The organism is Brasilonema angustatum (assembly GCF_059505445.1).
This window is the reverse complement of record NZ_JCACKO010000102.1, coordinates 173,014-230,684: the sequence shown is the minus strand read 5'-3', so window position 1 is coordinate 230,684 and position 57,671 is coordinate 173,014. Positions and strand designations below refer to the sequence as shown.

General features: G+C 42.1%; 35 protein-coding genes and 1 pseudogene (1 of these 36 running past the window's edge). 7 read left to right on the top strand and 29 right to left on the bottom strand.

The window, feature by feature from the left end; genetic code table 11:
- Positions 1-887: 887 nt before the first annotated feature.
- Both AC5JM2_RS17720 and AC5JM2_RS17715 read right to left on the bottom strand, forming a co-directional pair.
- Positions 888-1,388, bottom strand: a complete 501-nt coding sequence (locus AC5JM2_RS17720; RefSeq protein WP_495836165.1) for an acyl-CoA thioesterase — start codon at positions 1,386-1,388, stop codon at positions 888-890.
- A gap of 686 nt (positions 1,389-2,074) precedes the next feature.
- A complete protein-coding gene (locus AC5JM2_RS17715; protein WP_495836164.1) occupies positions 2,075-2,419 on the bottom strand; it encodes a DUF1815 family protein in 345 nt (114 codons plus the stop codon).
- Between the two features lie 303 nt (positions 2,420-2,722).
- On the opposite strand from AC5JM2_RS17715, the gene AC5JM2_RS17710 reads away from it, so the two are divergent.
- Entirely contained in the window at positions 2,723-2,896 is a 174-nt protein-coding gene (locus AC5JM2_RS17710; protein ID WP_495836163.1) for a hypothetical protein, read from the top strand.
- 576 nt (positions 2,897-3,472) lie between these two features.
- Here the strand turns inward: AC5JM2_RS17710 and AC5JM2_RS17705 are convergent.
- Together AC5JM2_RS17705 and AC5JM2_RS17700 are read right to left on the bottom strand one after the other, a co-directional pair.
- Positions 3,473-3,688: a DUF2839 domain-containing protein gene (locus AC5JM2_RS17705; protein WP_495836162.1), complete on the bottom strand. Its 216-nt coding sequence runs from the start codon at positions 3,686-3,688 to the stop codon at positions 3,473-3,475.
- A gap of 89 nt (positions 3,689-3,777) precedes the next feature.
- Complete coding sequence (locus AC5JM2_RS17700; RefSeq protein WP_495836161.1) at positions 3,778-5,331, bottom strand: ATP-dependent DNA helicase; 1,554 nt, start codon at positions 5,329-5,331, stop codon at positions 3,778-3,780.
- A 170-nt stretch (positions 5,332-5,501) separates the two neighbouring features.
- Here AC5JM2_RS17700 and AC5JM2_RS17695 point away from each other — a divergent pair, with 170 nt between their 5' ends.
- The gene (locus AC5JM2_RS17695; protein WP_495836160.1) at positions 5,502-6,467 is read left to right on the top strand and encodes a M48 family metallopeptidase; all 966 of its coding nucleotides are present in this window, start codon (positions 5,502-5,504) and stop codon (positions 6,465-6,467) included.
- 50 nt (positions 6,468-6,517) lie between these two features.
- On the opposite strand, the gene AC5JM2_RS17690 is transcribed toward AC5JM2_RS17695, so the two are convergent.
- The 24 genes and pseudogenes from AC5JM2_RS17690 to AC5JM2_RS17575 form a co-directional block, all read right to left on the bottom strand.
- Entirely contained in the window at positions 6,518-7,576 is a 1,059-nt protein-coding gene (locus AC5JM2_RS17690; RefSeq protein WP_495836159.1) for an MvdD family ATP-grasp ribosomal peptide maturase, read from the bottom strand.
- 356 nt (positions 7,577-7,932) lie between these two features.
- Positions 7,933-8,307: pseudogene (locus AC5JM2_RS17685) on the bottom strand (MvdC/MvdD family ATP grasp protein); the annotation flags it as partial.
- Between the two features lie 30 nt (positions 8,308-8,337).
- Complete coding sequence (locus AC5JM2_RS17680) at positions 8,338-8,616, bottom strand: microviridin/marinostatin family tricyclic proteinase inhibitor (RefSeq protein ID WP_495836158.1); 279 nt, start codon at positions 8,614-8,616, stop codon at positions 8,338-8,340.
- An 812-nt stretch (positions 8,617-9,428) separates the two neighbouring features.
- The gene (locus AC5JM2_RS17675) at positions 9,429-12,194 is read right to left on the bottom strand and encodes an SDR family NAD(P)-dependent oxidoreductase (protein ID WP_495836157.1); all 2,766 of its coding nucleotides are present in this window, start codon (positions 12,192-12,194) and stop codon (positions 9,429-9,431) included.
- Positions 12,195-12,237: 43 nt separating this feature from the next.
- Positions 12,238-16,833, bottom strand: a complete 4,596-nt coding sequence (locus tag AC5JM2_RS17670) for an O-linked N-acetylglucosamine transferase, SPINDLY family protein (protein ID WP_495836156.1) — start codon at positions 16,831-16,833, stop codon at positions 12,238-12,240.
- A 355-nt stretch (positions 16,834-17,188) separates the two neighbouring features.
- Positions 17,189-18,433, bottom strand: a complete 1,245-nt coding sequence (locus tag AC5JM2_RS17665) for a calcium-binding protein (RefSeq protein WP_495836155.1) — start codon at positions 18,431-18,433, stop codon at positions 17,189-17,191.
- A 288-nt stretch (positions 18,434-18,721) separates the two neighbouring features.
- Positions 18,722-18,922, bottom strand: a complete 201-nt coding sequence (locus tag AC5JM2_RS17660; RefSeq protein ID WP_495836154.1) for a hypothetical protein — start codon at positions 18,920-18,922, stop codon at positions 18,722-18,724.
- Positions 18,923-19,071: 149 nt separating this feature from the next.
- Entirely contained in the window at positions 19,072-19,377 is a 306-nt protein-coding gene (locus AC5JM2_RS17655) for a hypothetical protein (protein WP_495836153.1), read from the bottom strand.
- A gap of 65 nt (positions 19,378-19,442) precedes the next feature.
- Positions 19,443-19,715, bottom strand: a complete 273-nt coding sequence (locus tag AC5JM2_RS17650; RefSeq protein WP_495836152.1) for a hypothetical protein — start codon at positions 19,713-19,715, stop codon at positions 19,443-19,445.
- A gap of 183 nt (positions 19,716-19,898) precedes the next feature.
- Positions 19,899-20,216 carry a hypothetical protein gene (locus AC5JM2_RS17645; protein WP_495836151.1) on the bottom strand — a complete coding sequence of 106 codons (318 nt, stop codon included), beginning with the start codon at positions 20,214-20,216 and terminating at the stop codon, positions 19,899-19,901.
- A 482-nt stretch (positions 20,217-20,698) separates the two neighbouring features.
- Positions 20,699-21,481 (bottom strand): peptidylprolyl isomerase, encoded by a 783-nt coding sequence (locus AC5JM2_RS17640; protein ID WP_495836150.1) that lies wholly within the window; start codon positions 21,479-21,481, stop codon positions 20,699-20,701.
- A gap of 130 nt (positions 21,482-21,611) precedes the next feature.
- On the bottom strand, positions 21,612-23,171 hold the full coding sequence (locus AC5JM2_RS17635) for a beta-barrel domain-containing protein (protein ID WP_495836149.1): 1,560 nt from the start codon (positions 23,169-23,171) through the stop codon (positions 21,612-21,614).
- 64 nt (positions 23,172-23,235) lie between these two features.
- Positions 23,236-26,316, bottom strand: coding sequence for a peptidase domain-containing ABC transporter (locus AC5JM2_RS17630; RefSeq protein ID WP_495836148.1), 3,081 nt, complete (start codon positions 26,314-26,316; stop codon positions 23,236-23,238).
- A 2,923-nt stretch (positions 26,317-29,239) separates the two neighbouring features.
- On the bottom strand, positions 29,240-29,569 hold the full coding sequence (locus AC5JM2_RS17625) for a HetP family heterocyst commitment protein (protein WP_495836147.1): 330 nt from the start codon (positions 29,567-29,569) through the stop codon (positions 29,240-29,242).
- A 208-nt stretch (positions 29,570-29,777) separates the two neighbouring features.
- Entirely contained in the window at positions 29,778-30,590 is an 813-nt protein-coding gene (locus AC5JM2_RS17620; RefSeq protein ID WP_495836146.1) for a hypothetical protein, read from the bottom strand.
- A gap of 1,994 nt (positions 30,591-32,584) precedes the next feature.
- A complete protein-coding gene (locus tag AC5JM2_RS17615; RefSeq protein ID WP_495836145.1) occupies positions 32,585-35,143 on the bottom strand; it encodes a GH116 family glycosyl hydrolase in 2,559 nt (852 codons plus the stop codon).
- Positions 35,144-35,203: 60 nt separating this feature from the next.
- Positions 35,204-35,401: an immunoglobulin domain-containing protein gene (locus tag AC5JM2_RS17610; protein WP_495836144.1), complete on the bottom strand. Its 198-nt coding sequence runs from the start codon at positions 35,399-35,401 to the stop codon at positions 35,204-35,206.
- Positions 35,402-36,256: 855 nt separating this feature from the next.
- Positions 36,257-36,490 carry a hypothetical protein gene (locus AC5JM2_RS17605; RefSeq protein WP_495836143.1) on the bottom strand — a complete coding sequence of 78 codons (234 nt, stop codon included), beginning with the start codon at positions 36,488-36,490 and terminating at the stop codon, positions 36,257-36,259.
- A 397-nt stretch (positions 36,491-36,887) separates the two neighbouring features.
- On the bottom strand, positions 36,888-37,433 hold the full coding sequence (locus AC5JM2_RS17600; protein ID WP_495836142.1) for a GIY-YIG nuclease family protein: 546 nt from the start codon (positions 37,431-37,433) through the stop codon (positions 36,888-36,890).
- Between the two features lie 374 nt (positions 37,434-37,807).
- Positions 37,808-40,405: a glycosyltransferase family 2 protein gene (locus tag AC5JM2_RS17595; RefSeq protein WP_495836141.1), complete on the bottom strand. Its 2,598-nt coding sequence runs from the start codon at positions 40,403-40,405 to the stop codon at positions 37,808-37,810.
- A 96-nt stretch (positions 40,406-40,501) separates the two neighbouring features.
- Positions 40,502-42,928, bottom strand: a complete 2,427-nt coding sequence (locus AC5JM2_RS17590) for a cellulose biosynthesis cyclic di-GMP-binding regulatory protein BcsB (protein WP_495836140.1) — start codon at positions 42,926-42,928, stop codon at positions 40,502-40,504.
- Positions 42,929-43,103: 175 nt separating this feature from the next.
- Positions 43,104-44,372, bottom strand: coding sequence for a family 8 glycosyl hydrolase (locus AC5JM2_RS17585; protein WP_495836139.1), 1,269 nt, complete (start codon positions 44,370-44,372; stop codon positions 43,104-43,106).
- A 120-nt stretch (positions 44,373-44,492) separates the two neighbouring features.
- Positions 44,493-46,874, bottom strand: a complete 2,382-nt coding sequence (locus tag AC5JM2_RS17580) for a tetratricopeptide repeat protein (protein ID WP_495836138.1) — start codon at positions 46,872-46,874, stop codon at positions 44,493-44,495.
- Positions 46,871-48,943, bottom strand: coding sequence for a carbohydrate porin (locus AC5JM2_RS17575; RefSeq protein WP_495836137.1), 2,073 nt, complete (start codon positions 48,941-48,943; stop codon positions 46,871-46,873). Before AC5JM2_RS17575 ends, AC5JM2_RS17580 begins: the two co-directional genes overlap by 4 nt.
- Positions 48,944-49,258: 315 nt before the next feature.
- Here AC5JM2_RS17575 and AC5JM2_RS17570 point away from each other — a divergent pair, with 315 nt between their 5' ends.
- A complete protein-coding gene (locus AC5JM2_RS17570; RefSeq protein ID WP_495836136.1) occupies positions 49,259-50,014 on the top strand; it encodes a hypothetical protein in 756 nt (251 codons plus the stop codon).
- Between the two features lie 490 nt (positions 50,015-50,504).
- Here the strand turns inward: AC5JM2_RS17570 and AC5JM2_RS17565 are convergent, their stop codons facing one another.
- Positions 50,505-50,696, bottom strand: a complete 192-nt coding sequence (locus tag AC5JM2_RS17565; protein WP_495836135.1) for a hypothetical protein — start codon at positions 50,694-50,696, stop codon at positions 50,505-50,507.
- Between the two features lie 70 nt (positions 50,697-50,766).
- On the opposite strand from AC5JM2_RS17565, the gene AC5JM2_RS17560 reads away from it, so the two are divergent.
- From AC5JM2_RS17560 to rpoB, 4 genes are all read left to right on the top strand, one after another.
- A complete protein-coding gene (locus tag AC5JM2_RS17560; RefSeq protein WP_495836134.1) occupies positions 50,767-52,158 on the top strand; it encodes a lamin tail domain-containing protein in 1,392 nt (463 codons plus the stop codon).
- A 256-nt stretch (positions 52,159-52,414) separates the two neighbouring features.
- Entirely contained in the window at positions 52,415-52,720 is a 306-nt protein-coding gene (gene rpsT / locus AC5JM2_RS17555; RefSeq protein ID WP_495836133.1) for a 30S ribosomal protein S20, read from the top strand.
- Positions 52,721-52,911: 191 nt separating this feature from the next.
- The gene (locus AC5JM2_RS17550; RefSeq protein WP_495836132.1) at positions 52,912-53,697 is read left to right on the top strand and encodes a TatD family hydrolase; all 786 of its coding nucleotides are present in this window, start codon (positions 52,912-52,914) and stop codon (positions 53,695-53,697) included.
- 709 nt (positions 53,698-54,406) lie between these two features.
- Positions 54,407-57,671, top strand: partial view of a DNA-directed RNA polymerase subunit beta gene (rpoB, locus tag AC5JM2_RS17545; RefSeq protein WP_495836131.1) — the 5' portion only. Its footprint extends 116 nt past the window's final position; only the first 3,265 of its 3,381 coding nucleotides appear in the window; the start codon lies at positions 54,407-54,409; its stop codon lies off the right edge, out of view.

Below are 57,671 nucleotides of genomic sequence, written 5' to 3'. Positions count from 1 at the left end.
CTTAATATATTTTTTAAAATAAGGTTTTCCGGCATACTAAATTTTAAAATTTTTTATTGTATAGTAAGCGCAGAACAACTACAGCAAAAAGCTCAAGTAAACTCAACATTCTCAGCAAAACAGTACTGAGCAATGATGAGCTTTTTGTCTGTGGAGGTTCCACGTCAGTTGCTACTTTTTTGGTGCCGACTGGGGTTGCTGAATACTGAATTTAAGGTTTTCACATCTGTAGTCTTTCAGCAGTAAGTTGATCCGACACTGCAGACTATCGTTGTGGAGTTCTACTCAAAAATGCCACTGGGGACAACAGGGAAAACCTGTGCAACGCAGTGGCTCCTTAACGCTCAGCACTACTGAATTCCTGAAGAGAGACTTTATGTCTGTCACGGTTACACTCATGAAATTTTTTCTGTTCTAATACCTTCATTGGTAAGACTCTATTTGAAATAGGTGTATCTATGTTTGCTACCCTGATTGTGTCTTGGATTGTCTACACAGTATTAAGAAATGTGGTGAGGACGACAGTGAGAACTGCGTTTATTAGTGCTACTACTGTTGTTATTTTGCATGCTGGTCTGGGAATTAGCCCTCAAGATATTTGGCATCAGATTATACAGCTACTTCAAGCGTTCTCTCAAGTCCTTAGGGTTAGGTAATATCACTTTTGGATATTGCCCGTTATTAGTCATTAGTTTTTTGTCCTGTGTTCAACCACGTTCTCATATCTCCTTTGGAGACGCTGAGTCCCAAGGGGACACGCGCAAGGGACGCGTATGGCTGTTTGGATACGCGAAGCGTAACCGCACGCACAGAACACGCGTCCTTTAGGAATCAGGCTACCGTTTCATGAAAACCGGATTTTTCCGTCCTTTAATCAAACGGATGAGTTAATTATTTTTTGATCCTGAAAGCCGTGCCAGGGCATCCATAACAGTACTAGGTAACTGACGCATAATCTTACCTCTTTCTCGATCTACTGCCACTAAAGTCACCTGAGCAGTAACGTATAATTCTTGCCTATCTGATGATTCAATTGCATAATCCCAGTTAATACGGACGCCAGTCACCTCAGCCATCCGCGTTCTTACAACCGCTGTTGCACCCAACTGAAGCGGACGGTGATAGCGGATCGAGAGTTCTACAACTGGTAAATCACAGCCCAAAGCGACCAAATCAGCATATTCGATACCGATCGCTCGCAAGCATGCTACTCGTGCTTCTTCAAACCAAGCTATGTAGGAACCGTGCCAGACAATACCTGCATAGTCTGTATGATGCGGGTAGACTCTTATAGAATATTCAAACCAATTTCCAAAGGAACTGCTTGCTGGAGTGTCAATTGCAGTGGTTGATTGCAGTTGTGGTTGTTGTGATTTTTCCTCTGACATATCAAATTTTTTGGAGACAAAGATAGATTTTCCAAATCTGGAATAGCATAAAATTACACGCATATAGTGCAATTTATTCATAAGCTAACTGACATTACTGCTCCAGATTCCTTTAAAGTTCTATGTCAAACCTCAAACTTGGTGGGTTTTGGACTCCGGTATTTCTTTAGGTGAGGAAATTTTAGACTTTGGTTATCAGATGTTAAAAAACTGGCGCTCTATCTATTATGGCTTCGTTGTGGGTTGTAGATGATGGCAGGACTCAGTTTTTTATAAGTTCTTTTTATACCTTACTATTCTTAGGCAAGTTGACCAAAAAAGCTCAAGCTTTACAATAACGATAAATTACTTTTACGAAATCAAAATTTACGCACAATTAATATTAGGCTTGGGTGACAGCCTTAGTCACTCCTACTATTGGGGACTACTCGTTTTTATCCCAAACGGTTTGTCATTGTTTGAGATGGCTTGCTGATTGACATTCATACGCTGCGGGCAATTATTAGTATGGCAATTAATTTTTACAATACTCAACACACATTACGCCCCAATGTCACAATAACAGTGGCAGCAATGTCAATAAAGCTCTGAGATAAGGTATGAAAGTTATGAGTTACGAGTTATTAGCCACTGTTACGATTTTTTAACTGTTAACTTTTAACTCTCAACTCTTAACTTTTTACTGTCTAACACCGCTTAGCTAAAAGTTTATTACCTACGCTGCTTGGTACAGGATGCTTGACTATATTGGCAAGTTCCTGCAATTGGTTGACAGCCTCTGCACCTTCTAACTTCATTAATTCGCGGTCATCCCGCATTTCCGTCCAAGTGATCCCGTAATCAGAGACTAAAAACCGAATCAGATGGTTTTCTCCCAGGCTAACCATAAATGAAGCACTATTCATCTGGTCACCACAGGTGTAGCAGGAGGCAGGATATCCTCGCCTCTCTAAGACAATTGCTAAAGCTTGCAAGTTCATCACTAAGTCTTGGACGAATTGCCGATGTTGTTGTGCTAGTCTCAAAAACATTTTTCCCTCCAAACACCACAGTTATTTGCTTCCTTTTATATTTTCTTTAGATTCTTGCACCAATTGGTATTGTAAACTATCCATTACAATTCACAGATATATATTTATGAATTGGCTACCTAGTTTAGGGTAGTCGATTTCAGTTTGGTGTGCCGTATCAAAGTATTCAGTTTGTAGATCTGAAATATCGGATTGAATTGCTAACTTTGTCTTGTTTTTACAGATTCACATCAAAGTAGATGGTAAGTCTAAACAATTCCGCTATAAGATTAACTCATATTTGGTACAAGTCAAGTCGAGAAAATGCCGAACTTGTACTTTGATCCGCTATTTTTAGGTGTACTAGTTACCCTTTGTCCCAACAAGGCAGACATACGTCTTATCAGCCTGTTTCAAGAGGTGATTATCTCGTCAAACGCCTATACAGTTGTTAAGCAATGTAAAGATTTTAAGCTATTGGTAGCAACTTCTCCATAGAATCTGAGGAAACTGGTAGATGCTCGTAGCTGTTTTTTGATTCTCGCTTGGGGTAAGTACTTAATAGTCAGGTATACGGTATATCAGCCACTTCGTTGCTCTCAGCAGTGCTTTGTCAAGAGTTGTTGAGCAGATCAAGCTCTGCAGGGAACTGCTAACCCGGAGGGTGACTATCTGTAAAAGGAAATACCCTGATCCACAATCCCAAGTGTAAAACCTAAATCGTTTGACTTAACACTGACAATAACTGAACTCAAGATAACGATGTTGCCATTTCGGCAGATATTTTTGTTACTGTCTTTTGAGTTGCTATTTATACTTTTTAAAAGAGCCATTCGAGAGAAGAACGAGTAGCTTTTTAAAAAGTGTATGCTCTTTTGAGATTCGAGATATATTAAGATGAATAGGTTTTTCACATAAAATTTACTTTCATAACTTTTCTCAGTATACTCTATATACTAGAGTAGGTTAATTTATAGTAAATAAATTCACAAAGAAAAAAATAACACAGCCAGGAAAACCTAGCTGTTGTGTTGATACTTTCAATCGTTGTCAGAAAATTATCCAAGTTAGGGTTTAGACAACTTCCCACCAACCGAAAGCTGGACCGATAAAACGAACTGTCACCCAAGCGGCTACTAAACCGCCAATGCCAATCCAGGTAAGTCGAGTTGACCATGTGACGAATTTTTCTGCTTCGCTTTTGGAGATCGGAAGCCACGGCAAGATTCTAGTTGTATCTTGACCGTATTTTTCTCCCAGTGTAGTTTTACGACGCTTTGCTTCACCCATAATCTAAAAATTAATCCCTGCTAAAGCTGATAATAGCCCTTGCTTGAAGCAATAACTAAAAAATACTGAATAATTTAGACGACTTAAGCTCAATCTTCGTCTGTGACAGAGGAAAACAGATTGGGATCAAGGTAGTTAATACGTGCAAGGGGACTGAGGGCAGCCAAAACTTGAGCACCATAACTACGGATAATCACGCGACTATCTAGCAAAGCAACGATCCCTTTACTTTCGCGCAATGGCGCGATCGCCCGTTGCAATTCATTCATAGCAATTGGCAATAAGTACAAACGAAACCAATCTTGATGCAAGCCCTTGTAGTGCGCCACTCGACCTGCCACTAAGGGATTTTCTAGAGATGGCAAGGGTAAAGTCGCGATCGCCAAAAGCTGGGGAGCAGGCAAAACCTTTTGATGCTCACGCCAAAATTCCCAGCCACTCACCAAAATACCATTTTCATCCAAACAAGTTTTTTCCACCTGTACCCGTGAACCAAACTCAGAGGCAAGAATTGTCCCCACTTGGGATTTCAGCGGTACATCCCCCACAAGCACAACTGTCAATCCTGGTGCTGTCGCACTTAAGCAAACCAGCGTCATAACTTTATGAAGAAAGGCTGGCTGAAACTCTGGCGTGTTGGGTAGGGGTAACTGGTAGGGTATGTACAATTGAATCGCTTCTGTTTGATTGTCTGAGGAAAACTTGAGGCAAGTTAACTCATCTTCCAACCCGAAGCGCTGGCGAAATATGGGGGCTTCAGTTTCTGGTTCTACAGCACTGCCAATAAACACCACAGGCTGGCGCTGCCAAATGGGTGATAGTATTTTTCCTAATTCAATGGGGACACAGTGCAAAGAAAATAAACCTTGGCGACGGGCAATAGTTGCCCAGAGTAGGGATGGGAAAGATGAGGGAGAAAGATTTTCGTTTCTGTGTTGAAATTGCTGAGCGAATTGTTTCCAGGTATCCGGTAGGCTGGATGTATCTAAAACCGAATACAGACGCATCAAAATCTCTTCTTCCGCCGTAGAAATCAGATAACATTCGTAGGGATTTGCAGGGTGCTTAAACAGTTCGTGTGTGAGTTGCGCCCGTGCAGAACGAATAACTTCAGCTTGGGCTGGCTGAGCCAGCATGAGTTGCTCCCAATCTTGTGCTTCTAAGCTCACAGTCAGTTCAGAACGTACCCAATCTTCTAAATCGTCCACTCCATCAATAATTGTGGGGATGTCACTAGGAAAATTATTATTCTTACTCAGTTGTGCTTTTAACCAAGCGGAGGGAGAAATCAAAAAGACTCCTTGGAACTCACCACCAGGCCAAGTGTCACCTGTTCTGATTGCTTTATTAACTTGCAGCCACTGTTGTAGGCGGGGTATTTCTACTTTCGTCAGTCGTTGCTGTACATCTTCAGGGGCAACAATAATCACAGGACCGTGCCACATTAATGCCGAAGCCACAAAGCTCGTGCGATACCGCCCCTGATAGCCGCAAGCTGCGCCAACTTGAATAAGGGCGCTACGTCCTACGCGCAAGGCGCGGGCCACTAACCGTGCCATTGTCAAATGATGTGGCCACGAAGGGAAACCTGCCTGCGATCGCAGGAAGTTATGTAATGACAAATGAACTTCTGCTTCAATCACACGCTTTTAATCCCATACAAAGTAAAGTGATTTTTGAGTTGCTTTTAGCCCCATTACTATTATGTTGTCAGTTTCAGGAGTGAATTGTTATGTGTTAATTGTCGGTTGTCCATTGCTGATTGTTATGGTAACCATTAACCACTAACTAGTATCCAAATAACCCACTAATTATGCCAACTTACACAGGAATCTCCAGCGAAGCTTTTAGACATCCTCTGGATCGCCAAGCTGAACAAGCGTTGCGTAATTTACCAGGATTTGATTTTATCGCCCGTAAATTTGTGGAATTTTTTGTCGAACGCCCCCAGTTAGTCTATTTAATGGGCAACACCATCCAAGTCGGGCCACGCCAATATTCCACTGTTTACCAGATCTTTCGGGAATGTGTGCGGGATTTGGATATTTATCCAGAACCTGCACTCTTTGTTGAGCAAAATCCCCAAGCAAACAGCTACGCGCTGGGGCAAGAGCATCCTTATATAGTGATAAATACAGGGACATTGGACTTGCTAAGCGAAGCCGAAATTAGGGCGGTGCTAGCCCATGAGCTGGGACATATTAAATGTGGTCATACTATTCTAATTCAAATGGCGATGTGGGCAATGAGTGCTGCTTCTGCCATAGGGGAGTTGACCTTCGGTATAGGTAATTTTGTCACTCAAGGTTTGATTTACGCTTTTTATGAATGGCGGCGTAAAGCCGAGTTATCGGCAGATCGTGCGGCATTGTTAGTGACGGATGACTTAAACTCTGTCATGACTTCTATGATGAAAGTCTCCGGAGGCAGTATCAAATATGCTAATGAATGCAGTTTGCAAGAATTTATCCGTCAGTCAGAAGACTACCAAGCACTCGATGCAGATGGACTGAATCAAATATACAAATTTTTGATTTACAATGGCGCTGGTGGTACAATGCTTGGTCATCCTTTCGCTGTAGAACGGATACACTACCTGCGACAGTGGGCACAATCAGAAGAATATCAGCAAATTAAGAAAGGTAATTATCAGCGAGCAACGGCTGCAGGTGCAGTCAATGTAGAATCACAGACCGCTCAAAATAAAGAAGTAGAAACTTTGCGCCGACAAATTGAAGAATTGCAAACGGAAATTAATCGCATTAAAAAGTCTGAGTAACAACGTATTGATGCAACTCGTTTGCTCGTCATAAACAACAATTCCTACCTTCAAACTGTAGCTTGCTTCTCGCAAGTGCGAGTACGAAGTGAGGTTAAGGTAGGAAAAATATCAACATCAGTAGAATGCGGTGCTTTCTGGTAAGTAAGTAGAACTTCAGCAATTGCTTGCGAAATTGGTAAGCCAGGACAGCGTTCCAGCCAGAAAAATTCCCCAACAGGGTTAATTTCCAGGAATACGTGGCGTCCGTCAGGTGTTAAGATAATATCAATCGCCCCATAATTTAAGCCGAAGTAACTCATCAGTTCGAGAAGTTTCTTCTGCACATCTTCTGGCAAATTGTAGGACTCCCAAGCGTTGATTAAAGCAAGTCCTTGTCGTCGCCAGTCATATTGAGCTTTTTGATTGCGTTGGGAGTCGATAGCCGCAGTGAAAATATGCTGTCCGACAATTGTTGTCCGCAACTCTAGCGCCTTTGGCAGTTTCTCTTGAAACGTCATTGGGCAGAAACGCAGTCCCTGAAGATTTTCTAAATCCTGATCTTTGACTAGGTTCGTAAAAACAACCTGTTCTTCGCCTTTATCATCGTAGATAGCGAAAGAAGAAAGCATTTTCGCAATCATTCCTTGCTCACACTCCTGAGCAAATTGCTTTACTGTTTCTGGATTATTTGTTGTTAAGGTGCGTGGGGTATCTAAACCAAGTCCCCGTGCGACTTGTAACTGTAATTGCTTGTTTTCGGCTAAACGGATATTTTGCAGGGGATCAAGGTGAAACCCTTTGATACTAGCAATCATTCCCTGAATGGTGGCACGAGATTCTTGAAGTGAGGCTTGTCTCAATTGCGCGTCCATCTTACCAGGAATTCTTGATCCAATGGCAATTCGCCGATACCAAACTGCGGAAACTTCACTTAAGTCTAACTTTTGTTCGTCAGTTGTCAGAATCAGTTTTTCACATTCTTTGGTATGGTAAGCATCTAGCTGAACTTCTGTGGGAAATCTGTCTGTGTCAAAACGAAATGCTTTTCCTCCTTGAGCTTTTATTGCGTTCATCACCAGAGGAATGCTTTCGTTGTCTTGGCTATGAGTAATGATTAAAACTGTCATATAAATCCTGATTAAAAAAGTCTTAAGTAGAACGGCGCAAAAAAACCAAAGTATGTAACGGAAAGTAAAGTTGCCCAAAAAGCTCTTCTCTTCTGCCTTCTGCCCTCTGCCTCCTGCCTTGTCATAACGACAATTTTCAACACCGACCTACTTATTTATTAAGTTGGAAAAATTTTTTATGATTTTGTGATCAGGGCGTCTGCGATAGCGTTTGCGTAGCGCCCCTTTTGGGGCTAGTGCTATTGGTTAAGCGCAAAGCGCTCAGCATGAGCGTTCGGCAGATCGCCTCAGAAATTGGATAGCCAAAATCTCGCTTTTGTGTTTGGAAATTTCTTCTTGAAATACCATCGGACAATTATCCGCTGCAAATCATCCACCCAACGAGCCTGCTTAAGACTGTCCCAAAAGCCATCTAAAGTGGCTAATGACTCTTTAGCACACGCTGCTTTCAACTGTGGAGCCAATTCTTCACCTAAATAAGGTTGCCAAATGCGACGCATCCAAACAGCTTGCACCTGCTTTGTGCTGATAGAGTTATTACCATATTCCAGCCTATAATCACTCCCAGAATTGCTGAGTTGAGCTTTGAGTTGCACAGCAAGTGGAAATTTATCTGTGTCGAAGCGGAACGGTTGCACTCCCTTTTTTAATAGGGCTTGTTCAACTCTATCAATTGTGAAATAATCACCGCTGTGGATGATTAATAAAACAACATCACGTGGTTGGTGCATACAAAGACAGCCTTAAGGCTTTATTTTACGTTATCTATTTATGTCGTCATCACCATCTGATGGATACTTGTTCGTCATAGCTTCATCACTATCTGATGGAGCCTTCTTAGTAACACCGTCTTCATTATCAGATGGAAATTTCAAAGTAGTAAATATTTCATCTTTGGCAGGCTTAGAAATTTTCCCATAACCACCATGAACTGTTTCCATTTCTTCTTCAGACAAGTCTTCACAGAATTGTCCTTCTAAATAGCGGGCGAAAAATGGCACCGCTTTGTCATTTGAAGTTTGCTGATCATTGTCAGACATATGTTGCTCCTTTGGATTTGTAAATGTGAATTGGATGAAATCTATACATGAAATTTATTGCAAAAATACAATTTATTGGTGTTTATAATAGCAGATAAACGCAGAGAATTTATCTGTTTTTCAATTCATAAGATTGACTTTTGCAATAGGTCAATTATTCTTTCTTGCTAATTATCACAATAAATAGAATGACAACAAAATTGTGATGAACTGCTGGATTTATTATTTAGATGCAACCCTGATTGAAACTTTTGACTAATCTGACTTTGACTCTGGCCAGATGTCCTGGAAAAACTTTTTCATTAGGCAATAATCTTGCTATTAGTTTAGATTCTCCGTCTGGCTACAAGTTGTTTGCCGTTCTTAATACTACCACCGATTATCCTGATAATTTTCGTATAATTATAGTCAAGACAAATAAGCTAACTTTTGTCAAATATCTTGCTTTTTCTTGTTGTAGTATCAAGCAGAAAACATCACGAAATATTTCCCCAAAAGCCTGCTCACTTTTATTTGGTTATTTTCTTTATAGCCTTTTTTGTTCACTTTGATACTATATCTGAATTGCTGAAAAGAATCAACATTGTTTAAAAAAATTACATTTTTTTCCTTTTTAAGAGTTTATTCTTCTCTTTAGAACTTCACTACAAAATTAAACGAATTTCATTTTTTACCGTTTTTAACACAATTAAAAAATCAGTTAGCTTATCTTAGTTAAGCCTAAATGTTAACTTCCGGAATTGGGATCTCAGTGATGGTTGGGATATCAAGTTTGTTTTAGTGATAAACACATTTAAACTTTTGCCACACTGTCATTTAGGGGGAGTGAGATTACACCTTTGGGCAATCTCATTCCGTAGCAAAGACACTTTATCTTGGGTTAGCCAGGTAAATAACTTCGCCATCGCAATAGAAGAGCGATCAATTTTGAGAACTTCCTCAAGCATCTGCCAGGCCCGGGCTACATTCCCAGCTTGCAGTGGAATTATTGTGGATTGCAGGCAATAGTTAAAGTAATGGCTACGGGATTTTGCCGTAATCTCGGTACACAGTTCAGATGGCAGATAACTCTGGGAGATTTCGATCGCACGGCGGATAGATATAATCTGAGTCCCAGATAATAAAAGATCGCTAGTTATACTGTTAGAATGCTCACGGAAACGCGCCAAAATACCAGGCTCACACCACCAATCATAAGAAGCGGCAATGCGTTTATACAGTTCCCAGTCAGAAGTGAAACTCAACTCAGGAAGATAGCCTCCTAGGCGTTCATGAGCTAACCGACGAATGACAACTGCCGACATATTTAATGGATTAGCCACTCCAATTTTCCACAGCCAATCTTGAGTTACGCCTTTATATTCTCCACACACTTGGCGAAAGCAAATCACTTTTTCTTTCTCATTAATATTTTCATAACCTGTAAAAGCTGCTCCAATAGACTCTGAACACCCTTCTAGACTCTGCTTTAACTGGGAATAAAAACCAGGGAGAACATAGTCATCGTCGGGAATAACATGAATCCACTGACCGCGACCGAGAGCAATACCTGCGTTCATATTTTTGATGGGGCCAATATTCTCTGGATTGCGGTAGTAGCGCACGACTCCTTTGCCGATACTGTTTACCATTTCAAACACAGGTGTCTGACTAGCATTATCCATAACCAGAATTTCCATCTCCTCTTCTCCTGGCCATTGTGCTAATACGCTAGTAAGACATTCAAACAGATAGTCAGTGCGGTTATATACTGGAATAACCACACTCCAAAAAGGTCGCGGTTTCTCACTGTCACAAACGGGTGGAATCGCTGGAAACTGATAAGCTCCGACAGTGACCTCTGTTTGGGAAATTGATGGTGTTACTGAAGCCTCCTTCGTCGTTTCAGTATCCTGGTAAGCTTCTACAGCTTTGGCGTAGTGGGGATTAATCAGCTTTAACCATTGTCGGTAAGCAGCAGCTGCCTTTTGTAACTGGTTTTGCTGTTGGTAAATCTTGCCTAAGTTTTGATAAACTTCCGGGTAGTTGGGATTAAGTTCTGGAACTTTTTGATAGCAAGCTCTAGCCTCTTCTAACTCCCCAAGTTCATGCAGCACAACCCCCAAATTGTAATGAGCTTCAACCAAATCGGGTTGTAGGGCTAAAGCTTGCTTGTAATAAGCAACAGCAGTCTTTAAATCGCCTGCTTTTTTCCGGGCAACACCCAATTTGTGATTTAATTGTGCATAGTAGAGTTGTTTTTCGCCAGACAGCTTGCCTTGGGCTTGAAGTGTATTGCCCAAATTTGCCTCTGCTTCTGTAAAGTCCGGCTTTAATTCTAGGGCTTTTTGATAGCAGGTAATTGCTTCCTCAAACAGTTCTTGTTGTTGCAGAGCATAGCCCAAGTTGTTGTAAATTGCTAGTGAGTTTGGTCGTAGGGCAAGAGCTTGATGGTAAGCGATCGCTGCTTCTGGAAATTGCTCTTGAGCTAAACGCAAATTCCCTAAACTGAACCAACTCTTGACAGAATCTGGCTGCACACCAACAGCAGCACTCAGAAACTGTTCCGCCGACTGGAGATGACCGCTCTGCAGCGCTAGCGCACCTAACCCGTATAATGCCTCAGGATGGTTGGGCTGTTCTGCCAGCACCTGACGGTAACTTTCCTCAGCCTGGGCTAGGCGATTAGCTCGATGATGCTCAACAGCAAGTTGCAGGATTGCAGAAATTCTGCTCATATTAATTTCTGCAACCCTCTGCAATCGGTTCAATCTAAGTGCATACAAGCTTTTTTCTCTGAGTTCCCGATTGCGTTTTTGCATCTCATTCAGGTCGTCGCTGACCTGGATGTATTGCCCGGACAACTCGTCATACCTACCAGATGCCAATCGCAGAACAAGCTCCACCGCTAACTCCGGCGGTACGTCTAGACCTTTTTCAAATATTTTACTAGACCAGGGAATCCACTTCTGTCCTTCGGCAGAGAATGCCACGTCTATCATTCCCGTCCGAACCGCCCCAGGGCAGATAGCAAACACACTCACCCCATACTGTTTTGTCTCAAGAGCCAAGTTTTCACTAAACCGGATTAAGGCGGTTTTGCTGACCACATAAGGCGAGAGATAAGCGCAACCTACCAACGCAGCTTCACTTGCGATATTAATGATCCTCCCTCGTCTTTGGGCGATCATGTTCGGCAAGACATATCTTGTGCACAGCAATGATCCGTGTAAATTCACTTCCATATTTCGCCACCACTCTTGAGGATCAATCTCCCAGACTGGTCCAAGTGGGGACAAAACGCCTGCATTATTGATCAGCAAATCAACAGATCCGAGTTGCTCTTCGATTTGGTTTACAACCTGCTCTACTGCTGCTTGATCAGTCACATCCACCGTCAGTGCGATCGCTCTGCCACCCGCTTTTGTAATATATGATACGGTCTCCTCAAGCTGATCCGCAGAACGCGCGATCACAGCCACTGACGCCCCAGCAGCAGCCAGAGCAATGGCATATGCTTGACCCAAACCTCGACCACCGCCAGTGATGATCGCCACCTGATTTGTCAAGTCAACGATTGCTGCTGGATTAATCTTCATACTAAATCTCCTGTTGATATGAAGGTTGGAATCTGGGAGGCTGTTAAGTAGAAATCGCGTCTTTGAGTTGGTTCTGCTTTTGGGAAATCTTGTCTAAGTTTTGATAAACTTCCGGGTAGTTAGGATTAAGTTCTGGAACTTTTTGATAGTAAGCTTTAGCCTCTTCTAACTCCCCAAGTTCATGCAGTACAACCCCCAAATTGTAATGAGCTTCAACCAAATCGGGTTGTAGGGCTAAAGCTTGCTTGTAATAAGCAACAGCAGTCTTTAAATCGCCTGCTTTTTTCCGGGCAACACCCAATTTGTGATTTAATTGTGCATAGTAGAGTTGTTTTTCGCCAGACAGCTTGCCTTGGGCTTGAAGTGTATTGCCCAAATTTGCCTCTGCTTCTGTAAAGTCCGGCTTTAATTCTAGGGCTTTTTGATAGCAGTTAATTGCTTCCTCAAATAGTCCTTGTTGTTGCAGAGCATAGCCCAAGTTGTTGTAAATTGGTAGTGAGTCTGGTCGTAAGGCGAGAGCTTGATGGTAGGCGATCGCTGCTTCGGCAAACTGCCCGTGACCTAAACGCAAATTACCTAAACTAAACCACGTCTTGACAGAATCAGGCTGAGCTTGCGAAGCAGCACTCAGCCACTGTTCGGCGCTTTGAGGCTGCCCCAACTGAATAGCCAGCATACCCAAACTGTATAAAGCTTCTGGATGGTTAGGTTGTTTTTCCAGAACTTGATGATATAGCTTTTGTGCGTCGTCTAAGCGATTGGCTCGATGGTGTTGAACTGCGAGTTGGAAGGTTTGGGCCACTTCTTGCGCGTCAAATCGTCTTGGTTTATTGACCACCTTGAGGAGAAAATCTTCCAGTGCTCTAACTGGTTTTAAGTCGCCATATAACTTGTGCTTATTTTCAGCAACTTGCTTTTTAATATATTGACGATATTCAGGATCTTGCCCAAGACGAACTGCAATTTTCACATAATCTTCTTTAGTTGCAGCAATGGTTTCTTCTATGCCCATCATTTTGAGTATTGCTAGGGTATGCCGTCCCCGCATCAAATCTCCTGGCAAGGTGACGACGGGAATATTATGGGCGATCGCTTCCAGGGTAGTATTACCTCCAGACCAACCCATGCTATCCAAGAAGACATCTGCTATGGCTGCTGTTCCCGCAAACGCGTCGGAATCTAAGCGAGGCAAAAAGATACAATGGTCTTGATAATTTAGCCCACAGTCATTAAAAGCATCATCTAACCGTTGGCGAAAGACTTCAGTAATATATTTGCCTTGTGGTGCTTCAAGAAAGACAAACTTACACTTAGGTAACTCTTTAGCAATTCGAGGAAAGACATCATCATGCTGTGGTAAATACTTGAATAAGGATTGACAGCACCAGAACATGATTTCATCATCGGCGATACCGATATCCTGTTTACTGATTGCTTGAGGTTGAATTTCTAAAGGGGTGTAATGGATAGATAAATTGGGCAATCTGACTAACTGCTCAGTGTAATGGTTTTGAGCATTTTCGGGTTCCATTAAATCACTGCTCAAGTAATAGTCAATTGTCGGTAGCCCACTGGTTTCAGGGTGAATCCAAGATCCTATTTGAATGGGAGCTAGTCTTAAGCAACCCAACTTCACTGTCATCGGATCCATCCCGAATTCCGGAAAAATCAAAATATGTAACTTGTCTTTTTGAATGGTTTCACACCATTGTTCAAGCAGAAGTGATCCACTCGTAAATTTGTCAAACACTTTCGCCGCTGTTTGAGTATGGTGATCTCGTGTTGGATCAGTGTGATACCCAAATAATTCAAACTCACTCCTATCTAGGTTTTCTACCCAACCCCTAATTAACTTCCAACAAGAATGATTGCGAAAAAATCCGGTCAAAAATCCAACGCGAACTTTTTCGCTAGGTTGTAGTTTTGGAACAGAGATAAGCTGGCTCCATTGGGGATAGCAATCCGACATCAGCCCAGCAATCATTTGTCCGTATTTGTGCTGCAAACAACGATCATTTAACCCTTGATAAGCCAGATAAAAAGGCTGTAGAAAACCGACAAATTTAGCCGCCTCTATTCTTTCTTCGGGAGTCGCTACTTGATAGTGCTCAGCTAATTTTTGGAGACATTGCTGATAATTCTTTCGTCTCAATTCAATGTCGTCAAAATTGGAATAAATAATCGGTAGCTGAGCCATACAAATACCAAGTTTGGCTGCAGCCAAATCAGGTTGGATGTTTAAGGCTTGCTGGTAATACTCTACGGCTTCTTCTAACTTACCCTGGTCGCAGAGTGCTGTTGCCAAGTTGTAATAAAACAAGGTATCGTTAGGGTCGATTTGTAAAGCTTTCTGGTAAGACTCGATCGCTGCTTCTAACTTGCCTTGTTCCTTAAGGATATTTCCTAAGTTGTTCAGTGCGATAGAGGCTATTAGGGGATTTGGGTAGAGATTTAAAACTTTTTGGTAAGCTTCGGTCGCCTCACATAATTTATTTTGCGCTTGCAATACTTGTGCTAAGGATATTTGAGCGAGAACATAAGTGGGCTGAATTTTTAAGATATGCTTGTAGAGAGATTCTGCTTCATAAAAATTTTGACACTGATGTTTATCAATAGCTTTGTTGATGAGATATTGAACATCTGATTCGGAATCATTATCCCGATTAAATTGATGGACTCTGGATTCTTTTCCAACTAAATTTAAAAGAAAATTTTCCAGTGCTCTAACTGGTTTTAAATCATGATATAACTTATATTTTTGCTCAGCAACTTGCTTCTTAATATAGTGACGATATTCAGGATCTTGCCCGAGACGAACTGCAATTTTTACATAATCTTCTTTAGTTGTAGCAATGGTTTCTTCTATGCCCATCATTTTGAGTATTGCTAGGGTATGCCGTCCCCGCATCAAATCTCCTGGTAATGTCACGACGGGAATATTATGGGCGATCGCGTCCATAGTCGAATTACATCCCGACCAACCAATGCTATCTAGGAAGACATCGGCGATAGCTGTCATTCCGGCAAACCTGCTGCTATCCATATGAGGCAAAAAGATGCAGTAGTCTTGATAATTGAGTCCGAATTCTTCAAAAGCACGGCTTAACCGCTGCTGAAAGGTTTCGGTCACACATTCGCCTCTGTTATTTTGAATAAATACAAACTTGCAACTACCTAAATCTTTAGCAATTCGAGGAAAGACATCATCATGTTGCGGTAAATACTTGAATAATGCTTGACAGCACCAGAACATTAATTCGTCATTTTTGATGCCTATTTCTTTTTTGTTTATGACTTGATGTTGAATCGCCAACGGCGTGTAATGAATCGATAGATTGGGCAACCTAACTAACTTTTCTGTATAGTGTTCTTGAGCATTTTCTGGTTCCATTAACTCACTGCTCAAGTAGTAGTCTATTGTTGGTAACCCACTTGTATCCGGGTGTCCCCAAGATGTGATTTGAATGGGAGCTAGTCTTAAGCAACCCAACTTCACTGTCAGCGGATCCATCCCAAATTCTGGAAAAATTAGGATGTGTAACTTGTCTTTTTGAATGGTTTCACACCATTGTTCTAACAACAATCGTTTTTGAGTAAATTTGTCAAAAACTTTCGCTGCTATTAGAGTTTGGTGATCTTGTTTGGAACCAGTATGATATCCAAATAATTCAAACTCACTTCTATCCAGGTTTTCTACCCAACCCTTAATCGGGATTTTCCAATTAGAATGATTGTAAAAAAATCTGGAAACAAAACCGATGCGAATTTTTTCGTTCGGTTGCAAATCTGGTAGAGGAATAGCTTGGCTGTATTGGGGATAGCGATTCGATATCAGCCCAGCAATCATTTCCCCATATATTTGCTGTAAAAAACGATTATTGAAACCTTGATAAGCCAGATAAAAAGGCTGTACAAAACCGACCGCTTTAGCCCCCTCTGTCCTTTCTTCGGGAGTAGCGGCTTGATAATGGTAAGCCAGATTTTGGAGACATTGCTGATAATTATTTCGCCTCAACTGAATGTCGTCAACATTGGAATAAATAATTGGTAGCTGAACCGTACAAATGCCAAATTTTGCTTGAGCATAGTTGGGTTTAAGGCTTAATGCTTGCTGATAAGACTTCAACGCTCTTTCTAACTCGCCTTGTTGCAGCAAGACATTTCCTAAATTGTAATGAGCCTCAGCATAGTCAGGTTTAATGTTCAATGCTTGTTGATAGGACTTTAATGCTGCGTCTAGGTTGTCCTGTTGTAGGAAGACACTTCCCAAATTATTATGAGCTTCAGCATAGTCAGGTTTAATGTTTAATGCTTGCTGGTAAGACTTCGACGCTGTTTCTAACTTGCCTTGTTGCAGGAAGACATTTCCTAAATTGTAATGAACATCAGCATAGTCAGGTTTAATGTTTAATGCTTCTTGATAGGACTTCAACGCTGCGTCTAACTTGCCCTGCTGCTCAAATAAACTTCCTAAATTGCAACTTGCGATCGCGTAATATTGGCTTTCTAATTGGGGTTGAAATTGTAATATTTGTTTATATAGCGATTCAGCTTCATCCAATTGACCTGACTGATGCTTCTGCGTCGCGATTACGATCAAAGATTTAATGTTAGATTCTAAAATCTTTTCAGTATTCATGGCTGTACCCAGATGATATCGAGCTATTTAAAAAGCGATGGCTTCGCCTGCCCTCTGCGCATATACGGGCGATAGCTTCGCTGCTGCCTTCGGCAGATCGCGCTTATAGCCTCAAATTTCCTAATTAAGAAGACAATAGGTTGGATCAAGGATCACGCAACCCAACAGAACAAAAATCAGTGCTGATTTATGTCTTGTGGACACGCTACGCGAACGTTTTTCAACCAACCTACAAGTTCTATATTTTTTGCCTTAACTGAACTCTATTGGCTTATAGTCTCAAAATTTTCCGATAATGGCAATTCACTACAGCAATTTTTAATACTAAATCTATGTTTGAGAGGACAATTAGTCGCTAAAAACCCCAAGTAAACACTATTGATTGAGAGTTAATCTGACTGGAATTTACACCCGCAAGCAGTAATTTTCCTTCAGTCCATCCACGCTCAAAATCGAAGAGAAGACCATCCTTGGTATCGGTTATGTTACCTTGAGAAAACATATCTTTTAACCATTTCTCAGGACTTAGAAGAGTCCAGTTTTGGAATACTAGCTTATCGGTACCAACCTGGAAGTCTTTGATGATGTCGTAGTCACTACTTGAATTATCGCCACCTTTGAAAACAAATTGGTCAGAGCCGTCGCCACCAACCAACACATCACTACCACGACCACCAATCAGGATGTCATCGCCGGAACCACCACTGAGTTTATCATTACCCTCATCCCCATATAGCCGGTCATTGCCTGGACCTCCTTCGAGGATATCATCACCTTTGTTTCCATCCAGCGAATCATTTCCTAGGCTGCCATATATTTTATTAGGACCATTGCTGCCACTCAGTTTATCGTCTCCAATCGTACCATATGTGACATCTTTTCCCAGATTGCCGATTAAAGTATCCCCCAAAAAGGTAACGGCAGTGGCCTCAACTTCCACTATAGTTATGTTGGTATCCTGCTTAAACGTCTGCTGGTAAGTTCCACCATACTTGCCTGTGAGGGAGTCTTGCCCATTGTTGCCATTAACATCACGAGTTTGATTAGGAGTGGCAATCTTGACATTGCTACTACCGCCAAACTTCAGTTCGCCAACTTTTTTAGAGGAAATTAAGTTACCAGTGATGCCAAAATAATCTAAGACTTTGGGTTTACTGGGATCTTTGGTGTCTAACACCACGAAAGCAGTTTTCGATTTAGCCTCGTTATATTCAGCATTAGGATTTTCAATTTCTTTAGCTGTCAGTGCGACATCTGCTGAAAAATCGAAACGGAAAGCAAGATTTGCCTTAACTGCAAAATTAGCAACGACTTTAGTTTGACTGTTGGAACTTCCTGAATACGGACCATCTAAACCAATCCCAGTACTGTCATTGAAGAGCACAGAGAAAGTTGGGTCATTGTTGAAAATAGCTTTAGCGTCACCAATAGCAGTAGCTACCCCACCGCGAACCAATGTGTCCGCTTGGGAGGCAGTCAAAAAAGATGCTGAAGGTTGACTATAGTTGAACAGAGCAAGAAGCCCTGTAGCGTTAGCAAAATTAGGGTTGGGATTAGGAGTTGTATTGATTGGTTGTAAAAATACAGTTTCTGATGCCATGAACTTCAACTTTTCTCCAATTGTAAAGTTTGTCTGCGAAATAACAGCGATAGCTGAGTGCAGATGCTCCCTGGCGATTTTTGCTGTAAAGATTCCAGAAAATAGCAGTCCTAAATCATAACCCCTACGGGCACGCTACGTGTAAGTCCCAAGGGGACACGCTGGTTTGTATGCCTACGGCACGCCTTACGGCTAACGCATGATTGCGTGCGCTTTGCGCTTACGTAAAGATGTTGTTAATAGCTCAAAATTGCACAAAGTTAAAGTGCAAACTGTTCTTATTCCCTGTTAATTACCACAAGAAATAGAACTATAACCAGATTGTGAAGAACTGCTGGAATTCTTATCAGATGAAACTTTGACTGAAACGCTTTGAGTTATCTGAGTTTGACCATCACCAGATGCTTTAACAAAATGTTTTACTTCGGCAACAACTTTGCCATCTGGTGAGACTATCCGTTTAACGACAACTTGCTCATGCTGTTCCATAATTATACCAACCGTTTGTTGTTTCTTAGACTTCTTGCAAATGTGCTTTTAGTTAGCGATACGCCCTTGGCGCGTTTGCGCTCCCTTGCGATCGCCTCTGATAACTCACCTTTTACGTCTTAGTTGTGATAGTCTCAATCATGAGTCTGTTATGTTGACGAAAAATTTATTATGAAAGAGCCAACAGTTTTTGCCTGAGGATTGTTTGCAACTAACGTAACAGAACGAGATTTAGATTTGCCATCATCTGTTGAGACTTCATATCCGACAACTCCAGGTTTACTGATTTTTTTCACAACAGAATTGTTATCAGAACTTACCTCTGTTACTTCGTAACCTTGCAATTGTGGAAAGAAATTCAACAAATCAGCGAATTTCAATCCTCCTGTGATCTGAATATCTTCCTCAGTTACTACTTCACTAAAGTCCAAGTCAGAAATTTGTAAATTACCCATTTTACACATTCTCCAAATCGTTGAAACTTAGATACTTTTGGTAGGTTCGATAATGACAAGTTGAATTAAGTTGAAACAGAAGAAAGAGAAAAAACGCTAGTAGCAGAGCTACTCGCAGAACTACCGCCAGAAACTGCAGTAGCTTGAACATAACTGCTAGCCGAAGGACTACCAGTGCCAGCAACTGCTTGATTTACAGCAAGAGTACCAGTGTAGGTTGAAGAACCAAAGGCACGTGCCAAATATGCAGTAATTGCTAAAGCGTTCCCACCACCATGTAAATGCATGGTATTTTCTTCAGAAACAGAGTCTAAATAATCGAGATCCAAGATCAACATTGCTTTTCTATCTTTTTAATTCACTTTTGACTGACTTCATCAATAAATAGCAGTTGGACAGTTTTCCTCTCAAATAGAAAGATACTGAAAGTTTTATCTAGAAAATGATAAAGCTTTCAGCATGTTTCATAATTTTATTGACCCAAAAGTGTCAACATTTTATACCCCCTTATGGAGTAGAGACTATCTGGTGGCAGCAGCTGTTAAGGTACCAGCAGATTCAGAACCTGCACCCCCAATCACAGTGTTGGTGACATTAGATTCAGTATATGAGTTGTTACCTTGAGCAGTGTTGTCATAAATGTTGACAGATTGGTTACCTGTAACAGTCGTAGCGACATTGACAGTAGAACTGATGTTCTTTAGCGCAGTCAGATTAATAGTAGAGCTAAAAGTTTGTGTCGAACCTGTGAACAGGTTAACGTTTTTGCTGAGGCCTAAACCACCAACAACTTCAGCACCTTCAACGGTTTCCAAAAGATTCAAATCAGAGATAATCATGGGGTTCCTCCTGGGAAGTTATGTTTTTTATTTTTGTTCTGGGAATTTGTGTAAGCGTTTTTTTGCTTACATTTATAAATATACAATATTCAATTTAGAAGTCAACTCTTTTTATGAATTAATTTGATATTTATTTCTTATGTATTTGTAAAGAATATTCTTGTTTCAATTGGTCTTATTTATATTTTTTATATGGCTAAAAATAACAAAATAGCCAACACACAACTAGTCGTATCGACTTTAAAAATAAATACATTTTGTTTTTAATAAAGTTAATTTCTCACTCCAATTTCAAGTCAGTAATGTTAAGTTTTTTCCCTTTTGTAATGTTTTTAATCGCTCATGCTCTTGTTTGTTATGCTCATAAAAGACTTTTAGCTCTTTTTTCTAAAAAAGAAACCCTTATGTCCTGCTACATAAAAGTAGGATAAGTCGCTAGCAAATTGGTTAGAAAGTTAGAAATTTTTTACTGAATAAGGAAATCAAGCTTGCTTAGGTAGTTCTGTTGATGCTTGAAAACCTACATCTAAATCAAAATCAGTAACGATTTCCATCGATGTAATTTGTTCCTTCAACCAATGATCAAACAATTCCTGCTGAATTTGGTCACGCAACTGCTGATCCAAGATAGGTTGAACAATTTCCTCTACCCAAATCAAATAAACTCCCTTGGAGGTTGAAATCGGCTTGAGAGGGGACGGTGGAGTAGCAGCAAACACAGCCGCTGCAATCTCTGGTCGAAAATCTTTACGACGTCGTATTCCTTTATATCCTCCAGCACGTCGAAGTTCAGGCTGTTGAATATATTCACGAGCTATTTCTTGGAAAATGATTTCGTTTGATTGCAGAGAATAAAACAGTTCTAGAGCTAAGTCTGTGTCATCTAAGATGACTTCATAGGTGGCAGCACCAACGTAATTGAGTTGGTTTTCATAAAAGAAGCGTTCTACATGTGCAGCAAACAGGTGATGAGCTAACTTAGTGGCTAGTACCTTGTTATGGATCAATTGTTCAAACTCAGGCAGAGACAGATGATGTTTTTTGAGCCAGTTCCAAGTGTCTTGAGCTTTGACAAGTTTTTTTGCAAAGCGTAATCTATCTCCTTCCTGTTGAACTTCTTGTTCCAAGACTTGAATACCTGCTTCTTGGGCTGCCGATGCAATAATTTTTTGGGTTGCGATCGCTTCCACAACATCAGGGATTTGACAAGAAAGCTTCAGACTCTGAATCAGGTCTGAGGACGAAATGGTCAAAGGTTCTGACACGAGACGATTCTCCTGGGAATTTAAAACAGTTACCAGTTACCAGTTACCAGTTATCAGTTATCAGTTATCAGTCATCAATTGCTTGATCATTGTTCACTGTTTACTGTTCACTGTTGAAGTTGACTTTTGACTAAACGTTTAAACCACCTTTGTGCAATTTCTTAAATGGATCTAGGATGAAGTCCATGATACGCCGGCGGCGGATAACCACCTCAGCGGTTGCAGTCTGTCCAGGAATGAATTGAATACGTTTGTTGCCATTCTGGATATACTGTTTATCCAAAGTAATTTCTAACTCAAAGTTTTCTACATTCCCTTGAGGCGTTTGGGTAACTTTGGAGTCTGGAGAAATCCAATTAACTTTTCCTGACACAATCCCATACTCCTGGAAAGGATAAGCATCAAACTTGACTTTGGCAGGCATACCCGCTTTTAAGAAGCCACTGTGCTGGTTTGGTATCACAGCCTTGAGTACTACACCAACTTGTAATGGTGCAATTTGAGCAACTCTCTGACCTGGTTGTAGTACGGCTCCCGGCTTGGTAGTGGGAAATTCAAAAATCACACCATCAATAGGCGATCGCACCACTCGTTGCTGCAACTGAATATTTGAGGCTGTTAATTGGCTTTGAGTTTGGGAAATTTCCGATTGGACAGAGTCAATTTGTGCTTGCAGTTCTTTGAGTTGTTCGTCTGCTTTGAGTTGTGCTAGTTCACCTGTATGAACCAGGCTTTGATAATTGCGTTGTTCTTCCTCCGCTTTGAGTTGTGCTTGCTGGATTTCAGACTGAGCTTGCTGAATGGTTCTTTGATAACTGCTTTGTTGTTCTTTTAAGCTCGACTGAGTCTGAGCAATATCAGATTTCGCTCGCAGAAGGTATTCGTAGTTTTCCTTTGCGGACTGTTGGATTTCCTCAAAACGCTCTTGTGGCATGACACCATCTTGATAGGCTTTTTTATAGCGTGGGACTTTTTCTTGAGAGGCCTGAAGACGAACTTCTGCTAACTTATAAGCTGACTTACTAGAATCAAGAGCTTGCTGCACTTGGGCTACTTTCGCCAGTTTTTCCTCTTTCTGTAAGTTATAAACGGATTTGAGAGCATCTAAATTCCGTCGCGCCTGGTCCACTTGAGACTGCTTTGCTAAGAGTTGAGCTTGGTTTTGTTGTTGCTGAGTATGCACAGAAAGCGTTAATTGATTTTTGAGTAGCTCTGAGCTCTTTCGCCGATTTTGCAGTCCGTCCAACTTTGTTTGAATCTGGTTAACTTCAGTTTTGAGAACCTGTGAGTCCAGTTCCAATAAAACCTGACCTGATTTTACAGTTTCGCCTTCTTTGACCTTAACAGCAGTTACACTTCCACCCACTGGACTATCTAATTTTTGGGTTGCACCTTTGGGTTCAACACGTCCTCTAGCACTCTCTGTCTCATCAACCTTTGAGAACATCGCCCAAGGTAAGACAATCAGTGCAAAAGCTGTCAACAAGTACAGCGAAGAACGCGTCCAAACTTTAGGTAAAGCATCTAACAGTTCTTCGGTTCCGGAAAACCAATTTTGTGTATCATCTGTTGTTTGTGTCTGCTTAACTGACTCAGTAGATTCCGCACTTTTTGCTGAAGGAATGTAGTTTTTCTGCGGATCTGACTGGGGCGGAACTCCAGATGAGGGATCACGAGATGTGTTTGGCATAATTTTGGTTGGAGGTTCGCGATTTGCAGTGATCACTTAGGTGATCACTGCTAACTGTAGAAACTTAACCTACATGAGCAAGCTGTTGTTGATTCAGGTAGTAATAATGTCCTTTTTTAACGATTAATTCGTCGTGTGTCCCACTTTCGATCAAGATACCCCGATCTAACACCAGAATTAAATCAGCGTTGCGGACAGTGGAAAGGCGATGGGCAATAATCAGACTCGTCCGTCCTTGAAGAATAGTTTTCAAGTTGTTCTGAATGATTCGTTCGGATTCCGCATCCAGGCTACTGGTGGCTTCATCGAAAATTAAAAATCGAGGATTACCTAGCAAGGCGCGGGCGATCGCCAGACGTTGGCGTTGTCCGCCAGAAAGCATCCCACCACCTTCACCAATTTCGGTGTCGTAACCCATTGCCAGCTGTTGAATAAATTCATCTGCTCCAGCCAAACGTGCTGCTTCAATAATGTCTTCTAAAGATGCTTCTGGATGGGCGATACCAATGTTTTCTCGAATTGTACCACCAAACAAGAAAGTATCTTGGTCTACCACACCCATTTGCTGTCGCAGGGATTTAAGAGTGATACTACTGACATCGTGACCATCGACTAAGACCTTGCCTTCGCTTGCAGGATATAGACCCAACATTAACTTTGACAAGGTTGTTTTTCCTGAACCACTGCGTCCCACCACGGCAACTGTTTGTTCCGGCTTAATTTCAAAGCTGAGATTTTCCAGGACGTTTGTCTGGCTTTCTGAGTGATAGCGGAAAGTGATATTATCAAAGCGAATGTGACCGCGCATCTGACGCAAAGGCTTGCGGGGTTTAGTTTGCAAGTCTTCTTCTGGTTCTGCATCCAGGACATCGTTGATGCGTTCCACAGAAATCACAATTTCTTGGAATTGATTCCACACCACGCTCAGTCGCTTGAAAGGGCTAAGGACATTGCCCAATAACATATTAAAAGCAATCAGTTGTCCAATGGTGAGTTCTTGATGAATCACTAGTGATGCCCCGTACCATAGCAATGCCGTATGCATCACAGTGTCGATGGCAGCACTAATAATTTGCAGGTTATTGCCAATAATCTGTGCGCTAAAAGATTTTTTGATCAAAGTATTCAGCAATTCTTCCCAACGCCAGCGGACTGTGTGTTCAATTGCCATTGAACGCACAGAACGAATACCGGTGAGGGCTTGAATCAGGTAACTGCTTTGTTCAGCGCCTGCATTGAAAATCTCTCTGGACATCCGACGCAAGATGTTTGTGGAAGCTAGTGTCAGGATAAAAAATGGCGGTACAGTCATTAACCCCAGAAGTGCCATCCGCCAGTTATACCAAAACATCAATCCTGCATAAATAACCACCGTCAACAAATCCAGAATGATTGACAGCGTTTCGCCAGTCAGGAAGTGTTGAATTTTTTGGTTTTCCTGGATGCGAGAGACAATATCTCCGACGTAGCGGGACTCGAAGAACGATAAAGGTAAGCGTAGGGTATGTTTGATAAAACCTACCAACAGTGCAATGCTGACACGGTTTGCTGTGTGCGCTAAAAGATATTGCCTTAAGCCATTCACAGCGATGCTGAACAAACCAAATATGATCAACCCAATACAGACGGCGTTTAATGTAGAGGTGCTACCCTGAACAATGACTCTATCAAAAAGCAGTTGGGTAAATAAGGGCGTGATTAGCCCAAACGCCTGAATCAGTATTGAAGCAAAGAAGACTTCCAGTAGTACCCAAGTGTGGGGTTTGAGTAGCTCAAAAAACCTCCAAATGCCTGTGCTGTCTTCTTCTGTTTCTTTTAGTTGAGTTGTGGGTTGCAGCAATAAGGCATATCCAGTCCAACCTGCCTGAAATTCCTTTGGGGTGAGAATGCGTTGACCAATCGCAGGGTCACCCACAATCACTTGCTTTGAGGTAATTTCATAGAGGACGATGTAGTGTTTGCCTTCCCAATGGACAATCGCTGGTAGGGATTGTTGTGCTAGTTTATCAAAGCTAGCTTTGACGGGACGCGTTGCAAAGCCAACATTTTCGGCGGTGGCGGCTAAAGCACTGAGTGTTGCACCAGACTTGTTGACGTTAGCTGACTCCCGCAGTCGATTCAGATTTAAGCGTTTGCCCCAATAGCGTGCTATCATTACCAGGCACGCGGCACCACAGTCGGCAGCACTTTGCTGTGCAAAAAATGGGTAGCTTTTGGTTATTTGTCCCCATGCTTGCCCGACCTTGACTTTGGGAGTTGGAAAGTAGGGGCGTGATTTTTTTGGTGGCTCTTGTTTTGTTGTAGCTGACTCCTTTTGGGGAAAAGGGATGACGTTTCCAGAAGGAGTAATTTGTTCTAGTTTTGATTTGCGAGGACGTACCTTCTGTTCTTGAGGTGCGGGTGAACCTTGTTCGGGTTCTACCAACTGTGCTAATTGCTGCCAATGTTCACTGACTGTTTGCCATTGTGCTTCTTTGAGATCGTAGGCGATCGTTGGCTCAATTGTTTGCCAATCTCCCTGATCTGAGTGTGTAATAATTTTCCCTGGTGTCAGACTTTGACCATTTGTATGTCGCAGTTCTCCTTTGTACACCAGCCACAATTTACTATCTTTGGGTAGCGATATTTTTTGATTGCTATCCAAGGAGTGTTGAGAAAAATAAGATAAGCCTTTTAGTATTTCTGGTACATCTTGTGGCGGGCACTCGATTTGCGAATTTTGCCGACATCGCAGTAGTAAGTCCCATAATTGAGCGCGTTGCAGTAGGCGATCGCCAAAGTTGGGATTATTATCTATCAAAGCTTTTAATATCTCTGGTTTGAGATAGCAAAGCTTGAGGTTCGTTGAAGCTTTGGCAATATATGGTAAGAAGTCTTGTTCTGGAAACAAGGTGGCTTCTCCAAAGCAAGAACCTGTACCTAAGGTTGTGATTAAGTTCTCGGCGCTATCTAATAGTCTGACTTTGCCACGAAGAACTATATAAATTCCGGCAATACTGTCTGTTGTTTGCCAAAACTGCTTTGTGGGTGCTGGTTCCAGGATTTCTGCCTGTGCAATACACCCTGCTAGTTCCTGTTGTGAAACAACCTGCTCAAAAGCACCAGCAAGTTGTTGACACAGTTGCTGCAAAAATTCTGATGACATTTCGTTTCTTCCTCCACAACAATTCAGTCTTTGGTCTCAACTAAACTGGTTGACCGTAAACTACACTCTCGTTGAGCGAGCAGTTGCAGAGCAGCATAAACCCATCTATCAATAGTGCTATTTAAGCTTGCAAAAGCTTGCCGTTGAGTTATCTGGTGTAACATAATATTAGTTAACGTCAAAAAAGTGGGCAGATGAATCCGCTGCAGCTGTTGCAAGTTCCCGCGCAAAGGGTTGACAGCCACATACTTAATTAGTCCTGGGAAGCTAATTAATTGTGTGTTTGACGTATAGCTAACCTTGGGAGCCGCTCCTCTACTGTTATGGGGTTTAGGGGGGCTATCCCCAGGTTTATATATACTTTGATTCTCCTATATTCCGGTTTCTGGGGTAACCGGAACGAATAGAGTAATCAAAGAGTTGCAAACACATCAAATTTATATGAATTTAAAGAGAAAGCTATAAAGACGCACTGACTAACAAAGCGAGAATAAATTTTATTAGTAAATGGCAGTAAGCATCCCTGAGTCAACCAACTGAAAAGCATGGGTGTTAGATCCTTTACAAAAAACAGTATGTTGTTAACATTCTGTTTGACAGTATACAACCACTCACGTTGCCATGAGTATAAGGACTCCTTTTTAAGTATCCTGCAAGATAACCGCTGTATTTTAAATGAAATCAAGAACCTACCGAAACCTAAGAACTCATGAAGATATGGCTGAGCGAAGTTGTTAGCCTGTCTGGCTGAGCGTGAATTCTGTTTACAAGGAACTTATAGCTAACTTCAGAATCGAAAAACAGTTAACTTTGGTTTCAAAACAGTATAAATTCGTTTTTTCGCTGGGCTAACTAGAATTTGCTGACTACAGGCAAGACTACAACTCTTACCTGCCGGCTAAAGCGCTGCTAGTTTGCTCTTCAATCAGGAATATGAGTTATCAGACTTGGAAGTGATAAAAACAACTTCAGGAATTAATCTAGCACACTTCTCCAATGAAACTACCAAACAATTTATTAGTAAATTTTCGTACCTCTTGTCAAGAGTCCTTTATAAAAAATTCATTTTTGAGCTTTTCTTTTCAAGAACTTTATATGAAACTTATCAATTCTTCAATTAATTTTTGTATCAAAAAATATTTTTATGTAACGATGTACAAGATTCATATTGTTTTTTAATAAATTTAAATAATAAGAAAGAATAAAATTGTAATATAAAACACACATTTTACGGAAAAAGTGAAAAAGAAAAAGTTGTAACGGTCAAATTAAACACAAAAAAACAAGTATTTTTAATACAACTATCTAAAGTCTGAATACAGTTTCCTACTTTAGTAGGATTGACAAAGGAAATATTTAATAACCAAAGTAAAATATTTACTAGGCTGGATACATTATTGACTTTAAAATTTCTGTAAAGTCCGATCAGTACAACTATTTAGAATCGACTTTAGGCAACTAGGCAGCATTAGCAAGTTGATTTAAAAGCATCTCCCACTGTTTTGATGAAAATAAAATACACTCAGGTTGCACAGTGGAGTTGCTGAAATATTTTGCTTGCCACAAATGCCGTCTGACAAATGCCAGTACGTAATAATTAGTAGTTTGTTTTTTTTAATACCAAATAGCCTGATTTGGTTGCAAACTAATTGAATCAGATAAGTGTAGCGCCATCAAACACACCAATCAAAACAAGCCGAACAAAGCGGGAGTAGTGGGGGCGATAGCTTCGCTGCTGCGCTGTGCGCAGAGTTTTTAGCTTTAACCGAACCGTATTAAAACAAAAACTGGAAGCTGACTTATCGTTTGAGCTTCCAGTGATTTCTGCATAAATTACAAGTAAACTTGCGCAGTGACAGTCCTATTTTGGGAGGAGTAGGATGACACTTACTCACGCACAAGTAAGAAAAAACTATAAGTTCTACAAGCCTTGACAACAGTCTGGTGTTGCTATTTCATTTTTCACACTAAAAGTTCTGTCAGCTTTGCTACAACCTAGAATAAATTAGGTAGCAGCCTTAGATCTTTGGATTGGGGGAAGATACCACTCCAATTTCTCTTTGCTGAGACTTTTTGTGAAAAAGAACCACCATTAGCAACTTTGGATCTGTTGGTCTACGTGTAGAAGTTATATACTCTATAGGAATCCGGTTTGATTTCTGAATTGACTCGTAGAGGTAGGGAACGCTTAACGCTTAACGCTTAACAGAAAGTGTACTTAGCTTCGTCAAAAATCAAATATGAGTCCTATAGAAGATGCTGACGATTTCGGCAACAGATTCGACATATTTAACAGTCAAGAAAAATTATTTATAATCATTTCTTCTCTCCTTTAGAATAAATTTTAAGCATCAATCGATTTCTTTGATGTTATTTATAATTTATACAAAATAGGTTGTATCAATCTGCCAAAGTGGCATATTTTAAAGAAAAAACTGTCAATTATCTAAATTGTGTACTTACTCATCAAGTTATGCATAGCACAATATGGATCAGTTATAGTCTAAAACTTAGAGAAACTCTAGATTTTTAACCAAGTACGTATCAGCTTACCCCGCCCTCACGCACACCCCTGTGTTAGCCAAGAAGAAGGGTACTCGGGGTTTCCACGTTCGCAAAGTAGCATGCCCTACGGGCATAGAGAGTTGGGTATTAGGGGACAGGGGTGAGGTTTTTGATCCGCAATTTGGGTTCTTAACTCAAAAAACCGCCATGCTGTAGATATTAAATCAGCATGGCAGATACTAAACAACTCAATCGAGTGTCTTTGAGAATCTATTGACTCCAGCAATTGTGTAATTGAATTCACAGAATTTTAAGGGAAAAGATTAACTTGTTCTGAAGCCATTTCAGGACTGGTGGATTCATATTCGTGAACTTATGTCGTTAAGCACTGCTCCAAATTACCACCACGGATTTCTGTTTATTTCTTACCAACCACCTCAAGTAATGGTCTATCTTTAATTTTGCTGAGGCAGCTAGTTGATGTAATCTGGCTTTGGGATCTTTTGTCAGAGGAGATATTAGCAACTTTGAGATTTTCGTTTTGCTGTTGATTTGACCTACTGACATGAGAATTTTCTTTGAGCAATCGGTTGTAGGTACGGTAGGGAATGTAATGTAGAGGATTGTAGCCTGCAAAACGTAGCATAAGAACACAAGCCCAGGAATACTTACCAGCAAGAATTGCCTCAACGACTTGGTCGAATTGTTCTGGAGGAAGTTTTTTATCTAAGTGGTGACTGCAAGACATATTTTGATTCATAGTGTTTGTGTTGTTGTGAAAGTGAATTAGCTGATCAGTTTCTTTGGTTATTTGTGTTCAATTGAAGGTATATCAACTGTTCTTGCCTGTTTGCAGATATTGCATTGCTTTAAGGGAAATATCAGTGATAGGGCGATAGGGAACTATTTTGCAGTGGCTGGGAGTTTTGCTGTTGAGAAAACAGATGTAGCTTTTTTTAACTGGTACTGAAATCGACCTTTCTAAATGCATCAAGATTGATTTGCACTTTTTTATTTTGCAAGTGAGTCATTCCCATAACCAATTGCTGAATCTGCCTTTGGTTTAGTCGTTCTGTAGGCTGTGTTGGCATTTCTGCGTTTTGTGGTTCAAGTTTATCTGATGCTCTTAAGCCAGCTTTGTTCTCTTCTGCTCTGGCTAATGCACGAGTTTGGGCAAGTATTCGAGTTCGAGCCATCAAATCTTTGATGTGGTTGAAGTGTGTTTGGTCGGGTGCTAAATCTTGGTTTTGCACTTCAACTTTTGAAAGCAAAGGCTCTGTGTCAAATTCTGCAACAACCTGACCTGTTTTGAACTCTTGAACTTCTTTAACTCCAGTATTAAGGATTTTGCTCAGATCTTGTAGCTGAAGTTTGTGAGGCGAATCTAGTGCTACAAATTTTTCTCGAACATGACTGACCTGTTGAATCTTTCCTGTCCACGCCCAAACAACAACCGTTGTAAAAAAAGTTATGCTCCTCAACGTGACTAAATGAGCAACGGTTAAAGGTAGTTGATCAAGCAATGTCTCTAAGGATGTAGACCAATATCCTGCATTTTTATTTGCTATCTGAGGCTTTGTAACCGTCGGGAAGCGTGACTCTATAGGTGCTTTTGGTAAAGCCTCTTTTATTGAAGTTAAATGATTTCCGTAGATGAATGCTGTTTGTGAAACCGAATCACAGCAGGGATACAACTTATTAAAATTTATTCCTGTATTCTCTGTTGTGCTTAAGGTTTCCACTGCATTTGACCTGATGATACTGTTCATGATCTGTCCTGATGATCCCAAACCTGACTTTCTATTCAAGTCTTTTTGCTGCTAAGCCGGAATGATGTTATGTCTCGATGAAATTCAGCAGCTAGTTTGTAAAAAAGCAATTTCTACAGACGGACACAATACAATAGAGGGTTATTAAACTTACAATTTTGATTTCCTGACCACTCAGTTGCTGGTGAGTTATCGACTGTAACTTTTGCTTACTTTACCAGAGAAATTAATTTACCATATCCATGTTATATATCTGCTCTGACAAATTTTCTAGTGGCTTTCAGTAGATGCAATTTTATCTTTTTAAAATTTTACTCCCCCCTAATTAAGTTATTTGTTTCTGTTACAACTAACTTCCATTTTTATACCAAATAATTAGGATCCGTTAAGTAAAATCGCATACTTTTTAGGGTTTATCAAAAAAATCAAGCATCCCTAATCCTTAATCCCCATATTCGTATTTATACTATTTTTTGGCGTAAATGTCATCTCCTAAATTATTTTTTTTTCAACGTTCTTTCGATTATGTTTCTAGATTAACTCAATTTTATCAACTTTACGTTTTCTGTCTTAAGTGTTAGATATTAGGGGGTAATACCCCTCATACACAATGAAGAGAAAGCTTTTATATCCTCAAGAAGTATCTAGATTTGAGATGTGAGTAAATGTTCTAACACTTTCAAAATATATCAGTAAAAGTAGCATTTAGACAATCTTTACTAGAGAGAAATCGTGATATTTTTTTTTACAATTACCGGAAAATATGTAGATCTCGTTATCTCACTTAAGATCCACCACATAGTCAAATTTTAATTTTCAGAGGCAAATGCAAATCTACGATGAGTTTGTTATGGACTTGGCACAAAAAATCTTAAATTAATGCTGATCTCTACTTATGAAATGACATATTCATGGTAAAATTTTAAGACTTTTCAGAGATAGACAGTCTTAATTACAACCAAACACTGTCTAAGGTATTTGAGAAAGCAAAAGTAGCATACTGCGACTGTGTAGATTTCTTGAATTTTTCAGTCAAAAAGGAGAAGTAGTACAATATGCTGCTCAGTAAATTTCAAAAATACTTGTATTTCTTTGGAATTTTGACGCTACACAGTTCAGTTGTTTCTTAGTACTGAGTAGGATGTAACGAAGCCGTGTAGAAGGGAAACTATTTCACACCAATCACACGCCATTTGCTATCCTTGAAACCCTTGAAGTATGTTTATGACAGCCTACACTTTGGCGTAGTCTGTCTGCAGGAATTACACAGACGTACTGGCGGTGGCTAGCCTTCAGGGTAGCAAGTGGCGTATCAAGCAACGATCGCGACTAACATTTACCACTACAACAGCTAATCATCGCCAGATAATCTGCACCACAATCTAATGAACTCTGTTGTTGAATAAAAAGATAGCGACGCCATAACCGGATCATTCAAGGGCACAGATGAATTACCTGTTGGTAAAAATCAATATTTGCTATGGTTTCAGTAGCTTTTGAACTCTGAAGCTTGGAAAGAACTGCTGTTTACCTATAAATTTCTGTTCTCAGTGAACTGTTCACGACGAAAATATGTTCATCGTTTCATCTGTGTGTTTAGAAAAACTGGACAATGTTGTTTGGTGTTGAAGCGAAAAGATTGAGAAGCCTTTCAAAAAAGATTTACAGCAATTTTGAATTGAAAGAAACTCCCTACCCGGAAACTTGTCATCTGTAAACATTTCTCTACATTACTAGTTTTTCATGTATTTCAAGCTACTAGTTTTTAGATTGTTCAACAGTAACTCCTACTTCTAAGCCCTTAAAACTCGGCGTGAATCGACATATTATAAGAGCAGTCCTAAATAATACTTCTGGAGTTAGTAGCTCAAGTCCGGAAAGAGGTGAAAAAATATTGTCTGACAGATAAAAACGACTTGAATTCTTAGGTATAAAATGTTAATTTTGCATAGAAAATAGGCACCAGGTAAAAATCCCTAACCTGTAACCTATGGCTAATCAATGAGCAAATAAATTGCCCAAATTGCCATAGCACGAAGATAAGTACTAGCACGGAAAGTACCAACAACAGTGATAGCTTCAGGTGTGCGGAATTGTAGCCCATTCTCGTAAATTTGCTGCACCACAGCGTATGCAATCCTAAAAGCTTCATCCTTCATTTCCATTTGCACCAAAAAAGCCGCCAACCCAAAATTTATTCCCGTCCAAATCTCCAAGGGATGAGTTGCATTGGGGTTCTCCGGAGAACCATCAGGACGAACACCGTTAGCAGCACCGAACTTCCCATCGTAAAACTTGAGGAAACAAGCATCGTAAACAGTTTTCAAAGCAGAGAGGGCGCACTCAACAGGTACAATATCCGGTAGACCCAACAAACGAGCATAGAATTGCCCACATAACTGGTCTGCCATAACCACATCAGATCCACTTTCACTATCCAGTCGATAGTATTGCCCATTCCAGAGTTTTTCTTGGTAAATAGGGCGAGATTGTGCAAGCCAAGTTTCGTAGATAGACTTTTGTTGAACCAATTCCTTTATGTCAATGGATGCTTTCCAAGGGCGATCGCACTCCTGTGTAGAGGTGTTTTCCTTTTGGTCTATGGAGTTTAATAAAATATCGCAAATGGCGATCGCCGCCTCCATTGCCGCCAACCACAACCCACCACAATAAGCGCTGACTCCTACCAAGCGCCAGTCATCAAAAGTTTGGTCCGGTGCGCCAGAATTTTCCGGAATACCATCACAATCTTTGTCAAACCTTTTCAGGTAGTCTAGAGTTTGCACAACAGGATTCCAACACTCTGCCAGGAATTCCACATCGTCAGCACCTGTCAGCAGGAAGTCTCGGTACACTTGCAATACAAAATCACAACCTAAATCTTTCCAAAGATTGCAATCTTGATAACTTGTATAATTTGTTTTTTCCCAGACGTGTTCGTTTGGTGCACCTAAGTCGTGAGGTGTTGCTCCTGCTGCTTTACGAACTGCCATTGGACTTTCCGCACCAATCACGTAATAGTAGCCAATAATACGGTGTGTCTCATCACAACTGGGAATTGCTCGTGCAAAGGCACGTATCACCGCCTTCTCCAGTTCTGGAAACAGCATCAACAGGGCGAAAGAACCGTAAAGCCGCACATCCAAACTTTCATACCAGCGGTAATCTAAGCACTCTAAAGAGGCAAACTGACCTACAGGGTCGCGATCGCTTGCCGCACTCCAGAGAGTTCCACCACTCGTCAGATCATAAAGCTCATTAAACAGAGCCATTTTGAACCAGTCTGGCAAGTCTTGGCGCTCAATAATTGGCTGTTGCCAAGATTGAATCTGTTGTTGCCAAACATGATATTCTGCTAAAGCGGTGGATGCTATTGTCCAAGCATTCTTTCCACTTCTATCAAAAAAGTCCGTGTATCTGCGGTAATATGTAATCCCGGCTGCAAATTCTGTGATCGGCAAATCCCAAGTCAGCGCGAAGGGAATTTCCAGAGTTTCGCCCGGTTGAAGAGTGAAGCGTACAGCAAGAGCCACTCCTATCTGTTCACCTTCTGCTGCTGGAGTATCATCCACGTGATTAGGCAAAGAGCCATCCTGGGCGAAGCTTTGCCAGATTTCTTCCCCAGTCCCAACTGGATTCCAACGCGTGTGGTACTGGACTTCAACATTCGGTTGTTTGCGAGTAGCAATGCACCACTGTCCCTCTCCTTCTTGAGGAGGTTCAGTCATATTAACCCGCTCCAACAACAATCCAATACTTTCACTGTTTTCAACGAGCTGATTAAAGTTATCCAGACTTTCGCCTAAACGTGGCTGATACTCATAAACTGGGCTTCCATCATCCCGCACCCGAACCAAAGGAGATTTCACAGCATTAGTAAACCAGCCAACCATATTTTCCCAAGTCAGCATGATACTAAGACTAATAGGTGCATGAGTCGGGTTGTGTGCAGTCCACAGAAACACCGCGACTGGATAGCTTGCTTGTTGATAATTTTCTGCCCAAATAGGAGAGAACTGCTCGCAGGTTAATTCTGCTTGAAACACCCCTTGATAAACAAACCAGCTACGAGGGTATAGGGCGTGATAAGTTCCCGTTTGGGATTGGGCTGATGAGGGAGATGAGGGAGATGAGGGAGATAAGGGAGTGAGGGAGTGAGGGAGTGAGGGAGTTATTTCTCCTGCTGCTTCCCCTGCTTCTTCTACTTTCTTACTTTCCGGATACCACTGCCATGTTCTAAGGCTTCCGTCTTCAGGAGGTTCAGTACACAAAGCGCAGGCTTGCGAGGATGAGCCAAAAGATTCAAAGACACTGAATTGACACGCGGGGATGTTTTTGAATACATGTTCACCGCCATCAATGTGCCACAAATTAAAATCTCCCCGCGAGGAACGACCAATACAACCTGCACCAAAACCGCCCAAAGGCATACCGTGCCAAGAACCATCATCAATATTGCTGGCATAACGGACTGTGTAAGGTTTGTCCCAACCTAAACCGATGGGACGACTCCAAGTGCAAGAGGGAATTACGGAAGATGGCAGTTTTTTCATGATTGGATTATACAGCGTTTAGGTATCCGTTCCCAGATCTGTAAGTAATGTCGAAATTTTTTAATTGTCTTGCTCTACCTCAACAATCACTCGTAAATCAGCTTGTGGCATCAGCCGCTGCAAAATTGTAAGATGACCATCAGCATCACTGCGGCTGCGGAATCGATTTATCACAATTCGCTCAGTTGGTGAAACCCAGTGAACAACAGCCCACGGAGCAAGTGCTGTGCGGTATGTTTTGGTTTGTCGCTTTAACAAGAAAACCTCCTATGACATCCATAAGACATTAATTGATACAGTTCTCATCAACAGATTTATGTCTGCTTATTTTGTAATCGATAGATACTGTTGTTATAATCAGCAGATGCTCAGATTTTTTACAAGCATAATTTCTGCACCAGCACTGACAACACGTAGTGCCAGACAAAAGCTTACCTCTATTCACACAATTCATACTTGCATGAATGAAGCGATGAACATGTCACTTTAACAGTTATCACGTAAGGTTTCGGTCAGTGGTAGCAGTTCTAAGTCACTTGCCTAGTTTTAAGGTTTCTCTCAAAGCAGCAGGTTGTCTCACCATACGCATGCAGCGAGTGTGGCAGACGGGTGGCACTGATTTAAGGAAAAGGCAAATATTTATGCAAGGCGCTAGTTGGTAGTGCTTGCCTGATAATTATCTTCCAACTCACACGAAGACGTGTTGATAATTTTGTCTTTGAACGTGCTAATATGTACGTCAACAAGCAACCAGAATCAACCTTAAAAACTTCAGACAAAAACAGCAATCTAGTCTAGAAAAACTAGAGGCATTGGTTGAATCTAAGTTTTCTTGTTATTAACTATTGCTAACTGGAAAAAGTCCGACGATTTGATAACGCAACTATGTGCCTCCTGAGTTAGGAGTTTCTTTAAAAACCCTTATTAGAGCTTCTCAACTAAATATTAAGAGCATTTTCGACAAGCCACTATCAAGATGGTGTCTTGCGACAGACTAGTATACTTGCATCAAACCAAACGGAACTCGAAACCCACCGCCAAAGGTACTTTCTGGCTAGTGATAGATTATAGATTTTGTAACTACCTGCAAAAACAAACTCTCCAATAAACTCTCTAAATTGATATTAGACCCATATTGCTCATATCAGAGAGAGGGGTTTGAACCCTTTTTTGGAAAAACTCCGCAACCAATGCCGAAATCCCGAAATTATTTGTAAACAGAACGGGAATTGCTACAAAGAAGTACAGATTAGCTAATGTCAACATCTCTGAGCAAAATCTACCACTACCGCGTTCATCGTCCATATTCACATGATGCTCCCCGATGATTTGAATTTTCTTGTTCACATTTACATCCCTAAAAAAGAAGAACAGGAAAAAAGAAACTAGATGAAAAAATTTAACATCATTACTAGTTAAATCTTGTGCAAGTTAAATTGACCAAAGAAATCCCCAGGTGACAAGCCTGGGGAGGATGCAAACCATGAAAGCATAACGATTTGTACTGATTTAGTATCGTACAGTACCAGACTGGTCGTTAATCGAAAAGAGGAGTTTTAGCTTTCTGATTGCTTTTTGGTGCAATAACCTATTAACAGCTACGATACTGCTCACAAAATCAATATGGTTGCCAAAATGCCAAATTAGGCGACCGAAACATCAGACCAGAAATCTTATAAAATGTGGGTAATGACCCCCTATACCCGATACCTCTACTGTCAGTTACAGTAAATATGCAACGGTCTTATTTCAAATCCAACAAGCCGTTTTCTTTCAACTTAGGATGAAAGCGAATTTGTGTTTGTAAACCACGTAATTCTAAAATTGCTATGATTTCAGCCTCTACCCTACGTGCCACATTTTTAATGATTTTAGTTTGCGCTATTTCATCATTCGCAGGATTGTTATAATTTGCCTGTTCTTCAGGCGTCATGGTTGCTTTCGCATCTATCGGTTGCGTCCACTTGTCTTTTTTCTCTTGATTTCCAGTAGGAACAGTGCCATTTTCAGCAATCCAAGTTTGCTCTATCTTTTCTAAAATCGTACGATTAGGACGTTCAATTGTTTCAGCTTTCACCCAATAACAATTTTGTGGTTGACGTACTAAGTGCTGCTTTAAGCTGAGATAAACATCACGGGAATATCCAACAAATTGCAACACTTTTTCTTGATCAAAAATTGCGTAGACTCCAATTTTACCTTGCAATTGTTCAGGTAATTGACCGTCATCGTCAATATATGGAATGTACTCGATATTGGCTAAAGAAGGAATATTTATTTCTGTTGTCATAAAGAAAGTTCAAAACGGTTATTAGTTAGGTTTAGTAGTCATGCTTGCTGACAAAACTCATAAGTAATAATAACTTTTCTAGAAATTGCATAAACGTATTTGATGTGCAATGATTTGTTAAGAACTGAAAAAAGATGGAGTATTGAAGACATTCTACTCCCTTCTTGCCACAAAATTACTTAAAAGCGACAACGGTGAGACAGGGCTCACCAGATACCTAGTAGGTCGGGAGAGCCTCCTGGGCGTACTGGCTCCTCGGCAGGCGACTGCCGCTCTTCCGTCAGGCGAAGGCAGGCATACCCGGAGGGTGGGTGAAATCGGAAGCCTACACTGTACAGAAAGTATGCAGTGTAGGCACTTCACAATAACCTGTTCTACAACACTTGCAAAAGCTGTTTAATTTTAGTACCTTGGCGTTGCTTGAATTCTGTCGGAAAATTTAAATCAATGACAATCCTGTCATCTATCTCTTCTTTCACCACAGAAATTTCAGCAACCAACTTACTAGGTGAGGGGTTCCCCTCCTCTCGACTCAAGAGCAAACCAACAAGTGGTTTGAGATTTCGCATCTTGTGCAAGTCCTCTTGTCCAAGCAGTCTATTACCTGATTTGGATTTTTTACTCCGCATTTCCAGCCGTAAACCTGTTACCCCTAGTTCTGTGGCAATTCCAGGGAAGAAATGACCATCCCAGTAAAGTTCACTAACGGCACTCACCCGTTTGCGTACCTGGTTACGGATGATGGGTTTGAGATCCCGAAAAGAGCGAGTCAGACTAGTAGCAAGGAAGCCAAGGGAACTGATTGGTTGGTCTACAGACTCCCGCTTTTGGGAATACCACTCTCGCACATCAGAATACAAAATCAGGATTAAATTATCCATTTGGGCACGGCTAGGACTGACAAAGTCAATTGCCAAAAGCGTCTTTTCATCACTTACAGGAGAAACTCGCACAACCCGCGCGGTGAGGGAGACGCGAGCAGTAAAATCTCCCATGATCTCAACATCAACTTCATCTGGTAAATTAGGCCAAGATTCTAAAGAAATCAACGCTCCTGTTTCTGAGATATTGACTGTTTCGCCCCTAAATGTGTAGTTACCACTAGTAATAACGACATTAAGGCGTCGCTGCAAACGGTGAGAAGCACGCACTTGGGGCTGTTCAAAGCCAACCAGCAATGCTGCGATCAGCAGAATCAAATTAAAACCTGACCACAAGGTATTGACTAAAACTGCTTGCCAATCCTCTGGACGAAGTAGCAACCAGTAGGGAACAGCAAACAAGGAAGCGCTAACAAACACAGTGACCACTATCAAACCACGCATTGACTGCCAGTCAAAAGTACGTTTGCTAATATTCACTCCTTTGTCAGTCACGTTAAATGAACCAAGTTTGGGGTTGATCAGCGCCAACATCGTCACCCACCCCGCTTGGAAAGCCATAACAAATTCAAAAATTTCGTTCCAAAAAGAAAAACGGACGTTTTTGTAAATGATATGGTTGGTGAATAAAGCCAGAAGAATGTGTGGTACGGCGTATGCCAGAGTTTCCAAACCTAGACCTCGGATGGGATTGATACCAAACAATAAGAACAAGGTGGGAACAACTGCATACACCAGTCGAGGATACCCATACAAGAAGTGCGAAGTTGCACTGAAATAACAAATCCGTTGAGGAATCGTTAATTTCAGCCAGGGATTAAACAGAGGGTTTTCCAGTCGCAGAATCTGCGCCATACCCCTAGCCCAGCGCACTTGTTGACCGACATAGGAAGAGAACGTATCTGGCGCTAACCCAGCGACCATGATTTTGTCGTAATAAACAGACTTGTAACCGCGAGAGTGCAACCGTAGTGCTGTGTGACAATCCTCTGTCACAGTTTCAACCGCAATTCCCCCAACTTCCAAGGCGTGGGACTTGCGAATTATAGCTGCTGAACCGCAGAAAAAGGCAGCATTCCAAAAATCATTGCCTTTTTGCAGCACTTTATAAAACAGTTCATTACCTACGGGGATGCTACCACGAGTGAGCAAATTGCGCTCAAAGGGGTCGGGATTATAGAACCAGTGGGGAGTTTGGACAAACGATACCTTTGGATCATAGAAAAAGCCTACTGCATTCAGCAGAAATTGACGCGAGGGGATATGGTCGCAGTCTAAAATCAAAACTAAGTCACCATCAGTTTTGTTAAAGGCATTGTTGATATTACCCGCCTTAGCATGCTTGTTGTTGTCCCGCGTCATGTGGATACAACCAATTTCTTCACACATTAGCCGTATCTGTTCTCGTCTTGCCCGGAACTTCTCTCGGCGCGGGTCGTTTTCTTGGTACCTTTCTGGACGACCATCATCTAAGACATAAATCATTTTTTTACCAGGGGCATAATCGCAAGTGATTGCTGATAAAGCAGTCTTGCGAACAATTTCAACATCTTCGTTGAAGGTGGGAATGTAAATATCGACATTGAACCATTCTTCTTGAGGAATGTTGGAAAGGTCAACCGCCTGACGCTCTTTGATTTTTAGAGTTTGAAAATAAGCCAGCACCAAGGTGAGAACAGCGTACAGTTCAGCAGCGTACAGAAATAAGCAAACAATGCTGTTAAGCAAGCCATCAAAGTTAAGAGTGTAACTTGTGCGATAAAACAAATAACGCAGCGTTGTTACCAAACTCAGCCACACCATAAATAAGTGATAATACTGGCTAGTTTCCGCAGAAGACTCTTGATCCTCGGCTCGCATGATCAATTGACCAAGTATTACCAAAAACAAGCCAATGACTGCTTGCTGCCAGATTCGTAGGGGGGCAATAATGAGTGGAACTGAAAGAACCAGAAGCAGCAAAACAAGCCACTTAAACTGTTTGGCACCGACATTTTCTAAAGCGCGGTCAAAAAATCGGGGCGTGAGATCAATGAGCCATCGACTTAAGTTGAAACGCCCTCTGGGAGGGGAATTTGATGAAGAAGACATTTTTCAGTTTTGGATTTTAGATTTTCAAATTGGGATTTGAACCGCAGATAAATGCAGAGAATTATTTGTTATATCCGCGTGCATCGGCGGTGACAATTAATTTCTATCAGCACCAGCAAGGCGCTTGAGATACAACTGAACAATTCCATAAAGTAAAAGCGAGACACCTACAATACCGATAGGTAGCAGGAGCCAATTTTCTTGCAGCAAGCGCGATGTCTTACTTAGTAAATTGGTATTTTCTACACGAGTTTTGGAGGGAGCACTACGGATAAACTCTAGTTGATAATCGCCTGGATCGTAGGGAGATGGATTGTTATTATCGCTACCAACTAGCACTGTATCCTGTTTTAATTGGAAGAACAATGGATCTTGCTCAACGACTTGCCGCACTCGGTCTAAACCGGTTTCTGTCTGAGCTGTTAAAGCCAAAATGACGTGCTCGTTACTCCACGGGGAAACAATTTGCTTAATCAAGCCTTGTGAATCCTGTGGAGTTTGAATCGTACCTTGAGCTAATACGCGAGAGAATCCTTGACTCAAGTTAAAGCCAGTGGATCTAAAGACTTCCGGAAAAGGAAATTTATCCCGCGTACCAATTCCCACAAGATGGTCATTCTTGCGAACTGAGTCAGGAATTGATTCTGGCGTATAAACCTGGAATTTGATAGACTCTGCTTGACTCAGCCGTCCCAAACGCTCGCTCAATGCGAGCAAGGTGAGTATATCTGTATTAGATGGGTTTTGTGGCAAGACGATCGCCGTTCTAGATAAATCCTGAGGTGCAGCAAACGGAAAACCAAATTGCAACAACTTTAAATCTGGAAGTTGTACAGAGGTTTCCCGTTTTAAATCGAAGCTTGTATCAGCATGAAGTGTACCTATTAACTGTTGATCTGCCGCGCTCAGACATTTTTGCTTGTCAAATGGTTCTTTGGGATTCATCCGGAAGAACACTTGGAGTTGAGCACTGGAGTGCAACAAGCTTGCTGGTAAATCAACACTCAAGGTTTGGCGGGTTTCTCCAGAATCTGAACTCAGACGTGCACCACCAATATATCTACCGTCGAGTAACACTTCAAGCGCAGAGGTTCTTGTGTTCAGCTGTGGACCATAGCTGTAAACTAGGTTCATGGTACTGCCACGCAAAAATCTATCATCCGGTAAAGTGCGGAAATCAATTGTAATAGGTGGTGCTGCTGAACCATGTACACTCACATCACCAAAACCTTCATTATTGAGTGGAGTTCTCAGGTCGCTAAGTCTAAAACTATTTTCTTCTGGAGTATAACGAGGCCATTGTCGAGGTTCAGGTGTTGTCGCTTCTTTAACTTTATTGACAAAAATGATTGAACCTGTTCCCGTTTTTCGCAAGTCTGGCTGCACCAAAAACTGTACTGCGTTTGCCACACCCTTTGGTCCGTTACCAGTCGCAATTAAGACAGGTGTACCATCTTTTTCTTTTGTCGTCGCTGCGATCAGCACTCCTGTATCTTCTGGTACAGGCTTTTGATTGATATCGAGAATTTCAGTACCAGCTATAGAAAGAGGTAATTTCAAAGAGGTTAAAGCTGGCTGCTCACTCGGAGTCCCAATGATCACTAACCGCTGTTCAGGTTTTACACTCTTTATATCAGATACCAAGCTCGTCTTTATGGGGCGAAAATCTGCAAATCTACCAAATGCCGCTTGCAAACGAGCGGTTGTTGTCAACCAATATTGATTGACCTGACTTGGTTGGACGTAAACAATATTGTTAGTTTCTAAGCCGAGTTGATCAAAGAAAGGATAGGGATAGCGGCTAAAGTTGAGAGGAATTGGCTGCCTTTTGAAACCGAAAATTAATTTGGAATCTGGCAGAATATCCGTCCACAAATTAGGATCATGAGGGTCAGTACATTGTTGTGATGTATTTTGCTGAGCAACAAACTTGATTTCGTTGTAGTCCTGAAGCAGCTTAGGATCAATATTATTGATCAGCACCTGACCGACTTGGGACTGTTTACGGTTGAGCGATATGCTGCCTACGGCAGTGTCATTGATAAATACCGTTAGGTTAGAACGGTTGGCATACAGTGATGGTGAGTGCTGGAACTTAATTAAAGCTTGAAGCTTTCCGATTTTCCAGCCACGAGGACGGTTAAAGCCAAGGCGACCTTCCGGATTCAGTCCTCGTAAGCGTAGACGGTTGCCAACAATCGGACTGCGGTTAAATTCCAGGTTGTACGTTATTAAATTCTTTGCATCATCAGCCTCTTTTTTCTTTTCGCTTGTGTCTTCTTTTTCTTCTTCGTCTAGGCTATCGACTTTGGGTTTTTTTGCTTGAGCCAGCAAAATAGTTTGCTTTTTGTCAAAAGACTTTTGCCGCTGAGAAATTTCACTAACTTGTTGTGAATTATCGTCTAGTAAACCTTCTTCGCTACGAGCTTGAGCGTTTGTTAATGAAGTAGGAAACAGTAACAAGCAAAAAGTAAAAATAATTGCTTTTGTGCTGATTTTGGAAGGATGAAACAACGGCTTCATATGACGGTGTCACTTCAGGGATAGTAGGATTTTTTTTGGTTTTGTGGTTTGCTCTTGGAGATGTACCAACTGAAAACTTGTTATTTATTGAACTCAAAAGGGAACACTATAAAAAAGAACACTATAAAAGGGAACACTATTTTTGATAAGAAAATTAATCAAGAAAAATCTTTTGCTACTTCTTGAGTAGTTGCTGGGGAACTACAGAAGGAGACAACAGACCTAACCAAGCCAAATTCTGTGTATAGTAAGCGGATTTATCATCCCAAATGCCTTGTTTGTATTGAAGTAGCACTTTTTTCTCAAGTAACTCCTTCGCTAGTTGTGGTTCTACGAACTGCCAAGCGGCGTAAAGCATCGCGTATTGTGCTGTCGCTTCATAATCCACCAATCCTTTGCCTTGTAGATCGATGCGTGCTGGTAAACGCGATCGCACACGCCACTGCTGTTGGAGATACTTACTATTTGTCTGGAGATAACGTCGCGCTTGGGGTGAATTGAACCATGCCACATCCAGCGACAAGCGCCACCAAATTCGATAAGCATCAAAGCCATACAAACTCTGAAGTTGGCTTGTCTGTGGTAAAAGTTGGTATTTTCCTGTTTTGGTATCTTGAGCCACCCAATCACTCGGCAACCCGACAGCAGAAAGTGGTGCTGATTTTTCTAGAACTTCGTAACTTGTATTGACCAAACTCAACCAATCATGTTCTGGATCGACTTGGGCAAATAGCCGAAAAGCATAGGGAGCGAAGTAAGAGGGGTTGAGATAAAGGGTAGAAGCATTCGGAACAAATGCTGGTGCAGGACCAGGCAGCAAATAGAGTTTACCTTGGTGTCCTACTACAATGGAAAGATTCCACAAATCTTGCAGTTTTGCTTTTGCTAAATTAAGGTATTCAGGACGATTCCAACGCCTGGAGGCAAGAATCAAAGCGGTAATCGCATCAATATCGCCATCAGTGGCAAAGTTACCATCGATCGCACCCCACTTTCCATCTGCATTTCGTCCCCATTGCCAAGCCCACAAGTTGTCTGTCCGTTTGCCATTCGTTTGTCGTTGGAGGTTATTTTCTCCCCAGTTCAAGGTAGTAGCAAAAGTGGCAGGATCATCAATCAGGACTGCTCGTAGCATGGCATATGCCTGACCTTCACTTGTAGAGCGATCGCCCGCTTCATAATCGATAACTCTACCATCACCCTGAATAAATCTCCGGCGATAGACTTCCCAGCTTTGAGCCAGTAAGTCCCGGTTAGGAATGGATTTCGGTAAAGCCGCGACATACTTAGAGCTACTTTCGCTTTCCCTACCATTCAATGGCAGAGCTGTTTCTAGCGGAGTCCTGTCATCCGATACTTTCGTCTTTATCACTGAGTAACCTAAGTTACAGGAGTTGAGAACAATCATGCTAACAATAACTGTCAATTTCACTGAGTGCCGCATTCTTTAATAGAGAACAAAGGAAGTGAGAAAGTGAGAGAGGGAGAGAGAAAGAGGGAGAGAGGGAGAGAGTGAGGAACAATTTCATACCCTCCCTCCTACCTACCTTCCCTCCTTCCTTCCTCATTTCCCTCTGCGCTCATAGTTCTCCCAAGAGGGTTGAAAGCCACGTCGTTGCAAGAAATCTTCTTGTATTTGCTGCCTTTGACGAGAAACTTCAGCATCGCTTGCGCCTTGGGAAATTTGTTCTACTTCGAGTTGCTCAAGCTGTGTCAGCGCTGTTAAGGGCTGATCAGCAATAGCACTTAAGCCAGCAAGGGCGCGACGTGCATCCTTATCTTGTGGCTTCTGTGCTACAACTTGAGAGTAAATTTGCCGTGCTGACTCAAAGCGCCGCTGTTCAAAACGAATTCCTCCTAAAGCAGCAAGGGCATCTATATTATCTGGTTGCTGTGCCAAGATATTTTCGTACGCTTTGCCAGCCAAATCCAAATCACCAATCGCTCGCCCCAAATCTCCCTGCAACTGATACGTGTTCGCATCTTTAGGGAGACGAGCAATCAACTGTTTCACCCGTGCTTGCGCTTCAGTGGGATTGCGTTTTGCGATAACTTGTACCAGACGCAGTTGCACTGGCAAGTAACTTGGATCAACTTGAGCTAAATAATTATAGAGAGGTTCACGCTGTGGTTGAGCCGGCAATGTTCCTACTAAACTAAAAAGTTCTGGAGGTGCATTCGTCGCAGGTTGTGTAGCTAACCAATTATTGAGGACAGCATTCGCCTCCTGCTCAGAAATCTTCTTGGCTTGATAGGCGATACTGGTTCGTCCCAACTGAGTTGTCAAATTTTGTGGTTGACGGATTATCAATTGGTCATAAGCTGCCAAAGCTTCATCAAACCGTTTTTGTTGTATTCGTACGCCTGCCAATCCACGTAAAGCTCCATCAGTAATATCATCACCTCCTGACTTAGTTGTCAATACAGCTTGGAAACGTTGAGCACTGGCTTCTAAGTTGCCCTCCCGTCGCTCGATTTCAGCTGCTAGCAATTGGGGTGCAAGGCTTTTGGCTCCTTCTGGGGTTGCTGTATAAGCTGCCAAAGCTTGTCTTGCGTTACTTGTGTCATTCTGTTGTAGATAAATCTGAGCGATGCGGAAATTTAAAAATGGTACGTTTACCCTTGGTGAAAGAGTTTGGTATAAAGGCAACAATTCTGGATCAGGGGCATCAACGTCTGATAGAGCAAGAGCGATCTGTTGCAATTGCGCCGGATTTGAGGGTAGGGGGTTAACTTCAGCGACCAGACGCCTTTTTAAGTCACTTTTGCCAAGTTGTCCCAATTTATTCTCTAGGACTAACTGTCGCACCACCAAACTTTTATCATTTGGGAACTGTGGAGCCACTTGGCGATAAAGTTGTAGTGCTGTTTGCTCTCCTTGAGGTAAGCCGGTGAAAACATCAGCGGTTTCTCGCAACAAGGCGGGCGAGGGGTTGGGAGAGTTGGCGATCGCCTGACGGTACAAAGTTGCAACTTGCTGTGCTATAGCAGGGTTATTGCTTGAGGAGCGAATCTCATTGAGAGAACGTGCTAAAGGTAAAATCGCCTCTGGTCTATTTTGTATTGGCTCCAATACCGCAAATGCTTGCTGTGACTGTTGATTGGCAACATACGCCTTGGCAAGTTCAGAACGCGTTTCAATCGCTAATTTGTCGAGAGTTTTGGAACGCTGTAACTGTCCTTGCAAAACTTGTACTGCTGCTTTTGGATTGCCAGTTTCTCGCAAGGTACTAGCGTAGGCTACCGCAGCAAATCCAGTGATCGGTTTGCCAGCCACTCGATAGCGGTTGAACAACTCCAAAGCTTTTTGGTAATTGCGGCTATAACTGTAAGCTTGAGCAGCACCAAGGATAGTTTCTGAGGTAGGATTCTTTTCCAAGACTATTTGATAATCTGCCAGCGACTCGTTGACCTTTCCTTGGTAGCTGTACAACAAGGCGCGGTAAGAACGGGCTTGTACATCGTTGGGATTGGCATTTAACAAAGTATTGAGAGCTTCAATTCCTCGTACTTGCCACTCTGGGCGATAAGTGCCCATGATACCAACAATTTTGAGTGCACTTTGGTTGTTCGGGTCTTGCGCTAGCACCTGTTGATAAGCATTCCAAGCTTCAGTAATACGTCCAGCGCGGTTATAAGAGATTGCTAACCCGATCTTGGCTTGTGAAGATTGCGGATTTTGCTTTATAGCTTGCCCAAAAGCTTTGATGGCATCATTAACCCACCCTTTTTTAAGCAGATTGTAACCTCGTTGCACTGCTGACGAGGACTTTTGCGCTTGAGCAGGAGCAATGTTGTTTAACAATGGAACATTGAAGACATAGCTCAAAACAGAAAATGAAGCAGTGATCACGATCAAACCAGAAAGACTTTTTGTTCTGATGTCTTGGACACTCGTTCCCACATTTGAGCAGGGATTAGTTTTGCGTTTGTGTTTTTGACTCATTGAGACCTTCTCCTTGGAGTCACATCAAATTCTGTACGCACCCTGACACCGAGTACTGTATCCTCAAAACCATCTCGTCCTTGAAGTGTAAAACCTAACCGCAGATTAGGAAGCAATTGAAAATCGTAGAAAAGCTCTAACACGTCTGGATAATCTCCGCCACGGCGTAAGCTGTCGTTTGATAAAGCACGTCCGTAAGCCAAACCCAAACGGTCATCTGGGGTAAACAAATCCAAAAAGCTGAGTCCAAATGAGTAAGTATCTGCCCCTTTGCCCAAATCACGGTTTTCGTAACGCCCGTAACGTCCAAAAAGACCTAGTTTCAAGTTGGGTACAAAAACTTCAGTATTCAAACCGTATGCTTCTTCGCGGTCATTTTTTTGAGGTCCAAAGCTTGTGCGTTCTATATTTCTGGCAATCCCAAAGCTTTCAGGGAAAGTATCACGAATACCAGCATCGCGATCGGTGGAATAAGTCCCGCGAATAATCGCATTACCGTAACGGACTGCTACTTCTCCAGCAAATCCATCCAAAGCAAAGTCACTTATTTTATTTGACGACGAGAAAACTGCTGCTTTGGCTTCGATATTATCAGTCACACTCCAGTTCACAAGTAACCCTGTGCGAGAAGCAATTCCGGTTGCTGACAACGCCGGGTTTGTCTGGAAAATCGGATTAAAGAATTGACTTGCCCCATCTTTAGCAAAGCTGTTCCGGTCAAAATAAGACGTCAAATCTAACTGCCCCAAGACGAAACGCAGATTGGGCGCTCCTCCTACGGAAGTGGCAAGATAAAGCTCGTTGATGTTCAAGCCTTCTCCACGGGAGTCAACAAGAAGGTTTTCTCCAGTCACCAAATCCAAAGTAGCCCCAACCAATAGTTGAGGGGTGATTGGATACACTCCTGAGAGTCGCCCCCGTGCTGCAGAATCACCTCCTTGAGTTATGTAAACTCCTTGAACCTGTAAAGAAGGTTCCTGCAAAGCTGTACTTCTTAGTAAGGGGCGACTTCTATCCACTGGTTGTGGAGTATTTGGTGTTGCTGATGGCGGTGTTAGCGATGGCGGTGTTGCTGATGGCGGTATTATCGATGGCGGTGTTGGAACTGTGGGAGTTGTCTGCGCTTGCGTTTGTGGCGGTGGTACCGTTTGGGCAACTGGTAACGAGGAGACAACTTGACAGTTCAGGTACTGATTGGTTGATGTAGAAATCCCTGATGGAGGTGTTGCGACTTGGCAGTTTAAGAGTTGATTGAAGGTAGACGCAGGAGTATTAGGAACCGCTGACTGTGTTGTCGCTTGGCAGTTTAAGAGTTGATTAAAGGTAGGTGCACCGGTACCTGAAACTGTTGGTGACGATACGACTTGGCAGTTGAGAAGTTGGTTGGAAGTTTGTGTTGTAGGAGTCGTTGGAACTGATGACTGTGTTATCGCTTGAGGATTAAGGAGTTGAGGAGTTAGACTAGGAGTATACGGTGTTGTTGTTTGAGAGTTAATGGGTTGATTGAACGTAGGTGTCGGAGTACCTGGAAGTGGTGGTAAAGGAGCTTGTTGTGGTTGAGAGTTGAGTAGTACCTGGTTGAAAGTGGGTACCGATGGTGCCGATGGTGCCGATGGTGCAGTGAACTCTTGTGTAACTGTTGTACCAAAGGGTGGTGGGAGTGGCGCTACTTGGATGTTTGGTTGTCCTAGACTGGTAGCTCCAGAAATTTGACGAATTTGTTCTTGGGCATTTTGTGCCACCACATTCTTGAGAGGTGGAACTGACTTCGCTGGTGCTTTTGGGACTTTTGCAGGCTTTTGCTGTTGGATAAAGCCACTCTCCAACTGTTTAATGTCATCTGTAGGTGTCTTTACACTTTCAGACGAAGGTTTTCCTCTTGATGCAACAGCTACGTCCGTTGCTTGGCTTGATATCCCAGGTGGTGGAGGCACTGTCTGGGGCTTTAATTTTTGTCGTTTGCTAGATACAGGTGGTTTGGGTACTTGTAATACTTCCCCAAACTGGACATTGCTCGACTGTTGATTGTGTGGATTTTGTTGAGCCAAACACGCATCTTTCACTGCCATTATCCAAAAAATGGAGATTGAGGCACTCAGAAGCAGAAAATAAGCCCTATTCCACTGTTTTGGTCGAGTACATTTATGACAATCCAATACTGTGGGTCTCATTGGTCTAGCTGATAAACAACTAAGATTCATTTGTTACAAGATGTCGCCACTTTATCAGAAAGTGTGAGTATTTTAACGAAATTCTACAACTTTTTGACTGTTCATTAACTTGATAAAAAGATGGTAAAACCTTTCTTTGTTTTAGTATCTGTATAAAAAATAAGGGAAAATATAATCTATGTTGTTTTTCATGAGAAAAAGCCTCATTAATCTATGCAAAAATCACATTTACGGCTATCTTTGCCAAATCTTTCCAATTTCTCGCTGAATCTCACCCTAATAGGTATTTATTTGCTGCTACTAACCGTCATTTCTAGCTGTGGTAAAAAAGCACAAGAACAAGTGCAACTAGAAATCAAAACTGTAGAACCCGCAGGAAGTAATGGGATATACAACCTGGTAGGTAGTACAAATCTACCTGATTCGAGCAAAATTGCAGTAGTCGCAGTTCGCAACTTAGTTTCAATAGCAGGACAACAAGCAGGAGTTTTGAATGATGATGCGAACAATAATCGTTCAATTCTCGCTCGCCAAGTTGTTGAAGTTAAGCAGGGACAGTGGCAAACAAACCTTAATCTTTGGCAAGTTGCAGCTGACGGTCGTTTTCAGGAACCTTGGCAAATTTATCAAACACAAATGAAATTACGTCCAGATAGCAACGTCACCTTTGTTGCTACTTTTGAGCCTGCTGATCAGTTAAAAAAATCAAAGTTGCAACTTGATGCTCAACAGGTTCGCTTTACAAACGAAGGCGAACCTTACTTACAAGCACATCAAACTTTACCGATATCTCTACCTGCAGGCAAAACAACACCTCCTCTCGAACAACCAGAAGATTTGAATAATACCTTGGGAAATCCACCTGAAATCCTCCAAGCCTCTACTTTGAGTTCAAACGCTTCTTTCCTGCGATCAGCGAAATTCAGACAAACTAACGCTCCCTTGAAATCTTCTGAATTTTTACGATAACCAACGACACTCAGACAAACCAAAGCACCCTTGAAACCTGCTCATATTCGATATTGAAAAAAAGCGCCTGAGTTTCTCACTCACTTAAATTTATAAGTGTTTTGAGAGCCATAGTATATCCTAAATCTATGTGGCGCTTTTGCTTCAACAATTATTTTTTTTGTAGAGATTACAAAGTTTTTAAACAAATGTATTTTGTGTGACCAGAACTAGGGTGTAGGGGGTAGGGTGTGGGGTGTGGGGAGGAAAGATAGATTGTGTTTTTAGTACACTCTACCCCCGAAGCGGAAGGGATCCAAGCCCCCACTAAATTTTCAACAAGCGTGGTCTTTAATTGGTGGCGCTTTTCTTGCTCCCACCAATTAGCCCTACACCCCGCGCGAAGCGCTGTGACTTTTAATATTCAGTGAATATGTATATTGATTTTGAATCAAAATTATGACTAAAGCCAATAGAACTTACGCATTGACAAAGTGACCAAAATATATGGTCAAAGGGACATTTGATGAAGGATGCGATCTGCCTTTGGCAGCAGCGCTAGCGCCGATAGGGGAAGCGTGCCGTTAGGTGGGGCGCACTCAAAGGACGCGATCGCCCATACGAGAGACTCACTCAGGGCGATCGCTAAGATAAAGGAACTGACGGGAACCGATAATTCGGAAGCAGGGGAGGTCCAAAGCATATATTTTCCGTACAACAACAGAACAGTTCATTTGTCAATTTTTATTACTTGAAACTTAGGAGCCGCTGAAATGAACAAAAAATTAGGCAAAATAATTCTCGCTAATAATGCTTCAACTTTAAGGAACGTCGGATTTCAAAACTCTCCTGACACGGCAATTTTTGCCAAAAATATTGCTAATTGGTTCACGGGCGGTCGTCCAGGCAAGTTTCATTCTTACTTGAACCCGGATTTAGCTGAATCTGAATCGGCTTTAGCACAGACAATGACTAAAGCTGGTCATACATGGACTGTTGGATACGATATCCCAGAAGATGTGGATGCGATTTTTTCACATGACTCTTCTTCTTGGGATGAACTCACAGATTTGTTTGAAGCTGGAATGAACTTTTACTTAGCTGCCGAGACGGAATATGATGACTATGCTTCAGGATATGACTTTAATTGGTTTCTTTGGGAAGTTGGTTTACAGTTTAAAGAGGGCTATAACGGGATTTCAGGAAATCAACCCATTAATAGCGATCATCCGATTTTTGCTGGAGTTAAATCTCTCTATCAACGCAATGGCAGTTCGATTATAGATTTCCAACCGGACGAGCAAGCCAATCAAATTCTCGTCTCCAGTCCTGATGGAGAAGGGCTGTATGCAATACTCGATCTGTCAAAAGCGACACCCCATGTCAGGATTTCGAGGATTTTTTCGGACCCAAGTGTTGAATCCACGGAGGCGGACGAATATATCGCTATTGTCAACGATGGGCTGGTTGATATAGATATATCGGGCTGGAAAATTCACAGCGTAAATCGCAATCAAGAATTCTCTTTTCCCACCGGGACAGTATTGAAAAAAGGAGCTGAGTGTCGAGTTTATACTAACTCGGTGCATCCAGACTCAGGCGGGTTCTCTTTCGGTAGCAAACGCTCTGTTTGGAATAACAAAGCAGATGAGGGACGACTGTATGATACTCAGGGAAATTTGATGTCTAGCTATGCTTATACTGAGCACAGTCAGAAGTTATCCGATCTGACAAAGTCCCTTGGCTTAGACAATCTCATCCTAGAAGCAGATCTAGAAGCGATAAAGGCACAGAAAGCTTTAGGCGGTCAGGTAACTTTTGAGGAAGCATTGCACGAAGCATTCTATAGCTTTGTAGGCTTCGCAGGTGACGAGAGAGAAGGCTCGCTTACAGAGGTGATCGCTGCTAATGCTGCTGCTGTGGGTGTGCCATACGCTTATTTTAATGGCGATCATGAACCCTCGTCTTACTTCTATATGGACAAACCCACCACTAAAATTACCCTGTGTACGTCAGAGACACCGATGCTCCCAACAGAAGGGGAAACCATAGAAGCTAACTGGATATTTATGTTACAAATTCCTGAACTCAATACAGTACATTGGGCGATTATCGACCGATCAGGCGAAGAAGTAGTGTACAACTACGGTCGTAAATTATCCTGATATAGAGGCTTCGCAAAGCAGATGAACCGAAGAAATCGCTCGATTTCGCTGCGCTTAATAAAGCAGGGGTCAAACAAACTCACTCACAAACAATTCATCAACCAGTCGCACCAGACATATTTTGGCTCTTGATCCGTGAGTTCTGAATTCTTTTTTGGTGAAAATTTTCTCTACTACCTTAAAAGTTGTAAAAATAATGTTAAACTAGTAATCCTAGTAGTGTGTTTATAAATCAATAGTCTTTCTGGAACTGACTGTGGCGAATACAAAGTCTGCTCTCAAGCGTGCCGAAATCGCAGAACGTAACCGACTGCGTAACAAAGCATATAAATCGGCAGTGAAAACCCTGATGAAAAAATACTTCGCTGCTTTAGATGCCTATGGGGCAAATCAAAGCCCGGAATCAAAACAAGAAGTCATGAGCCGAATGTCGGAAGCTTACAGCAAAATCGATAGAGCGGTGAAAAAAGGTGTACTTCATCCTAACAATGGAGCCAGGAAGAAGTCAAAATTGGCTCAAAGGCTAAAAGTGCACACACAACCAGCAGCAAGCGCACAGTAGTCAATAGTCTGTAGTCTTGAGTCCCTAGTACATGAGTGCGAAAAGAAAGCAGCCATACCCAAAAGGAAGCAGCTGCACGTCTACAGAATGATTGAAAAGCTTATGATGTTGTAAGCTTTTTGAATTTTGAATGAGTGCGAAGTGGTACGAGTCGGTATCAAGGACTAAAGGCAAAAGACAAAGGATAAGCAATGCAGCTGATAGACACTCACGTTCACGTCAACTTTGATGTTTTCCAATCAGATTTAGAAGCAGTGCGATCGCGATGGCAACAAGCAGGCGTCGTACATCTGGTACACTCCTGTGTAGAACCATCTGAGTTTAAAGGCATTCAAGATCTTGCTCACCGTTTTCCAGAAATGAGCTTTGCTGTAGGGTTACATCCTTTAGATGCAGCAAAATGGAATGAACAAACAGCAGATGAAATCATAAGTTTCGCTAATTCTGACTCTAAAGTCGTAGCAATTGGGGAAACTGGGCTGGATTTCTATAAAGCAGATAACGAAGAGCAACAGCAGAAGGTTTTTGAGACACAGTTAGCGATCGCCGCCCAACTCAATAAACCCGTCATTATCCACTGTCGTGATGCAGCGGCACAGGTAAAGCAAGTACTGCAAAAATGGATAAACCTCAAAGGAAAAAGTGTGCGGGGTGTCATGCACTGCTGGGGTGGAAGCCCAGAAGAAACCCAATGGTTTGTTGACTTGGACTTCTACATCAGCTTTAGCGGAACAGTGACATTTAAAAACGCCAAACAAATTCAACAATCAGCTGCTATGGTGAGGAGCGATCGCCTGTTAATCGAAACAGATTGTCCTTTTCTCTCACCCGTCCCAAAACGGGGTGAACGACGCAATGAACCAGCGTACGTCCGCTATGTTGCAGAACAAGTCGCAGCAATGCGGGGAGAAACTGTTGATGCGATCGCAACTCTGACAACCCGAAATGCCTGTGAATTGTTTGGCATAACAATATAGAACATCCCCCCTAGTGCATAAACTTAGAAAATGGAAAACTCAAACTTTAGGAGGACTAAAATATGGTATTATTATTTCCTCCAAAACCGACTTGTGTAAGCCATAATGGTTAAAGAAGCAACTATTGAATTTGACACTTGAGTCAAGCTAAGCTTATTAATCATCCTTTTAATCTCTACAACTGGATGCTCGAATTCCATGATGACTATAACTTTCAACTATTGGTCATCTAGACCTGCTCTGTAAACAGTAGTTTCATATTTTCCATATAGAGAATTGTTAAACAAATTACCGTGTGGTCACTACCCGCTAAGGCAAGCTATCCATACAAAAATTAGGCTCAGGGGAGTATTGTCCTCTGAGCATAAGGATATTATCCCTCTGGGTTTCAACCCAGGTAGTTACGTACAAGCCAAAACAATGTAACGCTGCTTAGGTAGAATGCGCTTTTTGGAGGGGGAAGTGAAGAAAACAAGACAAAGTAACAAAAAGTTATACCATTTGAATTCAGTAAAGAAGTTAGTAGCTAATGGAAATTGGCAACTTTTAGCGGCAAAATGGGTAATTATCCCCTTGCCAAAATTCTTATTAGCGGCTTTAATTGCTCCGTTTGCCCACACCTGCTCGTGAGTAGGCGGTGTCAGGAGAAGTTTCCACACACCATTCCCACACACAATTAAGTAAAACTTAGGTTGACAAAGGTAGAGGCATGACGAACGAAACAATTATGGAACCCGCCTTTTTGTTGCCCGACTTGATAGAAATTCAGCGTTCCAGCTTCCGTTGGTTTCTAGAAGAAGGGCTAATAGAAGAACTCAACTCCTTTAGTCCGATCACAGACTACACTGGCAAACTAGAACTGCATTTTTTGGGTCAAAACTACAGACTAAAAGAGCCAAAGTACAGTGTAGACGAAGCAAAACGGCGGGATAGTACCTACGCTGTACAAATGTATGTCCCGACTCGTTTAATTAATAAAGAAACCGGAGAAATAAAAGAACAGGAAGTTTTTATTGGGGATTTGCCTCTGATGACTGACCGAGGCACGTTTATCATTAACGGTGCTGAGCGGGTGATTGTCAACCAGATAGTGCGATCGCCAGGAGTGTACTACAAATCAGAAATTGACAAAAACGGGCGGCGTACCTATTCAGCTAGTTTAATCCCAAACCGAGGAGCCTGGCTGAAATTTGAAACAGACCGTAACGACTTAGTCTGGGTACGTATTGACAAAACTCGCAAACTGTCAGCGCAAGTGCTTCTGAAGGCGCTTGGGTTGTCAGACAACGAAATCTTTGACGCTTTACGCCACCCAGAATACTTCCAAAAAACCATTGAGAAAGAAGGGCAATTTTCTGAAGAAGAAGCCCTAATGGAGTTGTATCGTAAGCTGCGTCCTGGTGAACCGCCCACAGTGTTAGGAGGACAACAACTTCTCGACTCGCGCTTCTTTGATCCCAAACGCTACGACCTTGGCCGCGTTGGACGTTACAAGCTGAACAAGAAACTGCGCTTGCAAGTGCCAGAAACGATGCGCGTCTTAACTCCCCAAGACATCTTGGCAGCAGTGGATTACCTGATCAATCTTGAGTTTGATATTGGGAACACTGACGACATTGACCACTTGGGTAACCGCCGAGTCAGAAGCGTGGGCGAATTGCTGCAAAACCAGGTAAGAGTCGGTTTAAACCGCTTAGAACGTATCATTCGCGAAAGAATGACCGTATCTGATGCTGAAGTGCTGACTCCTGCTTCCTTAGTGAACCCGAAACCCTTGGTTGCAGCCATTAAAGAATTCTTTGGGTCTAGCCAATTGTCGCAGTTCATGGATCAGACAAATCCTCTGGCAGAACTGACCCACAAACGCCGTTTATCCGCACTAGGTCCAGGAGGTCTAACCCGCGAACGTGCAGGTTTTGCGGTACGGGATATTCACCCATCCCACTACGGACGCATTTGCCCAGTGGAAACTCCAGAAGGTCCCAACGCAGGTTTGATTGGTTCCTTAGCAACTCATGCTCGCGTTAACCAGTATGGTTTTCTAGAAACACCCTATCGAGCAGTAGAAAATGGACGGGTGCGGTTTGATTTACCACCTGTTTACATGACTGCAGATGAAGAAGACGACCTGCGCGTTGCTGCAGGCGACTTGCCAGTAGATGAAAATGCTGAGATCATCGGACCGCAAGTCACAGTACGTTATCGTCAGGAATTCTCCACAACCACGCCAGAGCAAGTGGACTACGTAGCAATATCGCCTGTGCAAATCGTGTCTGTTGCTACTAGTATGATTCCATTTTTGGAGCATGACGACGCTAACCGCGCCCTGATGGGATCGAATATGCAACGGCAAGCAGTCCCCCTACTTAAACCAGAGCGTCCTTTAGTAGGAACAGGCTTAGAAGCTCAAGCAGCAAGAGACTCTGGTATGGTGATCGTATCGCGTACCGACGGAGAAGTAGTATATGTAGACGCAACAGAAATTCGTGTGCGTCCACGGGTTGCCTCAACTGATGGAAAGCCAACTGCCGCGCTGAGTCACCAGGGCACTGGCTCATCCGCACGCGACCATTCTTCCAAATCTAATACCTCAGACCTTAGATACCCCATTTCCAAATATCATCGCTCCAACCAAGATACCTGTCTCAACCAAAAACCGTTAGTGTACATGGGTGAACGTGTTGTCGCAGGTCAAGTGCTGGCGGATGGTTCTTCTACCGAAGGAGGCGAACTGGCACTGGGGCAAAACATCGTCGTCGCCTATATGCCTTGGGAAGGGTATAACTACGAAGACGCGATTTTGATTTCGGAACGTCTGGTGCAGGATGATATCTACACCTCAATTCACATTGAAAAATATGAAATTGAGGCAAGACAAACCAAGTTGGGACCAGAAGAAATAACTAGAGAAATTCCCAACGTAGGTGAAGATGCTTTGCGTCAGTTGGATGAACAGGGGATCATTCGCATAGGGGCATGGGTAGAATCTGGTGACATCCTGGTCGGAAAAGTAACACCAAAAGGTGAATCCGACCAGCCACCAGAAGAAAAGTTGCTGCGGGCAATTTTCGGTGAAAAAGCGCGGGATGTCAGAGACAATTCCCTACGAGTCCCCAACGGTGAAAAAGGACGCGTCGTAGACGTACGCTTGTTTACACGCGAACAAGGCGATGAACTGCCACCAGGGGCAAACATGGTCGTTCGGGTTTATGTGGCGCAGAAGCGTAAAATTCAAGTCGGCGACAAAATGGCAGGACGTCACGGTAACAAAGGAATTATTTCCAAAATCTTGCCAATAGAAGACATGCCGTACTTGCCAGATGGCTCACCAGTAGACATTGTCCTTAATCCTTTGGGCGTACCCAGCCGGATGAACGTTGGACAAGTGTTTGAATGTCTGTTGGGTTGGGCTGGTCAAAACCTGGGAGTGCGGTTTAAACTCACCCCCTTTGACGAAATGTATGGCGAAGAATCATCTCGAACCATAGTACATGGCAAATTGCAAGAAGCACGGGACGAAACAGGCAGAAACTGGGTTTTTAACCCAGATGATCCTGGAAAAATCTTGGTGTATGACGGTCGCACCGGCGAACCCTTTGACCGAGCAATTACTATCGGTGTGGCATATATGCTGAAACTGGTTCACTTGGTGGACGACAAGATCCACGCCCGTTCAACAGGTCCATACTCGCTAGTGACCCAGCAACCCTTGGGTGGTAAAGCACAACAAGGTGGTCAGCGGTTCGGTGAAATGGAAGTGTGGGCATTGGAAGCCTTCGGTGCTGCTTACACCTTGCAGGAGTTGCTCACCGTCAAATCAGACGATATGCAAGGACGAAATGAAGCCCTCAATGCGATCGTTAAAGGCAAGGCAATTCCTCGACCTGGAACACCAGAATCCTTTAAAGTGTTGATGCGAGAACTGCAATCACTAGGCTTAGATATTGCCGTACACAAGGTAGAGACGCAGACAG

Excerpts from the sequence above, each read along its gene's own strand:
- AC5JM2_RS17720 (WP_495836165.1), bottom strand. The coding sequence starts at position 1,388 with ATGTCAGAGGAAAAATCACAACAACCACAACTGCAATCAACCACTGCA.
- AC5JM2_RS17715 (WP_495836164.1), bottom strand. The coding sequence starts at position 2,419 with ATGTTTTTGAGACTAGCACAACAACATCGGCAATTCGTCCAAGACTTA.
- AC5JM2_RS17710 (WP_495836163.1), top strand. The coding sequence starts at position 2,723 with ATGCCGAACTTGTACTTTGATCCGCTATTTTTAGGTGTACTAGTTACC.
- AC5JM2_RS17705 (WP_495836162.1), bottom strand. The coding sequence starts at position 3,688 with ATGGGTGAAGCAAAGCGTCGTAAAACTACACTGGGAGAAAAATACGGT.
- AC5JM2_RS17695 (WP_495836160.1), top strand. The coding sequence starts at position 5,502 with ATGCCAACTTACACAGGAATCTCCAGCGAAGCTTTTAGACATCCTCTG.
- AC5JM2_RS17690 (WP_495836159.1), bottom strand. The coding sequence starts at position 7,576 with ATGACAGTTTTAATCATTACTCATAGCCAAGACAACGAAAGCATTCCT.
- AC5JM2_RS17680 (WP_495836158.1), bottom strand. The coding sequence starts at position 8,616 with ATGTCTGACAATGATCAGCAAACTTCAAATGACAAAGCGGTGCCATTT.
- AC5JM2_RS17675 (WP_495836157.1), bottom strand. The coding sequence starts at position 12,194 with ATGAAGATTAATCCAGCAGCAATCGTTGACTTGACAAATCAGGTGGCG.
- AC5JM2_RS17670 (WP_495836156.1), bottom strand. The coding sequence starts at position 16,833 with ATGAATACTGAAAAGATTTTAGAATCTAACATTAAATCTTTGATCGTA.
- AC5JM2_RS17665 (WP_495836155.1), bottom strand. The coding sequence starts at position 18,433 with ATGGCATCAGAAACTGTATTTTTACAACCAATCAATACAACTCCTAAT.
- AC5JM2_RS17660 (WP_495836154.1), bottom strand. The coding sequence starts at position 18,922 with ATGGAACAGCATGAGCAAGTTGTCGTTAAACGGATAGTCTCACCAGAT.
- AC5JM2_RS17655 (WP_495836153.1), bottom strand. The coding sequence starts at position 19,377 with ATGGGTAATTTACAAATTTCTGACTTGGACTTTAGTGAAGTAGTAACT.
- AC5JM2_RS17650 (WP_495836152.1), bottom strand. The coding sequence starts at position 19,715 with ATGTTGATCTTGGATCTCGATTATTTAGACTCTGTTTCTGAAGAAAAT.
- AC5JM2_RS17645 (WP_495836151.1), bottom strand. The coding sequence starts at position 20,216 with ATGATTATCTCTGATTTGAATCTTTTGGAAACCGTTGAAGGTGCTGAA.
- AC5JM2_RS17635 (WP_495836149.1), bottom strand. The coding sequence starts at position 23,171 with ATGCCAAACACATCTCGTGATCCCTCATCTGGAGTTCCGCCCCAGTCA.
- AC5JM2_RS17630 (WP_495836148.1), bottom strand. The coding sequence starts at position 26,316 with ATGTCATCAGAATTTTTGCAGCAACTGTGTCAACAACTTGCTGGTGCT.
- AC5JM2_RS17625 (WP_495836147.1), bottom strand. The coding sequence starts at position 29,569 with ATGTCTTGCAGTCACCACTTAGATAAAAAACTTCCTCCAGAACAATTC.
- AC5JM2_RS17620 (WP_495836146.1), bottom strand. The coding sequence starts at position 30,590 with ATGAACAGTATCATCAGGTCAAATGCAGTGGAAACCTTAAGCACAACA.
- AC5JM2_RS17615 (WP_495836145.1), bottom strand. The coding sequence starts at position 35,143 with ATGAAAAAACTGCCATCTTCCGTAATTCCCTCTTGCACTTGGAGTCGT.
- AC5JM2_RS17600 (WP_495836142.1), bottom strand. The coding sequence starts at position 37,433 with ATGACAACAGAAATAAATATTCCTTCTTTAGCCAATATCGAGTACATT.
- AC5JM2_RS17595 (WP_495836141.1), bottom strand. The coding sequence starts at position 40,405 with ATGTCTTCTTCATCAAATTCCCCTCCCAGAGGGCGTTTCAACTTAAGT.
- AC5JM2_RS17590 (WP_495836140.1), bottom strand. The coding sequence starts at position 42,928 with ATGAAGCCGTTGTTTCATCCTTCCAAAATCAGCACAAAAGCAATTATT.
- AC5JM2_RS17585 (WP_495836139.1), bottom strand. The coding sequence starts at position 44,372 with ATGCGGCACTCAGTGAAATTGACAGTTATTGTTAGCATGATTGTTCTC.
- AC5JM2_RS17580 (WP_495836138.1), bottom strand. The coding sequence starts at position 46,874 with ATGAGTCAAAAACACAAACGCAAAACTAATCCCTGCTCAAATGTGGGA.
- AC5JM2_RS17575 (WP_495836137.1), bottom strand. The coding sequence starts at position 48,943 with ATGGCAGTGAAAGATGCGTGTTTGGCTCAACAAAATCCACACAATCAA.
- AC5JM2_RS17570 (WP_495836136.1), top strand. The coding sequence starts at position 49,259 with ATGCAAAAATCACATTTACGGCTATCTTTGCCAAATCTTTCCAATTTC.
- AC5JM2_RS17565 (WP_495836135.1), bottom strand. The coding sequence starts at position 50,696 with ATGCTTTGGACCTCCCCTGCTTCCGAATTATCGGTTCCCGTCAGTTCC.
- AC5JM2_RS17560 (WP_495836134.1), top strand. The coding sequence starts at position 50,767 with ATGAACAAAAAATTAGGCAAAATAATTCTCGCTAATAATGCTTCAACT.
- AC5JM2_RS17550 (WP_495836132.1), top strand. The coding sequence starts at position 52,912 with ATGCAGCTGATAGACACTCACGTTCACGTCAACTTTGATGTTTTCCAA.